Source organism: Streptomyces sp. NPDC054794 (assembly GCF_053611585.1).
This window is the reverse complement of record NZ_JBSHAQ010000001.1, coordinates 1-56,693: the sequence shown is the minus strand read 5'-3', so window position 1 is coordinate 56,693 and position 56,693 is coordinate 1. Positions and strand designations below refer to the sequence as shown.

At 69.7% G+C, this 56,693-nt stretch carries 50 protein-coding genes and 2 pseudogenes (1 of these 52 running past the window's edge); 33 read left to right on the top strand and 19 right to left on the bottom strand.

Annotated elements, in window-relative coordinates; all coding sequences use genetic code 11:
- The 3 genes in view from ACWGKT_RS00260 to ACWGKT_RS00250 are tightly spaced (each overlapping or abutting the next) and all read right to left on the bottom strand, a layout consistent with a single transcriptional unit that may run on beyond the window.
- Positions 1-279 carry the 5' portion of a hypothetical protein gene (locus tag ACWGKT_RS00260; protein ID WP_453271821.1) on the bottom strand. It extends 87 nt beyond the left edge of the window, so the window shows 279 of its 366 coding nt (coding positions 1-279); its start codon is at positions 277-279; its stop codon lies off the left edge, out of view.
- On the bottom strand, positions 276-950 hold the full coding sequence (locus ACWGKT_RS00255) for a hypothetical protein (protein ID WP_453271820.1): 675 nt from the start codon (positions 948-950) through the stop codon (positions 276-278). The genes ACWGKT_RS00260 and ACWGKT_RS00255 overlap by 4 nt, the downstream gene beginning before the upstream one ends.
- Positions 941-1,489 carry an RNA polymerase sigma factor gene (locus tag ACWGKT_RS00250; RefSeq protein ID WP_453271819.1) on the bottom strand — a complete coding sequence of 183 codons (549 nt, stop codon included), beginning with the start codon at positions 1,487-1,489 and terminating at the stop codon, positions 941-943. The genes ACWGKT_RS00255 and ACWGKT_RS00250 overlap by 10 nt, the downstream gene beginning before the upstream one ends.
- A gap of 197 nt (positions 1,490-1,686) precedes the next feature.
- Here ACWGKT_RS00250 and ACWGKT_RS00245 point away from each other — a divergent pair, with 197 nt between their 5' ends.
- The 8 genes and pseudogenes from ACWGKT_RS00245 to ACWGKT_RS00210 all read left to right on the top strand — a co-directional run bounded on the left by ACWGKT_RS00245 (position 1,687) and on the right by ACWGKT_RS00210 (position 7,508).
- Complete coding sequence (locus tag ACWGKT_RS00245; RefSeq protein WP_453272076.1) at positions 1,687-2,172, top strand: Asp23/Gls24 family envelope stress response protein; 486 nt, start codon at positions 1,687-1,689, stop codon at positions 2,170-2,172.
- Positions 2,173-2,248: 76 nt separating this feature from the next.
- Positions 2,249-2,416, top strand: a complete 168-nt coding sequence (locus tag ACWGKT_RS00240; protein WP_453271818.1) for a hypothetical protein — start codon at positions 2,249-2,251, stop codon at positions 2,414-2,416.
- Complete coding sequence (locus ACWGKT_RS00235) at positions 2,413-2,820, top strand: Asp23/Gls24 family envelope stress response protein (RefSeq protein ID WP_453271817.1); 408 nt, start codon at positions 2,413-2,415, stop codon at positions 2,818-2,820. The genes ACWGKT_RS00240 and ACWGKT_RS00235 overlap by 4 nt, the downstream gene beginning before the upstream one ends.
- Positions 2,821-2,872: 52 nt before the next feature.
- Positions 2,873-3,559 (top strand): DUF6286 domain-containing protein, encoded by a 687-nt coding sequence (locus tag ACWGKT_RS00230; RefSeq protein WP_453271816.1) that lies wholly within the window; start codon positions 2,873-2,875, stop codon positions 3,557-3,559.
- A gap of 30 nt (positions 3,560-3,589) precedes the next feature.
- Positions 3,590-4,198 (top strand): alkaline shock response membrane anchor protein AmaP, encoded by a 609-nt coding sequence (locus tag ACWGKT_RS00225; RefSeq protein WP_453271815.1) that lies wholly within the window; start codon positions 3,590-3,592, stop codon positions 4,196-4,198.
- 86 nt (positions 4,199-4,284) lie between these two features.
- Positions 4,285-4,440: a DUF6131 family protein gene (locus ACWGKT_RS00220; RefSeq protein WP_400131302.1), complete on the top strand. Its 156-nt coding sequence runs from the start codon at positions 4,285-4,287 to the stop codon at positions 4,438-4,440.
- A gap of 323 nt (positions 4,441-4,763) precedes the next feature.
- Positions 4,764-5,982: pseudogene (locus ACWGKT_RS00215) on the top strand (PP2C family protein-serine/threonine phosphatase).
- Positions 5,983-6,266: 284 nt separating this feature from the next.
- Positions 6,267-7,508, top strand: coding sequence for a PP2C family protein-serine/threonine phosphatase (locus ACWGKT_RS00210; protein ID WP_453271814.1), 1,242 nt, complete (start codon positions 6,267-6,269; stop codon positions 7,506-7,508).
- 291 nt (positions 7,509-7,799) lie between these two features.
- On the opposite strand, the gene ACWGKT_RS00205 is transcribed toward ACWGKT_RS00210, so the two are convergent.
- Entirely contained in the window at positions 7,800-8,405 is a 606-nt protein-coding gene (locus ACWGKT_RS00205; protein ID WP_453271813.1) for a DUF5994 family protein, read from the bottom strand.
- A 540-nt stretch (positions 8,406-8,945) separates the two neighbouring features.
- Here ACWGKT_RS00205 and ACWGKT_RS00200 point away from each other — a divergent pair.
- The 4 genes from ACWGKT_RS00200 (at position 8,946) to ACWGKT_RS00185 (ending at position 12,349) form a co-directional block, all read left to right on the top strand.
- Complete coding sequence (locus ACWGKT_RS00200; protein WP_453271812.1) at positions 8,946-9,635, top strand: DUF5994 family protein; 690 nt, start codon at positions 8,946-8,948, stop codon at positions 9,633-9,635.
- Between the two features lie 10 nt (positions 9,636-9,645).
- Positions 9,646-9,924 carry a hypothetical protein gene (locus ACWGKT_RS00195; RefSeq protein ID WP_453271811.1) on the top strand — a complete coding sequence of 93 codons (279 nt, stop codon included), beginning with the start codon at positions 9,646-9,648 and terminating at the stop codon, positions 9,922-9,924.
- Between the two features lie 150 nt (positions 9,925-10,074).
- Positions 10,075-10,926 carry a slipin family protein gene (locus ACWGKT_RS00190; RefSeq protein ID WP_453271810.1) on the top strand — a complete coding sequence of 284 codons (852 nt, stop codon included), beginning with the start codon at positions 10,075-10,077 and terminating at the stop codon, positions 10,924-10,926.
- A gap of 154 nt (positions 10,927-11,080) precedes the next feature.
- Positions 11,081-12,349: an ATP-binding protein gene (locus ACWGKT_RS00185; RefSeq protein ID WP_453271809.1), complete on the top strand. Its 1,269-nt coding sequence runs from the start codon at positions 11,081-11,083 to the stop codon at positions 12,347-12,349.
- A 38-nt stretch (positions 12,350-12,387) separates the two neighbouring features.
- Here the strand turns inward: ACWGKT_RS00185 and ACWGKT_RS00180 are convergent, their stop codons facing one another.
- The 5 genes from ACWGKT_RS00180 to ACWGKT_RS00160 all read right to left on the bottom strand — a co-directional run bounded on the left by ACWGKT_RS00180 (position 12,388) and on the right by ACWGKT_RS00160 (position 15,882).
- Positions 12,388-12,873, bottom strand: coding sequence for a DUF5994 family protein (locus tag ACWGKT_RS00180; RefSeq protein ID WP_453271808.1), 486 nt, complete (start codon positions 12,871-12,873; stop codon positions 12,388-12,390).
- A 284-nt stretch (positions 12,874-13,157) separates the two neighbouring features.
- Positions 13,158-13,430 carry a hypothetical protein gene (locus ACWGKT_RS00175; protein WP_453272075.1) on the bottom strand — a complete coding sequence of 91 codons (273 nt, stop codon included), beginning with the start codon at positions 13,428-13,430 and terminating at the stop codon, positions 13,158-13,160.
- 251 nt (positions 13,431-13,681) lie between these two features.
- Positions 13,682-14,227, bottom strand: coding sequence for a DUF5994 family protein (locus ACWGKT_RS00170; RefSeq protein WP_453271807.1), 546 nt, complete (start codon positions 14,225-14,227; stop codon positions 13,682-13,684).
- Positions 14,228-14,422: 195 nt separating this feature from the next.
- Positions 14,423-15,400, bottom strand: coding sequence for a magnesium transporter CorA family protein (locus ACWGKT_RS00165; protein ID WP_453271806.1), 978 nt, complete (start codon positions 15,398-15,400; stop codon positions 14,423-14,425).
- Positions 15,401-15,444: 44 nt separating this feature from the next.
- Complete coding sequence (locus ACWGKT_RS00160) at positions 15,445-15,882, bottom strand: hypothetical protein (RefSeq protein WP_453272099.1); 438 nt, start codon at positions 15,880-15,882, stop codon at positions 15,445-15,447.
- Between the two features lie 957 nt (positions 15,883-16,839).
- Here ACWGKT_RS00160 and ACWGKT_RS00155 point away from each other — a divergent pair.
- A pseudogene (locus ACWGKT_RS00155) lies at positions 16,840-17,145 on the top strand (PaaI family thioesterase); the annotation flags it as partial.
- A gap of 107 nt (positions 17,146-17,252) precedes the next feature.
- Here ACWGKT_RS00155 and ACWGKT_RS00150 read toward each other — a convergent pair.
- Entirely contained in the window at positions 17,253-17,876 is a 624-nt protein-coding gene (locus tag ACWGKT_RS00150; RefSeq protein WP_453271805.1) for a DJ-1/PfpI family protein, read from the bottom strand.
- An 88-nt stretch (positions 17,877-17,964) separates the two neighbouring features.
- On the opposite strand from ACWGKT_RS00150, the gene ACWGKT_RS00145 reads away from it, so the two are divergent.
- The 4 genes from ACWGKT_RS00145 to ACWGKT_RS00130 all read left to right on the top strand — a co-directional run bounded on the left by ACWGKT_RS00145 (position 17,965) and on the right by ACWGKT_RS00130 (position 24,632).
- Positions 17,965-19,302 (top strand): aminotransferase-like domain-containing protein, encoded by a 1,338-nt coding sequence (locus tag ACWGKT_RS00145; protein ID WP_453271804.1) that lies wholly within the window; start codon positions 17,965-17,967, stop codon positions 19,300-19,302.
- 476 nt (positions 19,303-19,778) lie between these two features.
- Positions 19,779-21,971 (top strand): catalase/peroxidase HPI, encoded by a 2,193-nt coding sequence (gene katG, locus ACWGKT_RS00140; RefSeq protein WP_453272074.1) that lies wholly within the window; start codon positions 19,779-19,781, stop codon positions 21,969-21,971.
- Positions 21,972-22,229: 258 nt separating this feature from the next.
- The gene (locus tag ACWGKT_RS00135) at positions 22,230-22,883 is read left to right on the top strand and encodes a cytochrome P450 (RefSeq protein WP_453271803.1); all 654 of its coding nucleotides are present in this window, start codon (positions 22,230-22,232) and stop codon (positions 22,881-22,883) included.
- Between the two features lie 528 nt (positions 22,884-23,411).
- Positions 23,412-24,632 (top strand): metallophosphoesterase, encoded by a 1,221-nt coding sequence (locus ACWGKT_RS00130; RefSeq protein ID WP_453271802.1) that lies wholly within the window; start codon positions 23,412-23,414, stop codon positions 24,630-24,632.
- 25 nt (positions 24,633-24,657) lie between these two features.
- On the opposite strand, the gene ACWGKT_RS00125 is transcribed toward ACWGKT_RS00130, so the two are convergent.
- The 8 genes from ACWGKT_RS00125 to ACWGKT_RS00090 all read right to left on the bottom strand — a co-directional run bounded on the left by ACWGKT_RS00125 (position 24,658) and on the right by ACWGKT_RS00090 (position 36,088).
- Entirely contained in the window at positions 24,658-25,299 is a 642-nt protein-coding gene (locus ACWGKT_RS00125; protein ID WP_453271801.1) for a SpoIIE family protein phosphatase, read from the bottom strand.
- Positions 25,300-25,935: 636 nt separating this feature from the next.
- On the bottom strand, positions 25,936-26,922 hold the full coding sequence (locus ACWGKT_RS00120) for an alpha/beta fold hydrolase (RefSeq protein ID WP_453271800.1): 987 nt from the start codon (positions 26,920-26,922) through the stop codon (positions 25,936-25,938).
- Between the two features lie 25 nt (positions 26,923-26,947).
- Positions 26,948-28,366 (bottom strand): amino acid adenylation domain-containing protein, encoded by a 1,419-nt coding sequence (locus tag ACWGKT_RS00115; RefSeq protein ID WP_453271799.1) that lies wholly within the window; start codon positions 28,364-28,366, stop codon positions 26,948-26,950.
- A 10-nt stretch (positions 28,367-28,376) separates the two neighbouring features.
- Positions 28,377-30,086: a non-ribosomal peptide synthetase gene (locus tag ACWGKT_RS00110; protein WP_453271798.1), complete on the bottom strand. Its 1,710-nt coding sequence runs from the start codon at positions 30,084-30,086 to the stop codon at positions 28,377-28,379.
- The gene (locus ACWGKT_RS00105) at positions 30,083-33,133 is read right to left on the bottom strand and encodes an AMP-binding protein (RefSeq protein ID WP_453271797.1); all 3,051 of its coding nucleotides are present in this window, start codon (positions 33,131-33,133) and stop codon (positions 30,083-30,085) included. Before ACWGKT_RS00105 ends, ACWGKT_RS00110 begins: the two co-directional genes overlap by 4 nt.
- Positions 33,130-34,347 carry a cytochrome P450 gene (locus ACWGKT_RS00100; protein ID WP_453271796.1) on the bottom strand — a complete coding sequence of 406 codons (1,218 nt, stop codon included), beginning with the start codon at positions 34,345-34,347 and terminating at the stop codon, positions 33,130-33,132. The genes ACWGKT_RS00105 and ACWGKT_RS00100 overlap by 4 nt, the downstream gene beginning before the upstream one ends.
- A gap of 11 nt (positions 34,348-34,358) precedes the next feature.
- Positions 34,359-35,621 (bottom strand): MFS transporter, encoded by a 1,263-nt coding sequence (locus ACWGKT_RS00095; RefSeq protein ID WP_453271795.1) that lies wholly within the window; start codon positions 35,619-35,621, stop codon positions 34,359-34,361.
- Complete coding sequence (locus ACWGKT_RS00090; RefSeq protein WP_453271794.1) at positions 35,618-36,088, bottom strand: hypothetical protein; 471 nt, start codon at positions 36,086-36,088, stop codon at positions 35,618-35,620. Before ACWGKT_RS00090 ends, ACWGKT_RS00095 begins: the two co-directional genes overlap by 4 nt.
- A 690-nt stretch (positions 36,089-36,778) precedes the next feature.
- Here ACWGKT_RS00090 and ACWGKT_RS00085 point away from each other — a divergent pair.
- The 9 genes from ACWGKT_RS00085 (at position 36,779) to ACWGKT_RS00045 (ending at position 48,563) form a co-directional block, all read left to right on the top strand.
- Positions 36,779-37,513, top strand: coding sequence for a hypothetical protein (locus ACWGKT_RS00085; protein WP_453271793.1), 735 nt, complete (start codon positions 36,779-36,781; stop codon positions 37,511-37,513).
- A gap of 113 nt (positions 37,514-37,626) precedes the next feature.
- The gene (locus tag ACWGKT_RS00080; protein WP_453271792.1) at positions 37,627-38,679 is read left to right on the top strand and encodes a thioesterase domain-containing protein; all 1,053 of its coding nucleotides are present in this window, start codon (positions 37,627-37,629) and stop codon (positions 38,677-38,679) included.
- Positions 38,680-38,762: 83 nt separating this feature from the next.
- Positions 38,763-39,770 carry a UDP-glucose 4-epimerase GalE gene (gene galE / locus ACWGKT_RS00075; RefSeq protein ID WP_453271791.1) on the top strand — a complete coding sequence of 336 codons (1,008 nt, stop codon included), beginning with the start codon at positions 38,763-38,765 and terminating at the stop codon, positions 39,768-39,770.
- A 394-nt stretch (positions 39,771-40,164) separates the two neighbouring features.
- The gene (locus ACWGKT_RS00070) at positions 40,165-41,310 is read left to right on the top strand and encodes a MalY/PatB family protein (RefSeq protein WP_453271790.1); all 1,146 of its coding nucleotides are present in this window, start codon (positions 40,165-40,167) and stop codon (positions 41,308-41,310) included.
- On the top strand, positions 41,307-42,110 hold the full coding sequence (locus ACWGKT_RS00065) for a hypothetical protein (protein ID WP_453271789.1): 804 nt from the start codon (positions 41,307-41,309) through the stop codon (positions 42,108-42,110). Before ACWGKT_RS00070 ends, ACWGKT_RS00065 begins: the two co-directional genes overlap by 4 nt.
- 3 nt (positions 42,111-42,113) lie before the next feature.
- Positions 42,114-42,785, top strand: a complete 672-nt coding sequence (locus ACWGKT_RS00060; RefSeq protein WP_453271788.1) for an acetoacetate decarboxylase family protein — start codon at positions 42,114-42,116, stop codon at positions 42,783-42,785.
- Positions 42,782-43,945: a pyridoxal phosphate-dependent aminotransferase gene (locus ACWGKT_RS00055; RefSeq protein ID WP_453271787.1), complete on the top strand. Its 1,164-nt coding sequence runs from the start codon at positions 42,782-42,784 to the stop codon at positions 43,943-43,945. Before ACWGKT_RS00060 ends, ACWGKT_RS00055 begins: the two co-directional genes overlap by 4 nt.
- A 329-nt stretch (positions 43,946-44,274) precedes the next feature.
- The gene (locus ACWGKT_RS00050) at positions 44,275-47,106 is read left to right on the top strand and encodes a SpoIIE family protein phosphatase (RefSeq protein WP_453271786.1); all 2,832 of its coding nucleotides are present in this window, start codon (positions 44,275-44,277) and stop codon (positions 47,104-47,106) included.
- Between the two features lie 308 nt (positions 47,107-47,414).
- Complete coding sequence (locus ACWGKT_RS00045) at positions 47,415-48,563, top strand: ABC transporter substrate-binding protein (RefSeq protein WP_453271785.1); 1,149 nt, start codon at positions 47,415-47,417, stop codon at positions 48,561-48,563.
- 31 nt (positions 48,564-48,594) lie between these two features.
- Here the strand turns inward: ACWGKT_RS00045 and ssuE are convergent, their stop codons facing one another.
- Positions 48,595-49,152, bottom strand: coding sequence for an NADPH-dependent FMN reductase (gene ssuE / locus ACWGKT_RS00040; protein ID WP_453271784.1), 558 nt, complete (start codon positions 49,150-49,152; stop codon positions 48,595-48,597).
- Between the two features lie 525 nt (positions 49,153-49,677).
- Between ssuE and ACWGKT_RS00035 the strand changes: the two genes are divergently transcribed.
- The 7 genes from ACWGKT_RS00035 (at position 49,678) to ACWGKT_RS00005 (ending at position 56,570) form a co-directional block, all read left to right on the top strand.
- A complete protein-coding gene (locus ACWGKT_RS00035; protein WP_453271783.1) occupies positions 49,678-50,934 on the top strand; it encodes an acyl-CoA dehydrogenase family protein in 1,257 nt (418 codons plus the stop codon).
- A 142-nt stretch (positions 50,935-51,076) separates the two neighbouring features.
- The gene (locus ACWGKT_RS00030) at positions 51,077-51,169 is read left to right on the top strand and encodes a putative leader peptide (protein WP_356155982.1); all 93 of its coding nucleotides are present in this window, start codon (positions 51,077-51,079) and stop codon (positions 51,167-51,169) included.
- Positions 51,170-51,350: 181 nt separating this feature from the next.
- Positions 51,351-52,388: an ABC transporter substrate-binding protein gene (locus ACWGKT_RS00025; protein WP_356155985.1), complete on the top strand. Its 1,038-nt coding sequence runs from the start codon at positions 51,351-51,353 to the stop codon at positions 52,386-52,388.
- Positions 52,389-52,391: 3 nt separating this feature from the next.
- A complete protein-coding gene (locus ACWGKT_RS00020; protein WP_453271782.1) occupies positions 52,392-53,234 on the top strand; it encodes an ABC transporter ATP-binding protein in 843 nt (280 codons plus the stop codon).
- Positions 53,231-54,187: an ABC transporter permease gene (locus tag ACWGKT_RS00015; protein WP_453271781.1), complete on the top strand. Its 957-nt coding sequence runs from the start codon at positions 53,231-53,233 to the stop codon at positions 54,185-54,187. The genes ACWGKT_RS00020 and ACWGKT_RS00015 overlap by 4 nt, the downstream gene beginning before the upstream one ends.
- 55 nt (positions 54,188-54,242) lie before the next feature.
- Positions 54,243-55,616 (top strand): LLM class flavin-dependent oxidoreductase, encoded by a 1,374-nt coding sequence (locus ACWGKT_RS00010; protein WP_453271780.1) that lies wholly within the window; start codon positions 54,243-54,245, stop codon positions 55,614-55,616.
- A gap of 54 nt (positions 55,617-55,670) precedes the next feature.
- Positions 55,671-56,570, top strand: coding sequence for a TauD/TfdA dioxygenase family protein (locus tag ACWGKT_RS00005; protein WP_453271779.1), 900 nt, complete (start codon positions 55,671-55,673; stop codon positions 56,568-56,570).
- Positions 56,571-56,693 lie beyond the last annotated feature (123 nt).

Sequence of the window (56,693 nt, the reverse complement as noted above, 5' to 3'; positions counted from 1 at the left end):
GATGAGGGCGGCTGTCACCCGGTCGTGGACGTTTCGGGCGATGTCCAGCGCCCGCCGGCCCTCTGCCAGGACGCACCGCACCTCGATGTGCCATCCCGAACCGTCCGGCGCCCGGTCGGCGCGAATGCCGGCCTCGGGCGGCGTGGTGTCCGCCCGAGTGGGCGCGGCGGCTGCCGCGAGGCGCCGGGCGAGGCGGGGTTGCAGGCCGGCCACGCCAGGGACCGCGAGGGCTGCCTCCGCCGCGACGCCGAGGAGCGCGGTGGTGCCGGTGGCGGTCATCGCGTGCCACCGCCCGTCGGGAGGTGGGGGCCGAGGGTTGGCCCCGGCCCCAGTACGTCGACCACGGTGATGTCGACGGCTGTCACCGTGAGCCCCAGGTCCTGTCCGGCCGAGCGGAGGACCGATCGGCGTACCTGATGGACCCGGTCGGGTAGCGGGCGGTCGAGGGCGGCGGCCAGGGTCATGGTCACCCGCACGTCGGTGCCGGAGCCCGCGGGTACGAGCCGGCAGGTCGCGGCCCGGGCGCCGGGGACCGTGTCCGCGGCCAGCCTCAGTACCTTCGCCGCGGCGCTCTCGGTGATCCGTAGGTCCAGGTCCGGGTCGGCCAGGGGCAGCAGCCGCCCGAACCGGACCTCTGCCCTGATGATGTTCATGACGCGGTCGGCGAGTGTGTGGAGGCCGGGCGTGTCCTCGGCACGCCGCGCTCGGGTGGCCGCGTCGACCGCGGCCAGTCCCTCGGCGGCCTCACGGCAGTGAGGGCAGGAGAAGGTGTGCGGGTCCGCGGCCGGCGTCGTGTCGCGGGCCTGTTCCCAGACCTGGCTGAGCAGTTGGCCGCAGGGCAGGACCTCGTCACCTGCGAACGGGGGGACGTCGGTGGCACCCGGCCTGGGACCGGTCCCGTCGCCCCCGAGAGTCTCGGAAGGCCGAGCGTGCGGGTCATCTAGCGCCATGGGCCCATCGCCTCCTGCAGGGATCGGCGTGCCCTGAACAGTCTGCCGCGCACCGTCTGTTCGCTGGTCCGCGTCACGTGGGAGATCTCCTTGTAGGACATGCCCTGCACCTCCCGCAAAATCCAGCAGAGTCGCTGCCCGGCGTCGAGATCGCCGAGTGCGCGGGACAGGGCGGCGGTGGCCGCGTCCTGCTCGGCGGACCGGGCGGGTTGGCTCCGGACGTCCCCCGCCGCGGGCTCGGCGACGGCGTCCAGCGGGAGGGGCGGCTGCCGGCGATGACGCATGGTCAGGCAGCGGTTGACGGTGATCCGGTACATCCAGGTACGGAACTCCGCGCTGTGGTGATATTCCGGCAACCGGCGCCAGGCGCTGACGAAGGCGTCCTGAACAGCGTCCTCGGCATCGTGGGGGTTGCCGAGCATGCAACGGGCCAGGGCAAGGAGGGGTCGGCCGTGCCGCTGGACGAGAACGGCGAAGGAGTCCTCGTCCCCCTCGGCTGCCCGTACGGCCAGCAGGCCGTCCGGCAGGTCGCGTCCCATCAGGTCACGGCCCGGCGATGGGGAAACAGCGCTTTCGATCACGGCACCCCCGCACACGGCTCGGACCGTCCGCGTACCCGACGGGTCGCATGTGATGCACATCACATGCAATGCGCGTGAGGAACGCGGCGCCCGACATGTCCAACCTTTCGAAGGGCACCGCACCGGTGTCCGAGGGACCGATCGAGGCGACCGCCATGACGGACAACATCACCAGCGTCGGCGGGGGCAGCCGGCCCGAGGCGGGCGTGAGCGCGCTCAAGGGCCGCACCGGGGCCGGGGCGCCGGCCGAGACACGGGGGAAGACCACCATCGCGGACGGTGTGGTGGCCAAGATCGCGGGCATGGCGGCCCGCGAGGTACCGGGCATCTACAGCCTGGGAGCGGGGATGGCGCGCGCCTTCGGCGCCATGCGGGAACGCGTTCCCGGAGGCGGAGGCGGGGCCGTCACGCGGGGGGTGAAGGTCGAGGTCGGCGAACGTCAGGCCGCCGTGGACCTGGACGTCGTCGTCGAGTACGGCGTCTCCATCGTCGACGTCGCGGGCGACGTGCGTACCAGTGTGATCAGCGCCGTGGAGCGCATGACGGGCCTGGAGGTCGTCGAGGTGAACATCGCCGTCGGCGACGTCCACCTGCCCGACGAGGAGGAAGAAGCCGCCCCGGACGAGGGCCGCGTGAGGTGATCCGTCGCCGCGCCCCTGGCGGGCGCGGATGATCGCGCGCACGGCGACGCCCCTGCGCGAGACGGGTGAGTGCGAGATGAACGCAGCAATGACGGGCCTCGCGGCCGGTATGGCCCTCGGCTTCGCCGGTTACTTCGGCGGCTTCTGGGCCTTTCTGCTGGTGCTGGTCCTGGGTGCGGCGGGGCTGATCGTCGGCCTCGTCATACAGGGCGACCTCGACCTCCGGACACGGAGGCAGCGGTGAGGACCCGGCCCGCTCCCCCGGGGGAGGGGTCGAGCCCGCCGACGCCGACCGCCGGGCTGCCGCCCCCGGCCGAGCGGGGCGCCACCGTCATCCCGGACAGGGTGGTCGCCCGTATCGCCGCCCAGGCCGCACGCACGGCCCAGTCCCGGCGCGCCGCCGTACCGCCCGACCGCGGCGGACCGGCGGCACCCCACGCCTCCGCCACCGTCCGTACCGGGTCGGTGCGCCTGCATCTGACGATGGACCTGCCCTACCCCACCGACATCCCCCGTGTCTGCGAAGGGATCCAGCAGGACGTCGCCGAACGGGTCGCCCAGCTGACCGGCCTGCGGGTGGGAGAGGTCCTCCTCACCGTCCGGCGGCTGGTGACCGCCGCCGACGCGAGCCGGGGGCGGGTCCGGTGAGCGGCCACGCGGCCCGGGTCGCACAGCACTCCGTGGAGGAAGGGCGATCGCGATGACACCCGATCCCGGTCCTCCCGACCGCAGCGGCGCGCCGTCCGCGCACCGTGGCGCCGTGCGGCTGACGAAGGAGCCCGACCCGCCCGAGCGCGACGTGTCCACCTCGGACCTCCCACCCGGTGAGCGCGGCGGAGGGCACGGAACCCACCGCAGGTGGTCCGCGCGTCGCATCACGGCGGCACTGGTCGCCGTCGTGATCCTCGTGGCCGCGGTCGCGGCGCTGGTCGACGTCATCGCCGTACGGGCGGGACGTCCGGCAGCGGCCTGGAGACGGCATCTGGCCGACGAACTGGCCACCCGCCCGGTGGACCATGTGTGGATGCTGACGGGAGCCGCCGTGGCCGCCGCCGTCGGCGTCTGGCTGATCGTCCTGGCCCTCACCCCCGGTCAACGCCGCTGGCTCCCCCTGCGCTCCCCCGCCGACTGCCCCCGTGTGCGGGCCTTCCTGGACCGCGACGGCGCCTCCGGTCTGCTGCGCGACGCCGCGATGCGGGTCCCCGGAGTCGGCTCGGCGCGCGTCCTCGTAGGCCGCCACCGCATCCGAGCCCGCGCGGACGTCCGCTTCCGCGACCCCCAGCGGGTGAAGGACGACCTCACCGCCGTCCTCGGCGAGGAACGCGACCAGCTGGCCCTCGCTCGTCCTCCCCGCATCGTCGTACGGGTACGGCGACGCACCGACTGACCGACAACCGCACCACCGGGAGCCCGCACCATGACGCCGCGATCCGCACTCAACCGCAGTCTGCTGGCCCTCACCGGACTGGTTCTGCTCGGCGGCGGACTGCTGGTCCTCTTCGCCGGGCTCGACCTCTACCGGCGGCACGATCTGGTCCCGCCCGCCGGCTGGCCTCTGACCACCCCGGCCGACGTCCTGCTCGGCTCCGCCGACCGGGCCCGCTGGAGCAGCCAGGGCTGGTGGTGGTGGCCCGCGGTCATCGCCGCCCTCGTCCTCACCGCCCTGCTCGCCCTGTGGTGGCTGCTCGCCCAGCTGAGCCGACGCCGCCCCGGCTCCCTGCCCGTCGGCGGCACACCACCGCAGGAGGGCGTCGAACTGCGCGACCGCGCGCTCAGCGACGCGATCGCGAACGAGGCCGGCGCCCTGCCGGGGATCGAACACGCGACCGCACACATCACCGGCCGACCAGCCCACCACCGCACCCACGTCAGGCTCACCCTCACCCCCGAGGGCGCGCCCGGCGCCGCTCTCGGTGCCCTCTGCGAAGGCCCGCTCAGCACCGCTCGCCGGTCCACCGGCCTCCCTGACCCGCCCACCGAGGTCCGCGTACAGGTCACCCGTCACAGACCACACCGCGTGGAGTGAGGGGAAGACCGGCCGTTCCCGCCCCAACGCTCTTGCGGATCATTGCGGTTCGCAGGGGAACAGCACTGCTCCCCGAAGGAGAGATCATGATCGTCCTGGGCATCATTCTGCTCGTCGTCGGCTTTCTCACCGGCATTTCCATCCTGTGGACCATCGGGATCATCCTGGCGGTCGTCGGAGCCATCCTGTGGGTCCTCGGCGCGATGGGACACGCCGTCGCCGGTCGACGCCACTACTGGTGATCGAGGTCGGGCACTGAAGGGCAGTGACCCGGGCAGCGGGCAGTCGGCGCGGCCCCCACAAGCGTTCGCGGCGGCGGATGATGGAGGCGGAGAGGTCGATCCGGCTGCGGTCTCCGCCGTGCCGGGCACGGGCGCGGCGCGCCCGGTGGCCGTTGTCCGGGCCCTCGCCGAACGATCGCACGGCCGACTCGGTCGGGACGGTGGATCAGCCCCCGGCCTGGGTGGAAGCTTCCACGCCGCGTCGGCCTGTCAGGCTGCGTCGGGAGTTCGCATGCACAGCACCTCCGTGAAGATCCGCCAGGACGTCCCCCCGGGCCACGGCGATGACGGGCGGTGAGCGGCAGGGCCCCGGGGAAGGCTCCGACCGGTCGGAGCGCTTCGGGGAGGAGTTTCTGGGAGCCCTGCTGGACCGAGGGCACGAGTTGCCGCCGCACCAGCTCGGTCCGCTCGTCGCGCGGCAGATCGGCAGGCTCGATGGCCGCGAGACCTCGGTCTTCCTGCAGGACTACGGTCAGGTGTGGCTCGTCCCTCTGCCGGGTGACGGGCTGGCGGCCGGGGAACCGCAGCAGATCGACGGCTCCGATGCGGGTCGTGCCTTCCAGGAGGCGCGTCCCGTAGAGGTGCCGCAGGCCGACGGTGTGCGGGTCTACCTGCCCCTGCTGGACGGTGGCGACCAGGTGGGCGTCATGGCCGTCACCCTGGACCGCCTCCACGACGACGACCGACGGCTGCTGGGCAGACTCGCCTCGCTCGTGGCCGACATGCTGGTGACCAAGCACGGTTACACCGATCTGTTCTTCCTGCTGCGGCGCAGAGAACCGATGAGTGTGGCGGCGGAGATCCAATGGTCGCTGCTGCCACCGCTGGCGATGTCCACACCCCGGGTCGGGTTGGCCGGGATGCTGGAACCCGCCTATGACGTGGCCGGCGACAGCTTCGACTACGCCCTCAACGGCGATGTCCTGCATGTGGCCATGGTCGACGCGATGGGCCACGGACTGGACGCCGCCGCGATGGCCACGGTGGTCATCGGGGCCTACCGGCATGCCCGGCGGATCAGCGTCGGCCTGTCGGAGATCTACGCGTTCATGGACCGGGCCGTCGCCGAGCAGTTCGGCCCCGACCACTTCGCGACCGCTCAGATGATGCGGCTCGACACGGCCGCGGGCCGGCTTCAGTGGGTCAACGCCGGACATCCCGCTCCTTTGCTGATCCGTGGACACCGTGTCGTACGGCGACTGCACGGCCCGACGACGCTGCCCGTCGGCTTCGGCGGTCACGAGCCCCGGATCAGTGAAGTGGCTCTCGCCCCCGGCGACCGGATCATGTGCTTCACCGACGGACTGATCGAGGAGCGCGATGTCGGCGGTGAGGAATTCGGTGAGGAACAGCTCATTGCCTGGGTGAACCGCCTCGAACCCACGGCGCAGGGAGATCCGGACGGTGGCCCGCTCCCTCTCCCACACGCTGCAACGGGCGCGGGGCGGGATCACGACGGACGACGCGACGCTCCTGCTGATCGAGTGGCGCGGCTCAGGCTGACCGGCCTCACGGCGGCAGCCGGGTGGAAAGCCATCTGCCCTGATCACTTGCGACATGCCACGTTTGTCGTAATGGGCACCTTGGGTGGTCGGCCGCGTCACTCTGGAAGGGTTGATCACGGTCGTGTCAGGAGCCCTGTGCTCGGATCACGTGAGAGGGTCGAGCGGAACGGCCGTGCCCGCCGGACAGCCCGAGCGTGTCGGGGCGGGCGCCGCATCCGCGGCACGAGGTCAGCAGGAACATGATGACCGAGACTTCGAGGACACCGGTGCAAGAGCGCGGCCATGGCACAAGGTGAGCGGCGACCCGACAACGGCATGACGGACCGTTCGGAAGGGTTCGGTGAGCGGCTACTGGGGGTGCTGCTGGACCGGGCACACGAGATGCCGCCGCAGCTGATCGCCCCGCTGATCGCGGAAGAGGTGGCCAGGGTCGGTGGCCGCGACGTCTCGATCCTGCTGCAGGACTACGGCCAGCTGGTGCTGGTGCCGCTGCCGGGTCGGCGGCTGATGGTCGGCGAGCCCGAGCCGATCGGTGACTCTCCCGCCGGCACCGCCTTCCTGCAGGCGACCACTGTCGAGGTGCCGCAGCCCGACGGCGTCCGGATGTACCTACCGCTGCTGGACGGCAGCGACCAGGTCGGAGTGATGGGCCTCACCCTGGACACCGTCGATGACGACGACCGGCGGCTACTGCGCAGGCTCGCCGGTCTGGTGGCCGACATGCTGGTCACCAAGCACAGCTACACCGACCAGTTCTTCCTCGCCCGGCGCCGCGAACCGATGAGCGTGGCCGCCGAGATCCAGTGGTCCCTGCTGCCGCCGCTGGCGATGTCCGTCCCACAGACAGCAGTGGCCGGAATCCTGGAGCCCGCCTACAGCGTCGCAGGCGACAGCTTCGACTACGCCCTCAACGAGGACATCCTGCACCTGGCCATCGTCGATGCGATGGGCCACGGCCTGGACGCCGCCACGATGGCGACCGTCGCCGTCGGGGCCTACCGGCACGCCAGACGTGCCGACATCGGCCTGTCCGAGATCTACGCGTTCATGGACCGGGCCATCGCGGAGCAGTTCGGGCCCGACCACTTCGTCACCGCGCAGATGATGCGCCTGAACATCGCAACGGGCCACCTGCAGTGGGTCAACGCGGGCCACCCCGCACCGCTGCTGATCCGCAACCACCAGGTCGTACGGCAACTGACAGGCCCGACCACCCTGCCGGTCGGCTTCGGCGGTGAAGAGCCCCGGATCAGCGAGCAGATGCTCCAACACGGCGACCGGGTGCTGTGCTTCACCGACGGCCTGATCGAGGAGCACGAAGCAGGCGAAGAGCAGTTCGGGGAGGAGCAACTCATCCACTGGGTCAACCGCATCGAACACACAGAGAAGGGAGTACGCGCGGTGGTGCGCGCACTCTCCCACGCTCTGAAACAGCAACGGGGCGGCCGCACCAGCGACGACGCGACCCTCTTCCTGATCGAATGGCGCGGGGGCGCCGCCGACCACCTCGCCATCCTGGAGTGAGGCGACCGCCAGTGAGGCGAACAGCCGGTTCAGCAGCCTGCGTTCCAGGCGCAGGGCCGACTGGTTACCTCATGGCAGGCCGCCCTGGTGCGGGAGCCCCTTCCGCTGAGCCGTTGAGCAGCTGAGCCGGTTGCGGGGGGTTCACTTCTCGGTTCGGTGCCACAGCCGGGTATGGCCGGAGGGCAAGGTCACCGTGCGACCGTCGTGGCGCGTCGTGAACAGCTGAATCACGAGCACGCCCACGGCGATCATCCCAGGAGCAGGATCACTGTCGCGAAGGTCTCCATGCCTTCACATCCCTTCTGCCGGGGTCGGCAAAAGGTCAATGACCGCTCCGACAGGGGTATGTGAGGTCGGGTGGCGGGCGTCATGCCCGCCTTCGGATTCCCAGACCGCCTCCCGCATCGAGTCCGAGTCGGCCTCGTCCTCTGCCATGGTCCGGAAGCCTTCGGCCTCCTGCATCAGGCCGCTCGCCGTGAGGTTCCGTGACGGGTCGGTGGCCATGACCATGAGCCGGGCCGCGGTGGCCGGGTCTGTCTCCGGTGGAATCACCAGCAGGTCCCAGCGGCCGAAGGTGTAGGACAGCAGCATCAGCTTGTGCGGGTCTTGCCCGGCGTTGGACCAGCCGACGCACACCATGTGGCCGTGCGCGGGCACTCTTCCTGGAATGACCGGCCAGAACGTACGGCTCACCGCTACCCGGGCGATCCGCCCCCACAGCGCCTCGAGACATTCGGCGAGCGCCGGGAGCTGCTCCGTCAGGTTGCGCGAGCGGGGCCACCAGGCACCATCGATCAGGGCCGGAGGGGCGCCGGCCGGTGCCAGCGTGAGTCGGAGTGGTGACGAAGAAGGGGCCCGGTCCTCGACTGCGGGCGTGAAAGGCATGGTCGCGGTCATGGCGCGGACCCAACCCCGGGCCGGTCACGGCCGGCCCGGTTGTCATGAATCGCCGAGGACGACGTCGGCCTGGAAGCCGGTGTACGAGGTGCTCTCGGTAATCCCCACGGTACTCCTCGCCGACCCCCGACGGACCGATGCGGAGCGACGGGCTGAACGCAACACGAGGCCCTGGTCGTCAGCCGCCGCGGTCGGCGCAGGAGGCGCCCACGGGAGCGCCGGGACAGTCGCACGGCGTCGAGGGCCATGTCGGCCACGAGGAGCACGGTGCCGATGATCAGCAGATGGCCGGGGCCCTCCGCTGTCGCGCCGATGAGTCCCGGCACGACAGCCACGAGGACGATCAGAACGGGTACTCACCGATCACGTGACACAGCCAAGGAGTGCTGGACCAGGGCATCGAGCCGTCGGGCGTGAGACCGGTCCGGCAACCGGCATACGACACGCCCCGGCACCCGCAGCGCGCCCCCGCCGGTATCGACAGCCGCTTCACGGAATGCGGCGTCGTCTCCACAACCGCCCCGGCGTGTGCGGAGTACCGTGGACAACACCGAGGGCATTTCGCACACCGGCTTCCACGCCGGGTCGTTCTCGGCGAGAGATGAAACCCGGGTCGCCGCGAAGGCGGCCCGGAGACGGGTCCGCATCATGTCGGCGACCTTGCACCAACCCCTGCCACACCACGAGCCCGTCGCAGCCCCGGCCGCGCGTCTCGCGCTGAAGACAGACGGCACGTCGCGCGGCCTCCTGGACGGTGCCTGGTGGCCCCGCTCCCGGGACCTGCCGAGCGAGCTGCCCGCACTGACCGACGTGCTGGACCCCCTGTGGGGCCGCATCACCCGCATCGCCGTCAACCCGAAGTGCTGGCCGGTCATCCCGCACGAGATCCCCGTGGGCGGTCATGTCGTCAAGGTCGGCTGGTTCACCCCGGAGATCGAGCCGCACAAGCTGCTGCTGCTCTCCTACGGCACCGGCCGCTGGGATCTGCTGGTCATCCCACCCGAGACCGGGGCGGAGTCGGCGGCCCGCCTGATGGCGGCCGCGTCCGACTACGACGGTCCACCGATGACCGCAAGCGCTCTCATCGCCGCGGACGAGACCCGGAGTGCCGCCTCCGCTGCCGACCGGCCACTCGAACCGGACGAGGCAGGGAAGTACGAGAGCGGCCCCTCCTCTGCGGCCGTTCCGGCACGGACCCATCGCGTCAGTCGCCTGATCATCGGCATGTGAGACAACCGCCATGAACATCTTCCTGACGACCGGCGTCTTCCTGGTCCTCATCGCAGCGGCGGCATTCGTGATCCACCGGCTCGACATCGAGCACGCCGAAAGGATCGCCGTGCACCGGTACAGTCGCGTCCTGCCCGGCGGTCCGAGTCGCGGCACCGACACGGCACGACCCCCTGCGGGACCACCGCGGTCCACCTCGCCGACCGTCGGCGAACGACGTGACCACCGTGACGGGGGCCGCGGCCGCTTCCCACCGCGCCGCCGCGACCGCATCACTCACCACGGGTGACGAGGCGATGTCCCCGGCCCCACGCACCGACCGTCGGCGCGGCCCGTACCGACGGGTTTCGGCCCTGCCTCACGAACCGACGCGGGCACAGGCAGGGGTCTCGACCGGCGGGTCCCCGCCCCACGTGGCCCTCGTCCCGAGGAGCAGCACATGCAAGCCCTGATCGTTCTCATCGTCGTGATCGGCATCCTGGCCGTCCTGGCCCTCGCCCTGTCCGTGAAGGTCGTCAAGCAGTACGAGAAGGGAGTGCTGTTCCGCTTCGGCCGACTCGTCGGAACACGCTCCCCGGGACTGCGGTTCATCATCCCGTTCGTCGACACCCTGCACCGGGTGTCCCTGCGGGTCGTCACCATGCCGATCCAGTCCCAGGGCATCATCACCCGGGACAACGTGAGCGTTGACGTGTCGGCGGTCGCCTACTTCCGCGTCGTCGACGCCGTCAAGTCGGTCGTCGCCGTGGAGAACGTCAACGCGGCGATCAACCAGATCGCCCAGACCACCCTGCGGAAGGTCGTCGGCCGGCACACGCTCGACGAGACGCTGTCGGAGACGGACCGCATCAACCTGGACATCCGCCAGATCCTCGACGTCACCACCGTCGACTGGGGTGTGCAGGTCACGCTGGTCGAGCTCAAGGACATCCAACTGCCCGACACCATGAAGCGCGCCATGGCCCGCCAGGCCGAGGCCGAGCGGGAGAAGCGAGCGAAGATCATCAACGCGGAGGGCGAGTCGCTGGCCGCGGCCGCGCTCGGCGACGCCTCGGACACCATGATGGCCCACCCCCTGGCGCTTCAACTGCGCAATCTGCAGAGCCTGGTGGAGATCGGTGTCGACCAGAACACCACCGTCGTCTTCCCGGCCCCCCTCATGAGCACGATCGGCGAGCTCGGCTCCTTCCTCGCCCGGGAAACCGCGGCCGCTGCACCCGCCGCGGCAGCGCCACTGGCCGGCACCGGCCGCACCGACAAGTCCCTCAGCCCGGCCGGCACCGCAGCGTGACCCGACTACGGCCCGCACCATCACCGCATACCGCGGTGGTGGTGCGGGCCGAGCGATCCGGGCCACCAGGGCGGACTCGTGGCCGGCGCCTGTCGCGCGCGTCCTTTGGGCATCGGCTGATGATGGGAGTACGGCCGAACACGCGGAGCTGATCATGACGGGTTGGCGGGTCAGGGACTACACCCAGGACGATCTCGAAGCGCTGATCCGAGTCGACATGGAGAGCGGCACGACCGAGGAGCCGCCGCTCTTCCCGCTCTCGGACGCCGTGACGGCTCTCCAGGCGCGCCACCCTGCTGTGGTGGCCACGGCCGACGACGTGCTGATCGGCGCCGCGGTGAGCAGGGTGGAGGGCGAACGGGCATGGATCCTGCGCATCTGCATGGCGCCCGGCTGGCGGCAGCGCGGGCTGGGCAGTGCCCTGATCACCGCCCTTGAGCAACGGCTCTTCGCCGCCGGCGTCCGGGCCGTGCACGCCGTCCTGCCCGAGGGCGAGACCGGTGCCACCGCCCTGCGCAACTGCGACTTCGGCGCCCGCCCCGGCCTGGTCTTCTTCGAAAAGCGCGGGCCGGTGACTCCGCAGTCGGCCGGCACGCTGTCCTCGCTCGGAGCGGAGCTGCCACCGGGGGGACTGTGGCAGAAAGTCGCGGGCATGCAACGGGAGAAGCAGCTCATCGAGCGGCGCCTGGTCCTGCCGCTGGCCCATCCCGAACTGGCCGCCCAGCACGGAGTGGAACTGCCGCGGGCGGTGATGCTGTTCGGGCCGCCCGGGACCGGCAAGAGCACGTTCGCACACGCGATCGCCAGCCGCCTGGGATGGCCCTTCCTCGAACTGTTCCCCGCCCGTCTGGCCGCCGAGTACGGCCTGGCGACCGGGCTGAACCGGCGCTTCGACGAGATCGCCCGGCTCGACCACGTCCTCGTCTTCATCGACGAGGTCGAGGAGATCGCCGGCGAACGCGGCGGCGCGGACGCGACCGCTGTCGGCGTCGTCAACGAACTGCTCAAGGCGATCGTCCGGTTCCGAAGCCAGGACGGACGGCTGCTCGTCTGCGCCACGAACAACGTGACCACGCTCGACTCCGCGTTCCTGCGACACGGCCGCTTCGACTACGTGCTGCCGATCGGCCCTCCCGACCACACCGCCAGGACCGCGCTGTGGGAGAGCTACCTGGCCCGAGCGGGCGCGCGGGCCGACAGCGTGGTACTCGCGTCCGCCAGCGAGGGATTCACCCCCGCCGACATCGCCCACGCGGCGCGAACCGTCTCCCAGGCCCAGTTCGAGCGCACCTTCGACACCGGAACCCGGGCCGCCCCCACCACGGACGACTACCTGGACACGATCAGCGACACCAAGCCCACGGTCAGCGCCCCCATGGCCCAGGAATTCGCCCAGCAGACGCAGAAGTTCGCCCGCATCTAGCGTCCAGGCCGATAGGGAGTCGGTCTGCGGCGGATATGTCAGGCCGGCGTAGGTGGCGTGTCGCTGCCCGTATTGATGAGGATCTGCCTGGCCTCGGTGACGTTGTCGGCCCGTACGGCCCTGGCCATCGCGGCGCGTGCCGCGTCGGGCGACGTGTCCGGAGGGACCAGCATCAAGGAGAAATGGTCCCGGTCGCCCCGGGTGATGAGGACGGTGTCGTCACCGACCGGGAAGGAGTCGAGGTGGACGACTCGGCCGTCGACCATCACCCGGGTCGGCAGCTCGTCCCAGGCGCTGCCGTCCAGACCGACCCGGGTGACAGGTCCGAGGTGCTCGGTCAACGCGGAGATCAGCGAGGGGAGCTCGGCAGCTATGTCCCGTGACCGCGGCCACCATGCGCCGTCCAGGATTCCCTCGCGTGCGCGTGTCGTCTCCAGCCGCAGCAGGGCCGTGCCGGGTTTCACCGACCGGTGGACGGCGTCCGGCAGGAGCCTGGGGAGGTCGGGGGTGTCGGAGTCGGCCATGGTGTCCGCCCGTCCGCAGAGAGCAGTGCGACCGCAGGGCGTGCGACCGCGATACGACCCTGCTGCCTCACCTTACTCCGCACGACGCTCGCGCGAGCGCTTCGCCGCAGAGCGCGGTTACGGAAACAGGCAACGGCTCCGGCGTATACCCGCCGGAGCCGCCCTTCCGGGTCATTGCACGTGAGCGTGCGCCGACCCGCTTTCCACATTACGCCAAAGGGATTAATCCGACATGACCAATCCTTGCGAAGGTTCACTTCGGTCCGAGAAGGCGACGCGGCGGCTCAGCCACGCCCTTCCTCCTCTGTCTCCATCTGTCGGATCCCTTGGTGCGTCAGCGTGATCATCGCGGGCGTGTTGCCCCTCCCCCAGTCCACGACGACCCAGCCTTCACCCGCCAGGTACATACAGGCAGCGGCCATGTCCTGCTCGGGGATACCGAGGTCGGTGCGGAGCTTCGCCCCATCGACGCCCAGGAGGCGATTGCCTTCGGAGGCTCGGTACAGAGCCTGCATGATCCTCTCGCGGTACGTCTTCCGGTCTCGCAATATCGCCATGACGCGCCTTCCTCTACCGCCCGCGGTCGGGCCGAAGTCGATGTCATCCGCGGCCGCCGTCGCGGTGGAGCGCATCGGAACGGTCGCGTCCACCGCCGGCCGACGCTGCCTCCGGGTCCGACGCCCGATCCCCGGCAGCACATCGCTGTAGTGGAAGGCGGCGATCCGTTCGTCGTGCTGACCGTGGAGCTGGTGGATCAGAACGACTCCGACGGCGACCAGAAGGAGCAGCACGGCCACGGCGATGACAGTCATGGTTCTCTCACCTCCGCCGACCGCCGGGCGAAGGCCCTGTCGAGCCGATGGGCCGGGGCGGGGGACGACGGCCGACCTCCTCCGCCGTCGGTCTCCCACGCTTCTTCCCTGTTTCGGGCATCGATCCGGTCTGCTGCGTCCGCCCGGGCCGGGACATCGATGCCGTCGCCGGCCATCAGCTGCGCGGCCGCATCCGCACCGGTTTCCGGCGGAAGCACCAGCACGTCCCAGCGGCCATAGGTGGAGAAGAGAGTGAGTCTGTGCGGATCCTGCTCCTCGGTGGACCAGCCCACATGCACCGTGCGCCCGGCGTCGGACACCCAGTGCGGCAGGACGGGCCAGTAGGCCGGGTTCACGGTGACACCCGTGATACGACCCCAGAGATCGCCCAGTGCGGCCGTCAAGGACGGCAGCTCACGGGTGAGGGCACGGGAGCGGGGCCACCACGTGCCGTCCAGCCCGCCCGGCGCGGGCGTCAGGGACAGCCGGGCCGGCGGCGGCGCGCGCCTGCTCGATGTCGTACGGTCAATGGTCACGGGCATCGCGCGGACCTGTCCCCGGGCTCGTGGGTGCGGCCCGGCGCTGTCGATCACCGGAAACGGCACCCGCAGCGGAGCCGGTACGCGAAGAACTCCCGGTGCCTTCACACTACTCCGCTCACCGGCCCGAAAAGCCGGGGGTGACCAGGTATTTCCCCGCCTTCGGAACCTGGTCGCCGGTGCCCGGCACCGGGCCGGTCAGAGCCAGTCCTTGCGCTTGAACGTCGCATACAGCAGTGCGGACAGGACCACGATGACGGCGGCGGAGGTGATGAATCCGGACTGGCGGCCGAAACCGGGATAGGGGAGGTTCTGGCCGTAGTAGCCGGTGATCGCGGTGGGGACGGCGATGATCGCGGCCCAGCTCGTCACCTTCTTCATGATCAGGTTCATGCGATTGGCCTGGACCGAGAGGTTCGTCTCCATGACCGAGGCCACCAGGTCCCGCAGTGATTCCGTCCATTCGGTGGCACGCAGCACATGGTCGTAGACGTCCTGGTAATACGGGACGAGAGGGTCGGCGATCACGTGCAGGCCGGGACGCATGAGCCCGTTGACCACCTCACGCATCGGGAGCACGACACGGCGCAACCGGACGAGCGATTTGCGCAGTGCGAAAACCCGGCGCTGTACAGCTTCGACCTCACGGCGCCCGGCCGAGAAGAGCAGACCCTCCAGCTCCTCGATGCTGTCGTCCAGTTGCCGGACCGCGGCGAAGTGACCGTCCACGAGATGGTCGAGCAGGCCGTGCAGCAGGAATCCGACGCCATGGCCGGCCAGGTCCGGGCTCTCGTCCCAGCGGGCGACGACGTTCTCGATGTCGAAACCGGAGTCCTTGCGGACGGTGATCATGGCCTGGCTGGTGAGGAATACGGCGATCTCGCTGTACGTCAGTTCCGCACCGTCCGGGCTGACGGTCACGGCATAGGCGCTGAGGAATTCATGGGTGCGATAGCGGTCGAGTTTCGGCCGCTGCCCACGCTGAGCGGCGTCCTCCAGAGCCAGTTCGTGGATGCCGAACTCCTGGCCGAGCATGGTGAACTCGGCAGACCCGGGCCGGTACAGGTCCAGCCACAGGACCGACGCCGGATCGGCGAGATGCGCGGAAACGTCACTGGCGGGAAAGCCCTCCAGGACGAGAGTGCCGTCGTGATACAGCCGGGTGCGCGTCACCATGGCCCGAGGTTAGTGTCTTACGCCCAGATCATGCCGCTTGACCCTCATTGATCCTTGACCGGCAAGGACCGCCCGACTTCGCGCGCCGCCAGGTCCTCACCGCACGTAACGTACGCGGCAGCCGGTTCACCGACCTCGTCCCGGGCGGCCTGTGCACGTTGACGGAGCTGTCCACGTGCCAGCCCGTGGAGTACTCCGTCATCCTGCGCTGCCGCGGCCACCACCGCTTGGTATTCCGCGACCGTCTGCTGACCGAGTTCCCGGCGGGCCTCGGCAACGGACGGCGCCGTCTTCCTTTTCTCCGCGTAGATCTGCGCAAGGCGCTCGATCACGTCGTCCTGCGCGTCGTAGCCGGCCTCTTCACGCTGCTTGCCGAGAGCGTCCCTGAACCGAATCGTGTACGGATGCGGGCAACAAGTCGGCCAGGAACAACCGCACTCCATGAAGCACGACCCCATCCCACGGGCGAGCTGCCGAGCCACGCACCAAGCCTTCCGAGCGAGGCGCCGGGCGTGACAGCGGGTCCCTGCAGCGGGTGCAGGTCAACAAGCCGGACACGGCCCGGCCTCATGCTGACCTTTTGCTGACCCTGACGCGACGATCAGCGCTCTGACCTGCGGAAAAACCCAAACGCTAGATCTTGGACTTGAACATGGTACGAAGCACGAGGAAACTCCCGTTTTGTCTGCTCCCTGCCTGCTCTTTGCAGGTCAAGGGCTGTCTTCGGAGGCTACAACGTTTCGCATCTGTGGCCAGCTGTCGCCAGGTGTTCCAGGACTCACACTGACGAGAGATCCAGAGCAAGTTGCCGACTGGGGTCAGCGGCGGTGAGGTAGAGGACCAGGGCCGCGACCCGCTCCTCCACCACGCGACCGAGCGCTTGCGCTCCATTTCCGCTCTTCGCCATACCCAAGGCGCATGAAAGAGTCTCGGATGACGACGGTTGCAGGCGCCCGTTCGGCCAGGACTTCCAGCAGATCGCGGCGGATCACGACGGCACAACCGGCCCTCCGCGGCCAGGCGAGGTGGCAGGAGCGCCTCTCGCACTCGGTGCACCAGCAGGTAACAAGCCACTCCATTTGGGGATTTCGTCGCGGCCGAGAGCACACACCTGATCATGCGTCGCCAGGCGGCATGCTCGCCAGGAGCGCACCGTCCTGCCGCTGCTGACGCCTCCGCAGGCATCCGTATGGTGCTCGACGCCGACCGACAGCAGACACCCTGGAAACCGCCGACGGGCTCCGGGGTGCGGACCAGCGTGCCATCCCGCGCGTCCACCGGCACGCGCGAAGCCGTCGAACTGCGCGACGGCGGCCCCGCGCGCTTCTCTGGTGTTGAGCTGAGCGTGCCCAGGGGCACCGCCACAGCCGGCGTGCATGTGGCCGAGCGGCGCCATCGGTACAGATTCGATGACCGCCCGCAACCCCTCTTGCATGTTCGTCATCTCCCTCGACACCCGCCGCGACTTCGCCAACCCTCTCGGCACCGTCCACGGTGGCATCGCCGCCACCCTCCTCGACTCCGCCATGGGCTGCGCCGTCCACACCACCCTCCCCGCCGGCACCGGCTACACCACCCTCGAACCCAAGGTCAACTACATCCGCGCCGCCCGCACCGACGGCCAGACCCTCACCGCCGAGGGCACCGTCATCCACGCCGGCCGCCGTACGGCCACCGCCGAAGGCAAGGTGCTCGACGACCAGGGCAAACTGATCGCCCCCGCCACCACCACCTGCATGATCCTTGAGGTCGCTCGCCGAGTCCGCCGGAAACGATCGCAGGCGGGCCGCGAACGACCAGGCAGGCTGCCGGGGGCGGCTTCCTGGCCTGTCACTGCTTGCGCCTGGTCGTTTCAGACGAGCGCCGGTGCGGGAGCGGGCAGGTAGGGGGTGATGTTGCGCCACGCGCGCTCGATGTATTCCTCCTTCTCACCGACCGGGGCGACATAGTGCAGTGCGCTTTCGGCGGCGTCGTTGCCCTCGAGGCGGGCGATGATCCAGGCGGCGAGGTAGTGCGAGGCGAGGCAGCCACCGGCGGTGGCGATGTTGTTCTTGGCGTAGAAGGGCTGGTTGAGCACCTCGACGCCGGCGGCGATGACCCAGGGCCTGGTGGTCAGGTCGGTGCAGGCGGGGATGTCGTTCAGCAGGCCGAGCTTGGCCAGCACGAGCGCGCCGGAGCACTGCGCGGCGATGAGTTGGCGCGAGGGGTCCAGGCCGCGCAGGATGTTCATGATCGCCTGGTCTTCGACGACCTCGCGGGTGGCGATGCCACTGCCGATGATGACTGCGTCAGCGGCGCACGCCTCCTCGAGAGTGGACATCTGCTCGATGGTCACCCCGTTCATCGACGTCACTTTGGGGCTGGGGGTGGCGATGGTGACGCGCCAGCCGTCGGTCTTGACGCGGTTGAGTACACCGAGCGCGATCAGGGAGTCCAGCTCGTTGTAGCCCTCGAAGGTGAGGATGGCGATGTGCACGGCGGCTGTCCTTCCGGATGAGTGGGTCTTGACGGTAAGGACCCGCGAACGGGACAGTCAAAGAATTGTCATGGATACAATCCGGTGCATGGCAGCCTCGCGGTACAAAACCCTGGTCGACGCGCTCGCGTCCGACATCCGGACAGGCCGGCTCGCCACAGGCGTGCGGCTGCCCACACACCGCGGGCTCGCCGCCCGCGAGGGCATCGCCGTGGTGACCGCGACCCGGGTGTACGCCGAGCTGGAAGCGATGGGCTTGGTAAGCCGGGAACAGGGCCGCGGCACATTCGTGCGCGACATCGCGGTTCCCGCCGGTCACGGCATCGATCAGCAAGTCGTCGCCACGGATGCGGTCGACCTCAACTTCAACTATCCGTCGCTGCCCCACCAAGCCGATCTCCTACGGCAGGCTCTGCGCGAGGTGGCCACCTCTGGTGAACTCGACTCGCTGCTGCGCTACCAACCACATCGAGGGCGCCCACAGGACAGAGCCTCGATCGCGCGGCACCTGAGGCGTCGGGGAATCACTCCTGACGCGGATCAGATCCTCATCGTCAACGGTGCGCAGCACGGCCTGGCCATCACCGTCATGGCCGCGCTCAACGCCGGCGACGTCGTCGCGGTCGACGCACTCACCTACCCGGGTTTCAAGGTGCTCGCGCATGCCTTTCATCTCGCCCTGGAGCCCATACCCACAACCACCGACGGGCCGGATCTCGATGCCCTCGAGAAGCTGTGCGCGACCCGCCCTGTGCGCGCGATCTACACCATGCCGACCTTGCACAATCCTCTGGGGTGGGTCATGTCGGCGACCGACCGCACACGTCTGATCGAGATCGCTCGGCAGCACGGTCCGCTGATCATCGAAGACGCCGCATACGCCTACCTGGTCGAGGACCCTCCACCGCCGCTGGCTGCAAGTGCACCGGACATCACCGTCTACGTCTCGGGACTGTCCAAGAACGTCGCCACCGGCCTCCGGGTCGGCTTCGTCATCGCCCCGCCGTCCAGGGTGCCGTCGCTCGAACGCGCGATTCGGGCAACCACCTGGAACACCCCGGCCCTCACCACCGCGATCGCCTGCCGCTGGCTCGAGGACGGCACGGTGGACCGCTTGGAAGCGCAGAAACGCGACGACGCCACGGCCCGCCAAGCACTCGCCAGACAAGAACTGGCAGGCCTGCCTCTCATCAGCCACCCCTCGTCCTACTTCACATGGCTGACGCTGCCCGACGACGCACGCGCCGATCGCCTGACCGCCACCCTCGCGCGTCAGCACATCTCCGTAAGCACGGCGGAGCCCTTCACCACCTCGAAGCACACACCACAGGCGCTCCGCCTCGCTCTCGGCTCGACCGATCTGGACAGTCTCCAGTCGACGCTGCGCACGGTGCGACAAGTCGCCATCGAGGACGCCTACGCCTGAACTCCACTCGGCCGGCCGATTCCCGCCCGCACTGCCGGCGGCCCTCGGTTCGGCCGCGGTGGTGGCAGCCGCGGCGGCGTTCCACGCCGAATCACCCAGGCCGGCGCCCAGGTCCGGCGGCGTCGTGGCCCGGTGCTGTGGCAGCGAGGTGGGTTCGGAGGGGCCCGCACCGGCAAAATCAAGTCGCCCCTCCGGCGATTCCGGAGGGCTGCCGCATTGGATTCGGCTCGCGCCGGAAGGCGATACGGGAGCAGGAAAGGCCGTCCCTTCTCTCACGTCTGTCATGGGGGTGCTCTGCGTGTTCCATAGCAGTGTGGTCTTCGGTGAGCGACCATACGGACGCGGCGCAGCATATTTCCAGCCGGTGGGCGCCATGGCGCGATGAGGGTGGGGGTCGATGTTCTCGACACCAGCAAAGCCAGCGACGTCAAGAGAAGCAGCCGGCAGAAGGACACCGAGACAGGAAGAGGACGAGCATGTCCGGCAGTGAGAGCGAGAATCCTGCAATCCCTTCACCAACGCCCACGCCGACTCGGCGGCCCAGGACGAACCTGGACTGGTGGCCGAATCAGCTGGACCTTCAGGTTCTCCACCAGCATTCGCCCCAATCCAATCCGATGGACGAGGACTTCGACTACGCGAAAGAATTCGCGACACTCGACGTCGACGCGCTGAAGCGTGACGTCTTCGAGGTGATGACGACATCTCAGGACTGGTGGCCCGCCGACTACGGTCACTACGGGCCGCTCTTCATCCGGATGAGCTGGCACGCCGCAGGAACGTACCGCATCGCGGACGGCCGCGGTGGTGGCGGCAGCGGCGCGCAGCGCTTCGCGCCCCTCAACAGCTGGCCGGACAACGCGAGCCTGGACAAGGCACGCCGTCTACTCTGGCCGATCAAACAGAAGTACGGCCGGAAGATCTCCTGGTCCGATCTTCTGGTCTTCGCCGGAAACTGTGCCATGGAATCCATGGGGTTCAAGACCTTCGGATTCGGATTCGGGCGAGAGGACATCTGGGAACCTGAGGAGATCTTCTGGGGGCCCGAGGACACATGGCTCGGAGATGAGCGCTACAGCGGCGACAGGGAACTCACCGGTCCTTTCGCCGCCGTGCAGATGGGGCTGATCTACGTCAATCCTGAGGGGCCCAACGGCAACCCGGATCCGGTGGCTGCCGGCCGGGACATTCGGGAGACGTTCGGGCGCATGGCGATGAATGACGAGGAGACGGCCGCACTCATCGTCGGCGGCCACACCTTCGGCAAGTGTCATGGCGCGGTCGACGCCGGCTATATCGGCCCGGAACCCGAGGCCGCCCCCATCGAGCAGCAGGGCCTCGGCTGGCGGAACACGTACGGCAGCGGCACGGGCCCCGATGCGCTCACCAGTGGTCTGGAGGGCGCATGGACCCCCGAGCCGACCAAGTGGGACAACGGATACCTGGACACTCTTTACGGGTACGACTGGGAGCTGACGAGCAGCCCAGCCGGCGCCCACCAGTGGACTCCCAGTGATCCCGCGGCCAGAAACACCGTTCCCGACGCCCATGATGCGTCGAAGCGGCACGCCCCCATGATGCTGACGACAGACCTCGCGCTGAAGGTGGACCCGGTCTACGGGCCGATCACGAAGAGGTTCCACGAGAACCCGGACGAGCTCGCGGCGGCGTTCGGCAAGGCGTGGTACAAACTGCTGCACCGCGACATGGGACCCCTCTCGCGTTACCTCGGCCCGTGGATTCCCGAGCCACAGCTGTGGCAGGACCCCGTTCCCCACGTCGATCACGAACTGGTCGGGGACGAGGACATCGCTGCCCTCAAGGACAGGATCCTCGCCTCGGGCCTCTCCCTCTCCCAACTGGTCACCACCGCCTGGGCGTCGGCGGCAAGCTTCCGCGGCACCGACAAGCGCGGCGGGGCGAACGGAGCACGGATCCGTCTCGCGCCGCAGAAGGACTGGGAGCTCAACGACCTGCCCGAGGTGACCGAGGTGCTGCGCACGCTCGAGCGGATCCAGCAGGACTTCAACCTCTCCCAGACCGGCGGAACGCGGGTCTCCCTCGCCGACCTGATCGTCCTCGGTGGGTGCGCGGCCGTCGAGCAGGCCGCGAAGAACGCCGGGTACGACATCTCGGTTCCCTTCGCGCAAGGGCGTACGGACGCCTCGCAGGAGCAGACCGATGCGGCGTCGTTCGCCGTTCTGGAACCCAAGGCGGATGCGTTCCGCAACTACCTTCCGGCGGGCGAGAAGCTGTCCCCGGAGACCCTCATGCTGGACCGCGCCAACCTGCTGACGCTGACCGCTCCCGAGATGACGGTGCTGATCGGCGGCATGCGGGCCCTGAACACGAACTTCAAGGGATCCCCCCACGGCGTTTTCACCGGCCGGCCGGGAATCTTGACCAACGATTTCTTCGTCAACCTGCTCGACATGGGCACGGAGTGGAAGGCGTCGGCCACGGACGAGAACGTGTTCGAGGGCCGGGATCGCGCCACGGGCGAGGTCAAGTGGACCGCCACCGCCGTCGACCTCATCTTCGGTGCGCACTCCCAGCTCCGAGCTGTCTCGGAGGTCTACGCGTCCAAGGATGCGGGAGAGAAGTTCGTACGTGACTTCGTGGCCGCATGGAACAAGGTGATGAACCTCGACCGGTTCGACCTCGCCTGAACCCGGCGTCCCGGTCGGCCGTTTGGGCCGACCGTGGCCGCGAGAACAGCGTACGCAACGGTCCCCAGGGCCTCCGTGACGATCACCACAGCGATGCTTCCACCCCCATCCTCAGGACGCGCTCCACCCGCACGTCGATCCCGGGCAACAGCACAGCCTCACCTCGACACGGCATCGTCCGAGCCGTCGGAGCAGGCACGCGGACTGCCGTTCCTGCGGCTCGACGACCCTGAGCACCACCGGCTGCGCACGCTCGCCATGCGGCCGTTCGGACCTCCGCACAGCCCCGGCCGGATCGACGCGATGCGCGGCGAGATCGCCCGGATCACCGAGGAGCTGAGCGAGTCGATCCGGGACCGCGAGCAGGTCGACATCGTCGACGACTTCGCCCACCCCCTGCCCGTCACCGTCATCTGCCGGCTGCTCGGCGTCCCGCGCGAGGACGAGCCGATGTTCCGGGAGTGGACGGACGTCCTCGTCGCGGCCGCCGACATCGGGTCCTGCGACGACACCGCGCAGCGGCAGAAGGCGGCCGTACAAGCCCAGCGGGAGATGGGCGGGTACCTGCTGGGCTTCGCCCAGCAGCGTCAGGGCCGTCCGACCGACGATCTGCTCTCCGCCTTCATCAACGAACCCGACCCCGCCCAGCGGCTGACCCCCGACGAACTCGCGGAAACGGCCATACTCCTGCTCATCACCGGACACGAGACCACCGTCAACCTGATCACCAACGGCGTCCTCACTCTGCTGCGCCGGCCCGACCAGCTGGAGAGGCTGCGCAACGATCCCGGCCTGTTGCCGCGCGCGGTTGAGGAACTCCTGCGCTACGAGCCCCCCCGTCCATGTGGGAGCGCATCCCTCTCGCCGACGTGGACTTCGCGGGCACCACCCTGCCGAAGGGTGCGTCCATGATCATTGCGCTGGCGTCGGGCAGCCGTGGCCCGAGCGGTTCCACGAGCCGGACCGGTTCGACCCCACCCGCCCGGACAGCGAGCATCTCGGCTTCTGCAGCGGTGTCCACATCTGCTTCGGGGCACCGCTCGCCCGATCGAGGCCCAGACCGCACTCGGCGTGCTGATCCCCCGCCTCGGCGCGGCGTCCCTGGTGCAGGACCCTCCGCCCTCCGGACCAACGCCATGCTCCGCGGCCCCCGCCACCTCCCCGTCGCTGGGCAGGCCCACCGGGCGGCGGCCCGGCGGCTGTTGCGGCTCGGGACGTACAGGTGCGGGCGGGATCCGGCGGTCCACCGGCACCGAACAGCGCGCCCTCGGACAGCGCACTGACGGCGCCTCCTGCCAAGACAGGTGTCTGCGGCGGAGTCTTGCCATCCCGCAGAGAAGCCCTCGCCCCAAGAGGCCGCGCCCATGAACACCGGTCCGGCCGGCCCGAGGGCGACCGGATACAGTGCGCGAGACGGCAGCCCGGCCAGGGAGGGGAAGCATGACCGCCACCAGCAACACCCGGCCCGCCGAGGGTGAGGCTCAAGCGCCGCGGCAGAGCCGACTGCACCGCCTGATGCGCTACATCCCCCTGATCGCCCCTGTCCTGCTGTGGACCGTGCCCTGCTGGGTGCTCCTGTACACCGGCCAGCACTGGCCGCTGCTCGTCACGCTGGTCGGCACCGCCCTGTTCGTCCTCGGCCTCGTCGGTATGCCGTTCGCGATGGTGCGCGGCCACGGCCGGCGTCAGCAGGACTGGGCGGCGATCGTCGGTGACACCCTGCTGGGCACGAGCTGGGTTCTGTTCACCTGGTCCGTTCTGCTCGGCGTCCTCTTGCGGCTCGCCCTGACCGTGGTCGGCGTCGGCGAGAGTCAGGACCGGGCCCGCATCGTCACGTGGGCCGTCCTCGGCGTAACCGCCGTGCTGCTCGCCTGGGGGTACGCCGAGGCCCGGCGCGTGCCACGCGTGCGCCGACTCGACGTGCAACTCCCACGGCTGGGTGCCGGGTTGGACGGCCTCCGCGTCGTCCTCATCACCGACACCCACTACGGCCCGCTCGATCGCGCCCGCTGGTCGGAACGGGTGTGTGAGACGGTGAACACGCTGGAAGCCGACCTGGTCTGCCACACCGGAGACATCGCGGACGGCACGGCCGGACGCCGCCGCGCCCAGGCGGTCCCACTCGGTACCGTGCGGGCCACCCGGGCCCGGGTCTACGTCACCGGCAACCACGAGTACTACAGCGAGGCCCAGGGCTGGGTCGACCTGATGGGCGAGCTCGGCTGGGAGCCGCTGCGCAACCGCCATCTGCTGCTCGAACGCGGCGGCGACACCCTCGTCGTCGCCGGCGTGGACGACGTCACCGCCGAGTCCTCCGGCCTGGCAGGCCACCGCGCCCATCTCGCCGGAGCCTTGAACGGCGCCGACCCCGACCTGCCCGTCCTGCTCCTGGCACACCAGCCCAAGTTCGTGGACCGGGCGGCAGCCGACGGCGTCGACCTCCAACTGTCCGGCCACACCCACGGCGGCCAGATCTGGCCCTTCCATTACCTGGTCCGCATCGACCAGCCCGCCGTCGCCGGCCTCAGCCGCCACGGCACCCGCACCCTCCTCTACACCAGCCGTGGCACCGGCTTCTGGGGCCCGCCGTTCCGCATCTTCGCCCCGAGCGAGATCACCCTGCTCGTACTCCGCTCCCCACACCTGCCCACCTCGCCGTAACACTGGGCGGGCCAACGAATCCGCGTCAGCCCGGCGTTTCAGCGCGAAGCCGAGCTCGACGCGCAGGCGCCTCAGGACGGGGTTGAGCGCGCAGGCCATCTCGCCGAGAGCGTTTGTGGTGGTGCCCGTGAGCCAGATGGGCCTGCTCGTGCGCCAGCAGAACCGCCCGCTCCTCGGCGGGCAGCGCGCGCAGCATGCCCGAGGTGACCACGATCCGCCCAGGCCGACCGAGCAGCGCGTAGGCATCCGGCTGCTCGTCGGCCAGCTCGACACCCACGCCGGACAGCCCGTCCGTGTAGAGAACCAGCAGCGTGCCCGGGTCCATGTTGAGGATGCCGGCCTGATACGACGGACTCGGCGCGACTCCCAGCGGGACACCTACGTCGGCCGCTGCCGCAAGGTAACGGCCGTCAGCGGTTCGGATCAGGGGGCGCGGATGACCGGCGCTGACGACCTGGGCAGTGCCGGTGTCCGGGTCGAGCCAGACGCAGCAACAAGTCGCGAAGAGGTCTGTCTCCAAGTCGATCATCAGGCGATTCGCGCGATACAGCACCGTGCTCGGGTCATGGCCTTCCAGCGCATAGCTGCGTACCGCACTGCTGAGCTGCCCCATCACCACGGCTGCCGCCGTGTTGTGCCCCTCAACGTCACCGATCACCGCGGCCACGCCGCCGCTGCCGGAGCGTGATCATGTCGTACCAGTCGCCTCCGAGCTCGATCGCGCCAGTGGGTGGCTCGTACCGGCTTGTGGTCAGCACACCGGCGGGCTGGGGAAGCATCCGGGGCAGCAGGGCATGTTGCAGCTTCTGCGCCAACGCGTGGCTGGCGTCGTAGAGCTGGGTGCGTTCAAGCGTCTGGCCACCACATCCCAAGGGCGAGCTGTCGATCCACGCATGAAGCCTTCCGAGCAGGGCGGTGGGTGACGCCGGAGGCCCCTGCCGCGGGTGCAGGTCAGCAAGCCGGACACCGTCCGGCCCGATGCTGACCTGTTGCTGACCCGGAGGCCGCGATCAGGGCTCTGACCTGCGGAAACACCCAAACGCTATGGACTTGAACATGGTACGAAGCACGAGGAAACTCCCGATTCGTCTGCTCCCTGCCTGCTTCTGCAGGTCACGGGCGGTACCCGGAGGCTACATCGTTTCGCATGCACGGTCAGCTGTCGTCAGGTGTTCAAGGACTCACACCCCGCGGCACCCTTGCACCTCTTCGGCGATCGAAGCTGTGCTCCGACCGGGCCGGACGAGCACCAGGTCCGGCGCTGTGATTCCTGGCACCGATGCACTTCCGCACCGAACACGGGCTACCTCTGAGCCGAGCCGGGCACCAGATGCGCGCCGATCGCCCGGACCAAGTCGTCCTTCGCCGAATGCAGGAAGAAGTGGTCACCGGAGATGGCTTCAGCGCGGAACTTGCTCGTCGTACAGTCCGCCCAGGCCACCACGTCCTGCTCGGTGGCGTCCGCGTCGGCCTCCCCGTAGAAGGCCACGATCGGACAGGTCAACGGGCCTCTTGCGGTCGGCTCGTACCGGTCCAGGATCATGTAGTCCGCGCGGATGATGGGCAAGTACAGCTCCATGAGCTCGTCGTTCTCCAGCAACTCCTGCGGCGTGCCGCGCAGTTGTGCGAGACGGTCCCGGAATTCCTGGTCCGACAGATCGAAACTGGTCTGCGCCGGCCGTGCGTGCCAGGGCGCTCGGCACCCGGAGACCAGCAGGTGGCTCGGCATGCCACGGCCGGTCGCGGCAAGGTGCTGGGCAAGTTCGTAGGCCAGGATCCCGCCGAAACTGTGGCCGAACACGGCGTAGGGAACGCCGTCGTCGGCCACGTACGAGGAGAGATCCGACAACAGCTCCGGCAGCGTCGCGATGGGGCGCCGGCCGCACCGCGAACCGCGGCCCGGCAGCTCCAGCGGGACCAGTTCGACCGACGGCGGCAGCGCGTCCTTCCATACGTCATACATCCGGGCCGAGGCGCCCGCGTACGGCAGGCAGTACAGCCGTGCCGGGCCGGCGCCGCTCACTCGTACCGAGGCCTCGGCGGATTCGCCCTCCCGACCGGCAGCGAGCCCGTACGCGATGCCCGCGACCGTGGGCTCGCGGAAGATCTCACTCAGCGCCACCTTCCGGCCCAGACCTCGACTCAGATGCTGCTGGAAGGTGACGAGCAGGATGGAGTTCCCACCCGCGTCGAAGAAGTTCTCCGCGTCGTCGGCGGGAGGAACCTCGAGTGTCCGCTCCCATGCGTCCATGACGACCGTGCGTACATCGGAGGCGTTGGCAATGTTCATGTGATCCACGTTCTCTCTGCTTCCGCTACACAGCCGACCGGGTCAGCCGTACGCGGTCGACCTTGCCGGCCGTGGTGCGGGGCAGCGCGTCCAGGACGGTGAGCCGCAGGGGACAGTGACTGGCGGGAAGCCGCTCACGGAGCCAGGAGCGCAGGCTCCCCACCTCCACGTCACGCACCGTGACGAGGTAGGCGGCGAGGTAAGCCCGCTCGGGCCGGTCCGCGTCGCGCACCACCGTCACGGCTTCCGTGACCGACGGGTGCTCCTCCAGTACGGATTCGATCTCGCCCAGCTCGATGCGATGGCCGCGCAACTTGATCTGGCTGTCGGTCCGTCCGAGGTATTCCAGCAGACCGTCCCGACCGCTACGGGCCCGGTCACCCGTCCGGTACACGCGCCGCGGGCCGTCCGGTGTCTCGAACGGGTGGAACCGGCGGTCGGTCAGCTCCCGGTCGCCGAGATACCCGTGTGCCAACCCCTCCCCATACAACAGGACTTCCCCGGTGTCGCCGCCGTCGGCCCACGTGTCCAGGCACATCCCGCCGCCTGGCAGGGGCTGACCGAGACTGATGCGGTCCGCCTCCTCGACGCGCAGGGAGGACGCCCAGATCGTGGCCTCGGTGGGGCCGTACAGGTTCCACAGCTCGGAGCACCGGGAAAGCAGCTGAGCGGCAAGGGGGGAGGTGAGGGGTTCACCGCCGCACCAGATGCGGATGTCCGGCGCGCCGCGCCAGCCGCCGGCCAGGGCCAGGCGCCAGAAGCTCGGCGTGGCCTGGACGACATCCGGTGCCTGCTCCCGCACGAAGGCCGCGAAGGCCTCCGGGTCCATCCGCACCTCGGGACCGGCGGCGACGAGCGTGGCGCCCACCGTGAGCGGGAGGAGCATCTCGGCCAACGAGATGTCGAAGGACAAGGCGGTCATGGCCGCCATGGACTCGCCCCGTGCCAGTCCCGGAACCCGTGCCATCGCCAGCAGCCTCGCCACGAGCGCCTCGTGCGGCACCGCGACGCCCTTGGGCCGGCCGGTGGAACCGGACGTATACATGATGTAGGCGACATCGGCCAGGTCGGCAGGAGCGTCGTCGCCGGCATGGTCGGTGGAGGTCAGCGTGAAGTCGCACTCGCCGTCGGTGCCGACGACGAGAGCGGGGCGAGCGCTCTCCCAGACCCGTGCTCGGTGGGCCGGGGGACTCTCCCGGTTGAGCGGGAGGACGGTACAGCCCGCACGGGCCGCCGCGAGCAGGCAGACGGCACCGCTGATGGGGCCGTCCACCTCCATCGCGAGTACGGATCCAGCCCGGACGCGCTGCCGGATACGAGAGGCCAGTTCGTCCGCCCGCGCCATGAACTCCCGGTAGCTGTAGGCCCGCCGGACTCCATGCGCGGCGGTGGCGGTGGGGGCGAGCTCGGCCTGTTCCCAGGCCAGGTCCCAGACGGTTCGCACGCGCCGCTCCTCACATTCCCTGGGCATCGGCGGCCACCCGACGTGCGTAGTCGGCGAGCACAGGAGCATCGAAGAGCGCGTCGAGCGCGATCTGCACACCGAGCCGCTCCCGGACGCGGCCGGTCACGCGTGCGGCCATGAGCGAGTGGCCGCCGATCTCGAAGAAGTGGTCCCCGGGCCGGGGCCGGTGACCGAGAAGGTCCGCCCATATCCCGGTGACCGTCTCCAGTACGGCGTCCGCCCCGGCCGCCGGGGCGTCCTCGGTGTCGGCCTCCAGGGACTCTAGTGCCCGGGCGTCGATCTTTCCGCTGTTGTTGAGCGGCATGCGGTCCAGCCGCAGCAGGACAGCGGGCAGCATGTGACGGGGCAGTGTGTTCGCCAGCGCCGAGCGGACTTCGCCCTCCTCGGCGGTGCCGCAGTAGTACGCCGCGAGGGTCCCGCCGTCCTGGTCGGCCCGGACGATCGCCTTTGCCTGGTCCACGCCCGGCCGGCCCAGCAGCACGTGCTCGATCTCGGCGAGTTCGATCCGGTGTCCGCGCAGACTGACCTGACCGTCCTGACGTCCCACGAACCGCAGTTGGCCGTCGCGATCCCAGCGGCAGATGTCACCCGACGCGTACCACCGGGATCCGTCGGCCTCGTACGGGAACTTCTTCGCGGTGAGAACCTCGTCGTGCCGGTAACCGAGGGCGAGGATCTCGCCTCCGATGAAGAGCTCTCCTTCGACGTCCGGCTCGGTGACGGTGCGACCCGCCTGTACGAGCCGTACCTGTGCGCCCATGATGGGACGTCCGATGGGCGGCAGGTCCGCTCCGGCGCCGCGCAGGTCGTCGCCTGCCGTTGTGACCACGGTGGCTTCCGTCGGCCCGTAGTGGTTGTACACGGCCGCGGGGAAGCCGGCGGGCGGGGACACGCGCAGGCGGTCCCCGCCGGTGGTGAGCACGCGCAGGGCACGCGGCGGCCGCGCGAGGGTGACGATCTGCTCGGCGAGCGGCGTGCTCAGGAAGCACTGCTCGACCTGTTCGGCGTCGAGGAAGTCACGGACGGCATCGACGTCCGCGCTGTGCAGTCCCGAGGGCAGCACGAGCGTGGCTCCGGAGGCCAGCGCCGACCACACCTCCCAGGCGGAGGCGTCGAAGCCCAGCCCGGCCAGGGCGGCCACGCGCACTCCCGGCGCCGTCCGGTACGTGTCCCGGTGCCACGCCACCAGGTTGGCGAGGCTGGCGTGCCCGACCTCCACGCCTTTCGGGGTGCCGGTAGAACCTGAGGTGTAGATGACGTATGCCAGATCACCATGGGCGTCCGGCGGCTCCGGCAGGCCGGCGGCGTCCGGGTCCACGGTCACGGTGCCCTCGGGCAGCCGGGCCCCGAGGCCGTCGTCCACTATCACCGCTCGGGGCCGGGCGTCGTCGAGGATCGTGCGGACACGTGTGTCGGGCAGGGCCGGGTCGAGCGGTAGATATGCCCCGCCCGCTCGCCACACTCCCAACTGCGACACGATGTTCCGTGCGCCCCGCCGCAGCAGGGTGGCGACCAGGTTTCCGGGGCGGAAGTCCGGCAGGCCGTGCAGCGCCATGGCGACGGATCCCGCCCGCCGCCACAATTCCGCGTACGTCAGGTGCTCGCCGCCGCACTCCACGGCCACAGCCTGCGGGAACTGCGCCCCGACCGCTCGGACCAGTTGCGGCACCGTCGGACGACCGGGCTGTTGGTGCTTCACGGTCGGGTTTCTCCCGTCAGTAGTTCCTCATAGACGCGGGCGATGCGTCGCACGGTGTCCTCGTCGACGGCGTGCGGTTGGTGGACGAGGCTCACCCGCAGCGACCCGTCCTGGACGGGCCACACCTCGCAGTTGAGTTCGGTGATCGGCACGGAGGTGCGCGGAGGGCTCGGATCCGCACCGCACGAGCCCAGCCGGAGAGCCGGCATCTCATTGTTCTGGTAGGCGAACAGGACCTGAAAGAGCGGGTTGCGGCCGGTGCGAGCGGGCCGTAGAGCCGCCACCACCTCCTCGAACGTCGCCTCCTGACAGGCGAGTGCCGTGTGCACCGGCTCCCGCGCGGCGACCAGGCGCTCGGGGGAGCCGGCCGGGGAGGCCGTCGCGGGCAGTCGAAGGCACACCATGTCGATCAGGCAGCCGACGGCATGTGCGGCGCGAGGGCCCGCGCGGCGGGCGACCGGTACGCCGATGCCGAAGTCGTCCTGCCGCAGGACCTCGCACAGCGCCTCCTGGAACCGGGTGACCAGCGGCAGGAACAGCGTGCTGTTCAGCTCGCCCGCTGTGGCCGCCAGGCGAGCGACGACGGCCGGCGCCAGAGTGAAGCCCACGGGGTCCACCGGGTGGTCCGCCGGCACGGCCGGCCGCGGGAACCGGATGTCGTTCACGCCCGTCAACGTCATTCGCCAGTAGTCGAGTTGGCGTTCATGCTCCACGGTGTCGCGCAGTAGCACGCGCTCCGTTGCTGTTTCGGCCGGTGTGGGCGCCTCATGGGCGAACACCGGCTTCTCACCCCGCAGCCGCGCTGTGTAGGCGGCGGACAGCTCGTCCACGAGCAGCGCCTGCGACCAGCCGTCGAAGGCTACGTGGTGTACGGCGATACCGAGCAGGTTGCTGCTGTCGTCGACCGGCACGAGAACACACCGCCAGACGTGTCCGTCCGTCAGTCGCAGGGGCCGGCACAGGCGTTCGGTCAACACGGAGTGCGCATCGTCGCCGGGCGCGGGCCGCACGACCTCCACGCTGATCGAGGACGGTCCGGCGCCGGGCACGGCCACCGGGCCGTCCTCGATGCGATAGGCGGACCCGAGCGCGCCATGCCGCTGATGGACGTCGTCGAGCGCAGCCTCCAGGATTCGGGTGTCCAGCGGGCCCCGCACGGTCCACTCCAGGGTGCACAGCGCTGCCGGGTCGTCGGAGCGCATGTCGTGCAGCATGCAGAAGTGCGCCTGGAGACCCGTCAGCGGCAAGGCGCCGGGAGGTTCCGCAACCGATCTCCCCGTCGCGGCTCCGTGGGCCGGGCCGCATTCCAGCAGCCTCAGCATGGTGCGCAGCGTGGGCTCGCGCATGAACCGTGACGCGGTGACCGCGGTGCCGTACCGAGCCTGGAGACGGGCACACACACGCATGGCGTCCAAGGAGGTGCCGCCGAGCCCGGTCAAGGGCGTGTCGGCGAAGGCCTCGACGTTCTCGGTCTCCGGCAGTGCCAGTACGTCACGGAACACCCGCTCGACCTCGGCCGCCACGTCGTCGGTGTCCGCGGCAGTGGAGGCCGCCGTGGCCGAGGTGTGCGGGACCAGGGCCTGCAACGCCCGCACGTCGGTCTTGCCGTTGGCCGTCAGGGGCAGGGCGGCCAGCCGGACGACATGTCTCGGCAGGCAGTGCGGGGGCAGGACGGAGGGAAGGCGTTCCCGGATCCGGCCGGGCGTGGCCTCCGGGTCGGCCGTTACGCAGAAGAGCGCGAGATCCGTGGTCGCACCGTTCTCGTCCCGTACCGGTACGACCACAGCCGTGTCGATGCCGCTCAGGGACTCGCACCACGTCTCGATCTCCCGCGGCTCGACACGGACGCCGCGGATCTTGACCTGGCGGTCCCTGCGCCCTTGGAAGTGCAGCACCCCGTGGTCGTCCACATAGCCGTGGTCCCCGGTGCGGTACACGCGCGTGGGCACACCGCCGAGACCCACCTCGCCGAACTTCTGCGCGGTCAGAGCCGCGTCGTGGAGGTAGCCCTGGGCAAGGCCGGCACCGCTGATGCAGATCTCTCCCACCTGATGCGGCGCACAGGGCACCTCACCGTCGAGCACGTGGACGCCGGTGCCGGGCACGGGCGTGCCCAACGGGATGCCGTCCGGCCGGAGTGTGTCGGCGGCGACGATGCGATGCGTCGTGGCGAACACACAGGTCTCGACCGGTCCGTACCCGTTCGTCAGCGCGATCTCCGGGTGGGCACCGAGGAAGGCGCGCACGTGACGGGGCGACAGGCGCTCCCCGCCGATCATCAGCTGGCGTAGACCGCGGAACGCCGTGAGGTCCTCGTCGACGAAGAGGTTGAAGACCGATGACGTCAGCCATGCGCTGTCGACCTCGTGTGAAGTGATCAGCCCGGCCAGGGCCGAGGGAACGAGGTGGTTGTCCTCGCTCAGGACCGCGGTCCCTCCGCTGACCAGCGGCCCCCACAGTTCGAGCGTGAACGCGTCCCACGACATGGCGGCGGAGACCGCCATCACCCGGCCCGGCCCCAGGTCGGCGAAGGCACCGTGCCGGAAGAGCCGGGTGGTGGCCTGGTGGGGGGAGACCACACCTTTGGGTGTACCGGTCGTGCCGGACGTGAAGAACACGGTGGACGCCGCCGCGGCGTCCACCGCGGGGTTCTCGGCGGGCGTCCGGCCCCGATCGATGGCGTCGGCGAGCGGGCGGACCTCGGCGACGGCCAGGTGCCCGTCCAGTAGGCCAAGGACGCGGCTGATGCGCTCGCGCGGCCATCGCGGATCGAGGATCGCGTAGGCGGCACCCCGCTTCAGTACCGCCAGGAGCACGGCGACGAGCACGGGCGACCGTGGCAGAAGGACGGGTACGAGACTGCCACGGCCCACTCCGGCCGCCGCCAGGTCGGCGGCGTAGTCGTCGGACGCCCGGTCCAGCTCCGCGTAGGACAGACGGGCGGACCCGCTGACGACCGCCGGGGCATGCGGGGTCCCGCGTGCCCAGCGGGCGAAGGTGTCGTGCAGAGTGGCCGGCGCGACGTACGGCTCCGTACGGTCGGTCATCGGGCTTCCCCCGGTCGCTCCGGGCCGATGACGACGCTCTCCAGCACTGTGGTGCCGTGGTGGGAACGGGTGACGACGGGTTCGAGCAGCCGCGCCGACGGCCACTTGGCGGTCAGCTGCTCCAGCACCGTCTCGGCTTCCAGTCGGGCCAGGCCTGCGCCCAGGCAGTAGTGGGCGCCGTATCCGAAGGTCAGGTGACGACTCGCGGGGCGGCCGGTGTCCAGATGGTCGGGGCGCTCGAAGACGCGCGGGTCGCGGTTGGCGACACCCAGCATCAACAGGACGAGGTCGCCCTCGGGAATGCGGCGGCCGGCCACTTCCAGGTCCTGCGTGGCGACCCGTGCCACCTGCTGGACCGAGGTGTCGAAGCGCAGCAGTTCCTCGACCGCTGCGCCGTCCGCGGTCCCCATCGCACGCCAGCCGCCGGTGTGGAGTGCGGCCCGAACGGCCTTGCCCACAAAGGTCGATGTGGTCTCGAAACCCGCATAGACCAGCAATGCGGCGGTGGCGGCGATGTCGGCCTCGTCGATGGTGCCCGCCAGATGGGCCCGGTGCAGCAGAGCGAGGCCCGAATCGGGAGCCGGGCCGGGTGCGCTCAGGGCGGCCTCCACCGCCTCGCACATCTCTGCCAGCGCCGTGTGTCCGCGCTCTGCCACGTGCGGCAGATAATCCGCTATGAGCAGGGCCGCGATGTCCCGCGCCCAACCGTCGAGCTTCGTGGCCGCCTCCGGCGCAAGGCCGAGGAGTCCGCAGATGACGTTGCTCGACAGGGGGACCGCCAGCTCGGTCATGACCTCGACGCGGTCGTCGACGTCGGCCAGCAGCCCGGTGACCTGTTCTGCCACGAACGGCCGGAGCGCACGCAGCCGTTCCGGGGTGAACAGGGGCGCCATGAGCCGTCGCAGCAGGCGGTGGCGTTCACCGTCGTTGAACATGAACCACCGGCGCACGATGCCATCGGTGCGCCGTTTCTCAGGGGCGCCGGCGGTGTCGTGCAGGACGGTGCGGCCGTTGTCGGGCCACGCCGACGACAGTCCTGGGTGGCGGAGCAGGGACGTCACCTCGGCGAAGCCTGTGACGATCCAGACGCCGAGGATGTCGTCCTTGCGGATCCGCTCCTGGTCCTTGAGGTGGAGGTAGTCCGCGCAGGGATCGAGTGGGACACCGGTGCTGACGCCGTAGGGACAGGCGGCGGCCACTGACGTGGTGAGCATGTGAGGAACCGTCAATTCCGGAGGTCTGGGAGGGGCGTCTCGGTGGCGTCCACGGGAGCGGCGTCGTCACGCACGCGCAGAGCGCGCCGCACGATGAGGGGTCCTGCCGCGCTGCTCAGCAGGAACAGCACCCCGACCGTCGTCCAGCCGGGCAGCCCACCGCCGAGAACGAGCGAGGTCGCCATGAGCGGCGCCAGCAGGGTGCCCAGGGTCGCGCCGGTACCGTACATCGCCTGGTACTGCGCGTGCCGGTCCTCAGGAGCGAGCCCGAAGGAGAGCTCCCAGCTCGCCGCAGCGAGCAGCATCTCGGCCCACACGTACACCACGCCGCCCAGGACCAAGGGCGCGATGGCCCACCAGCCCCGGTTCCCGGCGAGTCCGAAGAGCAGGCACGCGACGCACAGCAGTGCGCCGGAGCGTCGCATCGCCTTGCCGGCAGAGATCACGTCCTCGATGCCGCGTCCCACCCGCGTCTGGCAGACCACCACGGTGAGCGCGTTGAGCAGGAAGAGCGCGCCGCCCATCCACTTGGGCGCGCCGGTGTGCCGCACGATCCACAACGGCAGTACCTCGAAGAGACCGAAGTGCATGGTGAGGATGGCGCTCACGATGGTCAGAGCGAGGAACGGCTGGTCTCGTACGACTTCCAGGCGCCGGCGTTCGCCACCTCCCGTGGGGCGGGTCTCCGGCAGTTTCCGGCTGACGACCGCGGAGGACAGCAGCAGCAGGGCAACGAGCAGGACCGCGGACTGATAGGCCCATTTCTGGCCGACCTGGAGCACCGCGGAGCCCATGAGGGCCGCGATGATGGCGGCGGCGTTGCTCAACGAGCGTACCTTGGCCCGGTTCTCGTTGCGTTTCTCGCCGACCAGGACCATACCCATGATGGCACCGCGCGCGGCGTACGCCGTCCGCTCACAGGCTGTCAGGAGGAACGACAGACAGGCGAACGCCACCAGGTCGCCCACCAGTGCGTACATGGCCGTACCCACCGTCTGGCCCAGCAGCGCGCAGATCAGCACCCGCCTGCTGCCGAAGCGCTCGGCGAGCTGCGCCGCTGGGACGCCCACCACCAGGCCGAGGCAGCCGGACGCGGTCAGGACGGCTCCGACCTGGACCGCCGGTAGACCCACGACGGTCGTGAAGTACACGAGCCCGAAGGTCATGTAGAGGACCAGCGCGGCCGCTTCGGCGACCGCGGCGAAGGCCAGCAGTCCGGCATCGCCTCGCGGCAGTCCGAACCGGTCCAGGAGTCGCTTCCGCTGCGTGGTCATGACGCGTTCACCGGCCGGTAGAGACACCAGACCATGGTCGGGTTCATGGTGCTGACCACGGGCAGGTTGCCCGCTTCCTGCACCACGTCGAGGGACCCCACGCAGGCGTCCACCTCGCCCGCTGCGGCCATCCGGACCCCGAGAGGCTTCGCCGTGACGAAGTGCCGCTGCACCTCGTCCGGCACCAAGGCGCGCGCCAGCGCCCGGGTTGCGGGGTGCAGGGCCACCGAACGGATGTCTTGCGGATCAGGGGCGCGTTCCTCGTTCACCGCAAGGCACATGGTCTTCGTCGGGCTCTCCCACACGGCCGCGAGTTCGATGTCCCCGGAGTACCGGAAGTGCAGATCGACCCAACTGTCGTGGAGCACACCGTCGGTCATGGACAGGTACCCCGCCGCCACGAGCGCGTAGCAGTCGTGTGCGCAGGCGTAGTCCACGGCCGCCGGGAAGGATTCGAGCAGAATCACGTCCCGGAAGTGCTTCCGCGCCTCGTTCTCGGAATCGGTGCCCGCAGGGCCTAGCGTCGCCACGGAACCCGATTCGTGCACTTGGGTATGAAGGTCCTTCAACACATCGGACCTGCACTCATCACAATACCTACCCCCGTAACTGGTTCAAAGAATCCAAGCGGCGTTGGCTACCGCCCAGACAGAGGCCGCTCAGCACAGAGCGCGCCCCAGTTGGCATTTCGGCGCACGGAGTCGCAGTCATCCTTCGATATGCCGCGTCGACCGGAATGTCCGTTGCCGATTCAGTGGCGGGCAAAGAAGGCCACCATCAACGGGTAAGGGGTTGGTAAGAAACTAGGACCCTCGCCCGGCAGGAGGCAGAAACGGGCCACAGAAGGACCGTCACCCCCGCGTCGGCAACAGCGTGACGGGCCGGCGCCCCGGCGAGTGTTCAGCACACCCGCACACGAATTCATTGAACTCAACCCCCTTGTCGTGATGGGAGTTGGCGCTGACCACGAACTGGCTGGACTGTAGCAGAGAGGGCAGCGACCTGCGACGATGTGAGCCAGCGCACAAGCCCAACAGTCTCTTCACCCGGCTCCGAAGCGCCTGTTACTCTGCGGGCTGACCAAGATCGAACGTCGGCCACACATGGCCGTGTTCGCGCCAATCGATCGGCCTCGGGCCTCCCCACAAGGAAGAAGAGTGACACCCGAAACCGCGTCGGTGGTGGTAATTGAATTCGGGGATGAACAACCGCCTCGCACCTTCGATGAACTGCTGCCTCACACCACGCCGGGTCTGCGTATCCGTATCGACCCGCTCCTGCATCCCCAGTTGTCCGAGAGCTTCCTGTCCGTCCAGGAGCAAGCAGAGCACTGGGCCCGGAAACTGACGCAGGAAAAGACTCCCCGGATCGCGGCGGTGCTGGCCTATTGCTCCGGTTCCGCTTTCGCCTCCGCCCTGGCGTCGGCAGCGGGAGACGACAGGACGTCGCTCATCCTCCTGGATCCGGTCACTCCCACCCGAGAAGGCACGCAATCCCTCTTCGAGGAATTGGCCACCGGAATGGACGAAGGGTCCGGGGCACGCCCTGTCCCGGACATACGGGGCCGGGCGGCCACCGACGCGCTGCACACGGCTGGAGCCTTCCTGAGAGAGCTCGCCGTGTCCTCGGCGCCCGAGCTTCCCGACGACATCGTCGAGGCGCTGACCCGCAAGCAAAGAGCCTGGCTGAGCTACACCCTGTCGGCCGCATCGGCCCCGGAATCGGGCAAGGAGGCACAGCACGTCCTCCTGAGCCAGGAGGCGGACGACTGGCCGACGGCGCCCGGGAACAACCCGCACCGCTTTCCCACGGACACGCCAGGCCTCTTCTGCAGCGCGGACGCCGGCCGCGTGCTTCAAGACCTCGTCGCAGGGGCGCTCGGCCATTCCTGAGCGTGTGCCGCCTCCGGCCCCATGTCCGTCACGTCACCGACGGCCGCGACGCACCGGCTCGCTCGGCACCGCTGCCTCACCCATCAGACAGATCTCCCCGAAGGAGCACCGTCATGCCCACATATGTCGAGCGGGATGCCGTGGAGGTGGTGGTCGCTGCGCAATGGGCACGGGTCCTCGGCTCGCCGCCGAACAGCCTCGACACCAACTTCTTCGATGCCGGGGGCAACTCGCTGCGCGCTGCCCGGCTGACGTCCGCGCTGCGTACCGCCTTCGACGTGGAGCTGCCTCTTCAGGTGGTCTTCGACGCCCAGACCTTCCGCGCCATCAGCGAATGCCTCAGACAGGGCACCCCGCCCGCCGCGCGCCGGCTGGTCACGCTGAACGGACAGGGGGACGGCATCCCGTTGGTGCTCCTGCCCTCCGGCGGAGGCGGCGTCATCGGGCTGCAACCACTCGGTGACAAGCCCATCAACAGGCCCGTCCACGGACTCCAGGCCCTCGGGCTGAACCCCGCGGACGGGGCACCCCTGACCCGGCTCGACGACATGGTCACCGACTTCGCCCGCGTGATGAAGGAATCCGAGCTGCCGCGCACGGTGCACCTCGCCGGCTACTGCTCGGGAGGTGTCTTCGCCTACGAGCTCGCACGGGTGCTCCGCGAGTCCGGCTGGAACGTGGTGTCCGTGACACTGCTCAACACATCCCTCCTCACACCGCCGTTGGTGCTCGAGGAGGTCATCGACGACCGACTGAAGTCCATCGCCCGGTCGGCCGGACTGAACCTCGGACCGGGAACCCTCGACGCCCACCAGGTCTTCGAGGCGCTCAGGAACCACGGCGTGGACATCGTCGAGGCCGACTTCACGGCCTTCGAGGCGAGACTGCGGGTGTTCGGATCCCTCTGGCTGGCGATCGTGGGGTACGTTCCGTCGCCGCTGGACATCCCTGTACGACTGTTCTCGACGGCCGACCGGCTCGATCCCGACGACCTGGTGCAGATGTCCCAGCAGGTCGACGACTGGACGGAGATGGGCCTGAAGGACTTCCGCTGCCACGACGTGCCGGTGGGCCACTACGAGATGCTGCGCCACCAGCCCACCCTCATGGCGATCGAGGCGTCGCTCGCCGAACTTGATCTGTCCGTCCGGCGAACAGAAGTTTGACGATCCGATTCCGGTGGCCGGCTCAGCTATCTTCAGGCCCCGCGGCTGGTAGCCGTGATCAGTCCCCTCACCAAGGAACTCGTATGAAGGTTCTCATCGCCGGCGGCGCCGGCTTCATCGGCAGCACCGTTGCCTCCGCCTGTCAGGACAGCGGCATCGAGCCGGTCATCCTGGACAACCTCGTCACCGGCCGCAAGGAGTTCACGCAGGGGCGCGCGTTCTACGAAGGGGACATCGCCGACGGCGGGCTTGTCGACCGCATCTTCGCCGAGCACCCCGAGATCGAGGCAGTCATCGACTGCGCCGCGCTCATCGTCGTGCCGGAGTCCGTCGCCCAGCCGCTCCGCTACTACACGGAGAACGTGGCCAAGGGCATCGAATTCATCGGGCACGTCGTCCGCAACGGGTGTCGGCGCTTCGTCTTCAGTTCCTCCGCCTCCATCTATGACGCGGGCGAGGACTTCGCCGTGGACGAGGAGGCACCGCTGGCACCGCTGAGCCCCTACGCCCGGACCAAGGCCCTGTTCGAGACGGCGCTCAAGGACATCAGCTCCACCGGAGACATCCGCGTGGTGTCGCTGCGCTACTTCAACCCCATCGGCGCGGACCCCGAACTGCGCACCGGGCTGCAGGTGCGTCGACCCAGCCACGCGTTGGGCAAGATGATCGAGGCGCTCGACAGCGGTGAGCCGTTCACCATCACGGGCGTCGACTGGCCCACCCGGGACGGGTCCGGCATCCGCGACTACGTGCACGTCTGGGACCTGGCGCAGGCCCACGTCCAGACGCTGCGCCGCTTCGACCTCTTCCTGCCCGCCGACGGCGATGCCACGTACCAGGTGATCAACCTCGGAACCGGTACGGGCACCACGGTGCGCGAACTGCTCGACGCCTTCGCGGCGGTCAACGGCGCGCCGTTGCCCGCCGTCGAGGCCGGTCCCCGCCCCGGTGACAACGCCGGTGCGTTCTGCCGCAGCGCACGAGCCGAGGAACTCCTCGACTGGCGTCCGGAGCACTCCCTCGAAGAGGGGATCCGGGACACGCTGGCCTGGTTCGCGAAGCGGGAGTCCGTCATCGACCTGTCCGGCTGACGACACAGAGATACCACGGCGGGCGGGGAGCCTGGCGGCGTCCCCGCCCGCCGACGGGGGATTGACCCAGCCGCCCACCGCGGCCGGTTCGGTGAACCGGCCGCCGCGGCCCGCCGCCGGCCGTTGAGCTCGGTGTTCCGCAATCACGTGGTGATCCGCCCGTCCGGTGGCGCCCAGGAATCCGGCGAGCGGGCCCGATCGGCCCGCGCATGCGACGCGACGTCCAGCGCACCGCTGCCACCCGCGTGAACACGGCAGCAGCCTCGGTCACTCCCCCGACCTCATCGGTTTCCCGCCCCTTGAGCGCTCCACTCGCCCCCGCGTCCCGGACGCCCGGGCATGTGGGCGTGCCCTCGAAGCGGGTCATGAACGAGAACATGGATGGAGTGTGACCATGCCCGAGACATACGGCTCTTCGGCCCCCGTGTCGCTGCTGGACGCGAAGTATCCAGGCACGATCGGGGCATGGGTGGCGGAGATGGCCTTCGGTGTCGCCGAACCGCTACGCCACATGCTTGGGGAGCAGTCTGCCTCCGGAACACTCGGATACAACGACCCCCACAGCCTCGGATTGGCCCGTGAGTCCCTGACTGCCTGGATGGACTGTGCGTACGGCTGGTCGATCACGCCGGACACCATCGCTTTCGTCAGTGACATAGTGAGCGGGTTCGGCGCGGTCATCCGGCACTTCATGCAGCCCGGTCAGGCAGTGGTCGTTCCGACACCGGCCTACACCCCGTTTCTCACCGTCCCCCGGTTCTTCGGTCACCCGGTGATCGAGGTGCCGGGCATCCTGGACGAGCACGGCCACCGCATGGATCTGGCCGGTATCGACGAGGCCCTGGCGCGGGGTGGGTCCCTCGTCGTCCTCTGCAGCCCGCACAACCCGACGGGCCGGCTCTACAGCAGGGCGGAACTGGCCGAACTGGCCTGTATCGTCGACGCCCACGGGGCGAGGGTGTTCAGTGACGAGGTGCACGCGCCGCTGAATCTCAGTGACCGGCCGCACCTCGCCTACGCCTCGCTGAGCGAGCGCACGGCGGCACACACCATCACCGCCACCTCGGCATCGAAGGCCTGGAACATCTCGGGCCTCAAGTGCGCCCAGCTCATCTTCACGTCGGAGACCGACGCGAAGACCTGGAGCACCGTCTCCGACTACTACATTCGCTCAGTCTCACGACTGGGTGTGGCAGCCCTGCCCATAGCCTGCGAGCACCCGGACGCGCAGGCGTGGCTTGCCGACACCCTGGCCCAACTCCGTGCCAACAACAGCTACCTCGCCGACGCGGTGGACACCCGTATGCCGGGCGTGACATACGCGCCTGCGGAGTCCACGTATCTCGCCTGGTTGGACTGCCGTGGGCTTCCGGTGAACGAACCGGCCGCATTCTTCAGGGAGCGCGCGAGAGTCGCTCTGTACGAGGGTGCCGAGTTCGGGACCCCGGGTTTCGTGAGACTGAATTTCGCCCTCCCCGCGGAGCGGTTGGCGAGGGCCGTCGACGCGATGAGCAGCGAACTCCTGAAGGGAATCCGATGAACAAGGACGAGATCACCGAGCTGTGGCCACGGCTGGAGAAGACCTTCTCCGGTCTGCCCGGGCTGTCACTGACGACATCCGGCTCCGTGACGAGAGGAGATTTCCGTGTCTCCGCGGACGGCCGGGTGACATCCGACCTCGATCTGATACCCATCATCGAGTCCGCGGGCGAACTGCGTGACGCACGCCGGCGGCTCGTCCCTCTCATGGAGGAGATGGCGGACCGCTTCGACATTCCGTGTACGGCCTCCATCACCCTGGCGGACAACTTCCTGCGCGCCCGGCAGGCGACCTTCGTACTCAGCACGGGCAACCGCCCATTCGTCTGGGACGATCTCGGGATCCAAGCCCGATGCGACACGATGCGGCCCCTGGCTGCCGGGGACACACTGTCATGGCGGATGCAACCGGTCGCGTACTACCTTGCCAAGTCGGGCCATGCCCAGCAGGAACTCAACGTGGGAAAGGCCGTGCGGTGGCTCAGGCATCTGGCCGGGGACATCGGCTCCGGGAACGAGGAGTTCCGTCCGTACACCGCGTTCCGTCTCACGCCCGAACTGCGGACGGGCCGCGACGTACGGACCTTGAGCGAGGGCGCCGCACGTGCGCTGCTCTGCCTGGTCGAGGACCTGGGCATCGAGCCGCTGCCGTCGACGCGTGAGTTCCTGCGGCAGTGGCAGGAGGCGCGCACCGGTGCGGAGCCGTTCCACGCGGTGCGCGATCTGACGTTCCTCGAGAACCAAGGCCTGACCTTCGCCGAGTCGTTCGTCATGGCCCGCCCGGCCATCGAGAGGGGATGAGCCGTGTCCGTCGTCCTGCCCAACACCTTTTCCACCGTTTCCCGCACTGTGCTGTTCGACGAACCCACGGCCGTGGACTTCAGGAGCCTCGCGGCACCTGGACTGCCCGAGGAACTCCTGGACCAACTCCGGGCGAAACGATTCATAATCTCGACCTGCCAGGTCCATTCGGAAGTCTCCGGGCATCATTCGATCGAGTTCCTCGAAACTCTGGTGAAGATCCCGGTCCAGTACCGGGGCCGTAACTACCTGCACCCGGTCGTCACCTATGTGGACCACGAGTACTCACTCATCCGTGGCTACATCCTCGGCTTCCACAAGAAGTTCTCCCGGCGGCCCGACAGGACCGACCCGATGGTCCTCGCGGTACCCGAGCTCAATCTCGACCTGCGCGGAGCGCCCGAGGCCTCCGAGCGAAAGGAACCACTGCCGCTGCCGCCAGAGCAGCAGTACCCCTTCCTGCTCTGGACGGACTACTCCGTCGGTGCCGTGCGTTCACACGGCTTCACCACCCTGCAGAGCGAGGGTTACCGGCGCATCGGCATCCGCCATCCGCGGCTCCTGAGGACGGAACAATGGGTCGCCGGGCGACAGGTGACCGCGCGTCAGCTCTACGAGATCGAGGACACCTACACCCTCGTCGACATGCACCCCGCCGAAGGGAGCGTCGGATGACCTCGGCTGCCGTGCCGGACGACTCCTCGTTCGGTCAGGTCGCTCACCGAGCGCGCGGACTGACCGACAGCTCACTCGCCGGACTTCTCACGCGTGCGGCAGGCCGGGACGTGGTGGACCTCGCGGTCGGCACACCACGGTTCCCCGTCACGGAGCCGACCCTGGTGGAGGCTGCGGTCGCCGCACTGCGCGCGGGCCACAACCAGTACCTGCCACCGCAGGGGGAGGCCACCCTTCGGCAGAGCATCGCCGGCTCCTTCGACACCCCCGCAGACCCGGACACCGAGATCACCATCACGGCCGGCGGCACCGAGGCACTGTGCGTTGCGCTGCAGTCCGTACTCGATCCAGGCGACGAGGTGGTGCTGCTCGAGCCGTTCTACGAGAACTTCCTCGGCGCGGTCAGGCTGGCCGGCGGCGTTCCCCGCCACGTGTCGCTGCGCGAACCGGACTGGCGGCTGCCGCACGACGAACTGCGGAAAGCCTTCGGGCCGCGCACGAAGGCGATCATCCTCAACAGCCCCAGCAACCCCACGGGGCGGATGCTCGGCGAGGAAGACCTGGAGCTCGTCGCCGAGCTGTGCGAACGATGGAACGCGGTGGCCGTGTCCGACGAGGTCTACTGCCACCTGGTGTTCGACGGCAGGCACCACCGCTCCGTCGCGGACGTCCCCGGGCTGCGGGAACGCGCGATCGTCGTCGGCTCACTGTCCAAGAGCCACGCGATCAGCGGCTGGCGGCTCGGCTATCTGCGCGCGACCGCGCAGCGGACCCGAGTGCTGCGGCGCGTGCACGAGGTGACGACGTCGGGGACCGTCGCACCGCTGCAGATCTCGCTGGGCCAAGTGGGAATCCGGCCCGCACTCGCCCGAGAACGCGCCGCGGCTCTGCAGGCCCACCGTGACGAGGTGACGGCCGCGTTCGCGGGCCTGGGCATCTCCTTCGGCCCGGTCGAGGGCGGCTGCTTCGCCTTCGGACGCCTCGACGACAGGCACCCGGACTGCGACAGCTTCGCCACGGCACTGCTGGAGGAACGCGGGGTGCTCATAGCGCCCGGACGCCCCTTCTTCTCGGATCCGAAGCACGGAGACCGTTTCGTCCGCATCGCGTTCAACCGCCCTCGCGACGTCATAGCGACGGCACGGGAACGGCTCTCCTGACCAGTCGCTCAACGGATCCAGGTCGTGTCCCTCGTGGTGGCGTAGCCGATCACGCTCCGATAGCTCCTCTTCGGAGCCGTCCGGTCCTGCGCCGAGCGGGCGCCTCGGCGGGCCTGCAGCGAGGGGAGGCAGCCGCAGGCCGGGTGCGCTGACCAGGACGCCGCAATCATGGCTCTGACCCGTGGAACCCCCATATGCCCTTTCTGGCGTCGCGCCAGTCACGTGCGCACGCGCCGCACGGGCTCTCGGCGCGCTCTCCGTTCCGGGCGGTGTCCCGGTCGCCTCGCGGTTGACCATCCAAAAGCGATGGAAAACGATAGAAAGAGGATATGAGCGGTGTTTCAGGGCAATCAGGGCACGATGCGCCTGATGCGTCCACGAAGGCACATCGCCCCGGTCGGCCCCGCCCGGCGGACGAGGCGTGGCGGTCGGGCTCGCTGCTGAGCGTGCACAGCGTCGCGGGCCAGGTCTTCCTGTTCCAGCTGGCGGTCGTGATGCTGCTCGTCGCCGCCGCCCTGGTGGCGCTCCTCGTGCAGGCTCAACGCGATGTGATGGCGGACGCCCGCCACCGGACGCTCACCGCCGCACAGACGTTCGCGCACTCCCCGGGCATCGTGGCGGCAGTGGACAGCGCGAACCCGACCGCGGAACTGCAGCCGCACGTCCAGGCGGCCCGGAAGGCCGCGGGCGTCGACGCCGTCATCGTGTACGGGCTGAACGGGATCACCCTCGCCCACAGCGACCCGCGCCAGATCGGGAAACGCGTCATCGGGCCCTACGCGGCGGCGGCGACCGGCAAGCCGTTCACGAGTACGTTCAAGGGCACACTGGGGCTCTCCGTGATCTCGGCGGTACCCGTCAGGGGTCCCGACGGCTCGGTCATCGCCATCGTCTCCGTGCCGGTCACCGTCGAGACGGTGCAGCAGAGAGTGAACCGGCAGCTGCCGTTCCTCCTCGGCGGCGCCGCCACGGCCCTGGTGGTCGCCGCGGGCGGGTCGGGTCTGGTGAGCCGGCGGCTGCGGCGGCAGACGCACGGCCTGGCGCCGACCGAGATGACCCGGATGTACGAGCACCACGACGCGGTGCTGCACGCGGTGCGGGAAGGAGTGCTGATCGTCGGCGGTGACGGCCGACTGCTGCTGGCCAACGACGAGGCACGACGGCTTCTGGACCTGCCGGCGGACACGGAGCGGCGGCACATCACCGAACTGGGGCTGGACGAGGACCTCGCCGGGCTGCTGGCCTCCGACCGCCCCGCCACCGACGAGGTGTACCTGGCGGCCGACCGGCTGCTCGCGGTCAGCAAGCGGCTCACCGCACCCGACGGACCGGCAGGCAGCGTGGTCACGCTCCGGGACACCACCGAACTGCGAGCCCTCTCCGGCCGGGCGGAGGTGGCGCGCGAACGGTTGCAGTCGCTCTACGACGCCGGACTGCGGATCGGCACCACGCTCGACGTGAAACGCACGGCCGAGGAACTGGCCGAGGTGGCGGCGGCCCGATTCGCCGACATCGTCACCGTCGATCTGCTGGACCCGGTGCTGCGCGGCGAGGAAACCTCCGTCGGGCCCAGCGGGATCACCGAGCTGCGCCGCAGCGCCGTCGCCGGTCTCGACGCGGGCCATCCCCTCCACCCCGTCCACGAGCTGATCCGGCTCGTTCCCGCCGAGCCCGTCTCCACGGCGATGGCCGAGGGCCGCCCGGTCCTGGTCGGGGACCTGAGCGCCTCCGACGCCTGGCGGGCCCAGCAGCCCGAGCGTGCCCGGCGGGTCCTCGACCACGGCATCCACTCCATGCTCGTGGTGCCCCTGCGCGCCCGCGGCGTGGTGCTGGGTGTGGTGGTCTTCTGGCGCGCGCAGGGCTCCCCGTCGTTCGAGGACGAGGACGTGTCCTTCGCCGAGGAGCTGGCCGCCCGGGCGGCGGTGTCCATCGACAACGCCCGCCGCTACACCCGCGAACACACCATGGCCGTCACCCTGCAGCACAGCCTGCTGCCCCGCGCGCTTCCCGAGCAGTCCGCACTGGACGTGGCCTACCGCTATCTGCCGGCCCAGGCCGGGGTGGGCGGGGACTGGTTCGATGTCATCCCGCTGTCCGGTACCCGGGTGGCGCTGGTCGTCGGCGACGTCGTCGGTCACGGCCTGCACGCCGCGGCGACGATGGGCCGGCTGCGCACCGCCGTGCGCAACTTCGCCGGCCTGGACCTGCCCGTGGAGGAGCTGCTGGGCCGGCTGGACGAGCTGGTGGCGCAGCTCGACGCCGAGGAGGTCGCCGCGGCGGAGGACGGACAGGGGATGATCACGGGGGCGACCTGCCAGTACGCCGTGTACGACCCCACCTCCGGGCGACTGGCCATCGCCACCGCCGGCCACCCGGGACCAGCGGTGGTCCGGCCCGACGGGACCGTCGACTTCCCTCAGTTGCCCGTCTCCCCGCCACTGGGACTCGGAGCCGGCCTGCCGGTCGAGACCGCCGAGCTCACCGTGCCCGAGGATTCCCGGCTGGTGCTCTACACCGACGGGCTGATCGAGGACCGCACCCGGGACCTGGACGCCGGCCTGCGGGCCCTGCGCGACGCTCTGGCCGGGCCCGGGCGCACGCCGGAGGCCACCTGCGCGGCGGTGATGGAGGCCATGCTGTCCGACCGGTCCCGGGACGACATCGCGCTGCTGGTGGCCCGCACACGCCGGCTCGGACCGGATCAGGTCGCCGAGTGGGAGGTGCCCCGCGACCCGGCGGCGGTGGCCCCCGTGCGCACCGACTGTGCCCGCCGACTGGCGGACTGGGGGCTGGAGCAGCTCGGTTTCACCGCCGAACTCATCCTCAGCGAGCTGATCACCAACGCCATCCGCTACGGAGCCGAGCCCATCGTCGTGCGGCTGCTCCGTACGGAGCCGATGGGCAGCCCCGACGCGGGCAGCCTGATCTTCGAGGTCGCCGACGGCAGCAGCACCTCGCCGCGGCTGCGCCGGGCGAAGGCCACCGACGAGGGCGGCCGCGGACTCTTCCTGGTCGCCCGCTTCGCCGAACGCTGGGGGACCCGCTACACGACCACCGGCAAGGTCATCTGGGCCGAACACTCCCTGCGTCACGACGCCACGCCGGAGGCGGAGGGACTCGGCGAGCTCCTGCTCGACCAATGGGATGACACCGCGCTGTGAGGTGAGCCGGTACGTCCCGTCCCGCCACCGTCGCGAACGCCGCGTGCCGAGGCGGGTCCGGCGGGCCCCGGCGGGGCCCGGGGCTCACGGCGAAGCCGAGTGCCGGGGAAAAGACGCTGATCGCGGGCCGCCCGGGCGACATTCCGCCATCGAGGCGGCCGGGTACCCTGGCCTCGATGACCACTTCGTCGGCGCCGAGGAGCCGAGGAAACCGGGAGGCGCAGCGGGAGACTCGCCACTGCGGACCCAGTGGCGCCGCCGGCAGCGCATCGAGGCGACCACCTCGTCCCCCACGTCCGGGAGCAGCCGTGACCACAGCGTGTGCCCGAGCAGCGGCGGTCCTCGGCTGCTCCGCTCTCGTGGCACTGGGCCTGAGCGCCTGCGAGGAGACCCCGACCGCCGGCCTCGCGAAGCCGTCGGCGGCCACGTCCGCCGAGAGCATGGGCGGCATGCGCGCGCTGATCGCCGCAGCGAAAAAGGAGGGCGAGCTCAGAGCTATCGCGCTGCCGCGTGACTGGGCCAACTACGGCGGCCTGATCAACGGCTTCGAGAAGAAGTACGGGATCAAGGTCACGGTCGAGGATCCGCTGGGCCACAGCGAGGACGAGATCGACGCCCTGCGAAAGAGCGGGAACCGGCCGACAGCGCCCGACGTGATCGACGTGGGCGACACGTTCGCACGGCAAGCAGCGGCGGAGAATCTTCTCGCGCCGTACCAGGTGGCCTCTTACGAGTCGCTTCCCGGTAATCAGAAGGACGCGCAGGCACGCTGGTCCAACAACTACGGGGGCTACATCTCCATCGGCTGTGATGCCAACCGGGTCAAACCCTGTCCGGAGACCTTCGCCGATCTGCTGAAGCCCGATTACAAGGGCAAGGTCGCGCTCGAAGGCGCCCCGCCCCGCTCGGCCACGGCCTTTGCCAGTGTCTACGCGGCCGCGCTGGCGAACGGCGGGTCCTTCGACGACGTCCAGCCCGGTCTCGACTTCTTCGCCGAACTCGAGAAGCGCGGCAACTTCACCCCGGTCAATTCCAACTCGGCCACGGTCGCGAGTGGCCGGACCCCCATCAGCATCAACTGGGACTACATCAACCTCCACTACGTCGACGCGCTCCGTGACAAGGGTGTGAACTGGAAGGTCGCGATCCCCTTCGACGGGAGCTTCGCCCAGTATTACGCGCTCGCGATCAACAAGAACGCCCCGCACCCGGCGGCTGCCCGCCTGTGGCAGGAGTACCTCTTCAGCCCGGAGGGCCAGAACCTCCGGCTGCGCGCGTACGCCCGCCCGGTCCTCATGGACGCCATGAGGCAGGACGGCACCCTCGACGAGGCCGCCGCCGAACGACTGCCGACGGTTGAGGGAACGCCTCAGTTCCCGACCGACGCGCAACTGGAGAAGGCGGAGGAGACCGTCAACCAGGGCTGGGCCAAGGCCGTCTCCGGCCGGCCGGTTTGATCGGTGGCGGCCGCCGGGCCGGGTCCGGCGCTCATCCGGTGGCCGTCAGCAGGGTCTTACGGCTGTCGAGGGCTTCGGAGAACCGGTCGACTACCTGGTTGAGGGCTTCGGCGGGGCCCGGTGCGACGGTCGGCGTGCCGTCGTCGCCCACCGCGATGTCCTTGTCCAGCGTGAACCAGCCCTGGACGATGTGCGTGGCGCCCATGGAACTGAGCACCGGGCGCAACGCGTAGTCGATCGCCAGGACGTGCGCCGTGCTTCCGCCGGTCGCCAGCGGAAGGACCGTCTTGCCCACGAGGGCGTACTGCGGCAGCAGGTCCAGCAGAGACTTCAGGAGGCCGGAGTAGGCGGCCTTGTAGACGGGCGTACCGATCACGATCCCGTCGGCGCGGTCGAACAGTTCGGTCGCCTCGACGACCGCCGGGTGCCGGAAGTCGGCGCCGAGCAGGGCCTCGGCGGGGAGGGTGCGTACGTCCAGCGGGATCACCTCGTGTCCCTGACTCGTCAGGCGTCTGTCCAGGTGGCGCAGCAGACGGGCGGTACGGGAGGTGGCGGAGGGACTTCCGGAGACGGACAGGACGGTGGCCATGACGGACCCTTCGTGAGCGTGAGCGCAAGCGTGGGACTGGGGCGGGAACGGTGCGGTCGGTGCGCGATCGGCGCGGTGCGCAAGGCACGGCTCCCGCGCGGGCCGTCTGCGTGGACGGCCGCGTCACGGCGCCGCTCGAACGAAACGGAGCTACGGCGGCGCCGCCGAGCGAGGAACTCGGCCCGCTACGGGGTGACCGAGGGAGGGAGGGGCCGGTAGGACGGCCGCTGCCGTGTCAGGCGCAACACGCGGCCGACCACACCCGACCGAAGTCGATGTGGTCGCGCGTGACCAGGCGCTGCTCGGCGTTCATGGGCCCCATTGAGCAGTACGTCGCGCGTCTCGTCAACCACGGACCGGATGCCGGACCACCCCCGAGCCGACCCGCGCTGTTGCGTTCCCTATATTTCCTATAGATTTACTAGGGAAGCGAACTCGACCCGCCCCACCTGGAGTTCGAGCTGCCGGAGTCAAAGCTTCCGGCCCACTCGGTCGTCCTGTCGTTGACCTGAGGAGACCTCTCCCATGGGCGTTGTCCCTGCCCCGTCCGGCCCCACCCGGGAATCCGACCGGCCGGAGTCCGAGCGGACCGGGCCCGGCCGCGCGTACTGGCTGCGCGTGGCCCGCGAGACGGCGGACAACCTGGCCACGGACGCGGCGGCCCGGGAACAGGCGGGCAAGGCCCCGTTCGACGAAGTGTCCCGGTTGCGCGAGGCGGGACTGCTGACGCTCCTTCAACCGGCCGGGTTCGGGGGAGGCGGCGCGGACTGGCCCACGGCCTACGCCGTCGTCCGGGAGATCGCCGCGGCCGACGGTGCGATCGGTCAACTGCTGGGCTGTCACTACTTCTTGGCGTGGACCGCGCGGCACTACGGCGAGCCCGCCCCGGCGGCCCAGGTCGAGCGGCAGTCCACGGCAAAGCGGTGGTGCTGGGGTGGTGGTCTTGCCCGTCAGGAACACCCGCTGACGCTGACCAGGACACGCGGCGGCCGTGTGCTCAACGGTCGGCAGAACTACGCGACCGGTGTCCTGGTCGCCGACCGTCTCGCCGTACGAGCCGTGCGGGCCGAGACCGGTGAACCACTCGCCGTCGTCGTCGATCCCGCCCATGGCGGCGTGGGGATCGACGGCGACGCCGACACCTTCGGCCAGCGGCTCGCGGCCGGCGGGAGCGTGGAGTTCGACGCCGTACCGGTCGCCGCCGACGACGTACTCGGTTCGCTGGCCGTGGACGAGGACCTCCTGTCGCCCAGGGCCGCTCTGGTGTCGCCCGTCGGGCGACTCCTGTCCGTCCAGCTCCGTCTCGGCACGGCCGAGGCAGTGCTCGCCGAGGCCCGGGAGTACAGCCGGGCGTACAACGGGACGAGCCACGCGCCGGGGCACTCCGGCCGGCCGGCCGGCTCTCCCCAGGACCCGCAGGCGCTGGCCGTCTACGGAGAACTCACCGTCCTGACCCGCTCCGCGTCCGCGCTCGCCGATCAGGCACTGGAGGCCGTGCACGGCGGGCTGGCCCGCGGCGAGGACCTCACCCACGACGAGTACGCCGAGACCTCGGTGCTCGTGGCCATGGCCGAGGCCGCGGCGTCCCGGGCCGCGCAGGAGTCCACGGCCCGCGCCCTCGACATCATCGGCACCCGCTCCGCCTCCTCGCGGCTCGGCTTCGACCGCTTCTGGCGCAATGCCCGCACCCACACCCTGTACGAGCCCGTCACTCACCGACTCCGCGACGTCGGGGACTATTTCCTCAACGGTGCGCACCCACCGTTCGTGCTGCCCGTCTGACTTTGCGCCCCCTGACTTTGCTCCCCCGGCGTCCGCGGATTTGTGAACGCGGTACTTCACCCGCGTGTCGGACGGTTGAGAACATGAGACGTCCGCGCAAGTGACGTTGACCTGGCCGGAATTCGCTGCGACGCTCTTTTACGTGAGCACGTCCGCGTACCTCGCCGCGCGCCTGCACGTCGATCTGCGACGTCAGGCCAGCGCCCTCTGTGCCGTCGGTCGCCGCACCCACTGACACGCGCCGCTTTCGAGCGCTGTAGTCCGCAGTCGGTGTGATGTCTCTTCACCGCCGTCCGGCTTTTGCCGTGAGAACGGCTTCGTTCACCTCCCGCGACGCCTTTCGGGAGGAACGCGCGTACCCGTGAAAAGCCGTGCGCATTCCAGCCGCTTTCATCGATTTCGAACAGGAACTCTCCATGGCCACGACGGCATCGAACCGACGCCAATTCCTCTCTCTGCTCGGCCTTTCGGCGGTGGCCGTGGGGTGCGGCACGACCGCGAACGGAGCCACCGCCGGCAAGGGCGGGACCAAGACGCTGCGCTACCAGGGCTGGGCGGGCCAGGTCACCCTGCCGGAACTGGCCGAGGACCTCGGCTACCTGGGCGACGTGAAGCTGAAGTGGATCGGCAACACGATCAGCGGACCGCAGGACATCCAGTCCGCGGCCACGGGCCAGGTCGACTTCGGCGGGGCGTTCAACGGCGCGGTCGTCAAACTCGCCGCGAACGGCGCCCCCCTCAAGGCGGTCATCAGCTACTACGGCTCCGACAAGTACGCCTACAACGGCTTCTACGTGCTCGATGACAGCCCCCTGCGCTCGGCCCGGGACCTGATCGGCAAGAAGGTCGGCATGAACACCCTCGGCGCCCATGCCGAGGCCATGCTCGACATCTATCTGCAGCGAGGCGGTCTGTCCCGTGCGGACATCGGCAAGGTCGAGCCACTGGTGGTGCCTCCGGTCAACACCGAGCAGACGCTGCGCCAGAAGCAGATAGACGTGGCCGTGCTCGGCGGCATCCTGCGCGACAAGGCCCTGGCGGCCGGCGGAATCCGCCCCCTGTTCACCGACTACCAGCTGCTCGGCGCTTTCAGCGCCGGCACCTATGTGATGACCGACCGCTTCCTGAAGCAGAACCCCGACACGGCCCGGACCTTCGTCACCGCCACGGGCAGAGCCATCGAGTGGGCTCGCTCCACCCCGCACGACGAAGTCGTCGCCCGGATGACGGACATCGTCAAGAGGCGCGGCCGCAACGAGGACACCGCGCCACTGAAGTACTGGCGCTCCTTCGGGGTCGTCGAGCGCGCGGGCCGCATCACCGGCAAGGAACTGCGGCTGTGGATCGACTGGCTGGTCGAGCGCGGCGACATCAAGAAGGGCCAGGTCACCTTGGCCGACCTCTACACGAATGCGTTCAACGGCGCTTCTTCCCCTTCGACGAGCGGGAGCTGACCCGTGCCGGAATCCACCCCATCCAAGATCTCACTGAAGCAGGTGCGCAAGGAGTTCACCGTCAAGGACCGGGCGGCGCACCGGGCCGGGCGGGCAACCGGGTTCACCGCCCTCGACGGTATCAACCTGGACATAGCGGCCGGCGAGTTCGTCGTCCTGGTCGGTCCCAGCGGCTGCGGCAAGTCGACTCTGCTCGACCTCCTCGGTGGCCTCGCCCGACCCACCAGCGGCCAGATCCTGCTTGACGGCAGACCCGTCACCGGACCCGGCCTGGACCGAGGCGTCGTGTTCCAGCAGTACGCGCTGCTGCCGTGGCGCACGGCCCGGGGCAACGTCGAGTTCGGTCTGGAGGCCACCGGCACTCCGCGACGTGAACGTGCGGCGCGCGCCCGGGAGTTCCTGGACCTGGTGGGCCTGTCCGGGTTCGAGGACCGCCATCCGCATGAGCTGTCGGGTGGCATGCGGCAGCGGGTGGCGATCGCCCGCAGCCTCGCCTACGACCCCGATGTGCTCCTGATGGACGAGCCGTTCGCCGCGCTGGACGCCCAGACCCGGGAATCGCTGCAGGACGAGCTGCTGCGCATCTGGCAACGCACCGGCAAGACCGTCGTGTTCATCACGCACGGCATCGACGAGGCCGTCTATCTGGGACAGCGGGTCGCCGTCATGACGTCGCGGCCGGGCCGTATCAAACGGATCGTGCCGGTCTCCCTCGACGCGCGTACCGCGACGGACGACCCGCGCTCCAGTGCCGAGTTCGCGCGGTACCGGCACCAGATCTGGTCGCTGCTGCACGACGAGGTGGCCAGGGCCCAGCAGTTGGAGAAGGAAGAGGCTTCCGTATGAGCTCCACGACCCGCGCGGCCACCGACCGGACCGGGACACCGGCCTCTGCCCCTCTCGCCGGTTCGGTCCCGAGTCCGCCTACTGCCGCTGCCGCTCCCGCGTCCGCCACGCCACCCGGTACACCGGCGTCGGGCACGCGCCGCGTCCTTCCCCCGGCGGCGCGGGTCCGCCGAGCGGTCCGCCGGCTGCCGTACCTGTTGCTGAAGGGCGCGACCAAGTCCGTGGCGATCGTGGCGCTGCTGCTGGTGTGGGAGGCCGCCCCGCGACTCGGACTGGTCGACCGGACCTTCCTGCCGCCGTTCAGCGAGGTCGCCCGTGCCTGGTGGGGGTTGGCGGCCGACGGTCAGCTGGCCGACAACGCACGCGCCAGCCTGGTCCGCTCGTTCACCGGATTCGGTCTCGCCGTGGCCGTCGCCGTGCCGCTCGGCCTGCTGATCGGCTGGTACCGGCCGGTCGCCGACCTCCTCGGCCCCCTGCTGGAGGTCTTCCGCAACACCGCGGCCCTGGCCCTGCTGCCGGTGTTCGTGCTGCTGCTCGGCATCGGCGAGACCTCGAAGATCTCCATCGTGGTGTACGCCTGCACCTGGCCGATCCTGCTCAACACCGTCAGCGCGGTCCGCAACGTCGACCCGACCCTGCTGAAGCTGGCGAAGTCGATGGACCTGTCCGCACCCCGGCTGTTCCAGAAGGTCATCCTGCCGTCCTCGGTACCGGTGATCTTCACCGGCATCCGGCTGGCCGGAGCGGCGTCCGTCCTGGTTCTGGTCGCCGCCGAGATGATCGGCGCCAAGGCGGGGCTCGGCTACCTGATCAACGCTTCGCAGTACAACTTCGCGATCCCGCAGATGTACGCGGGCATCCTCACGATCTCCGTCATCGGCGTGGCCTTCAACCAGTTCCTGGTGACCGTGGAGCGGCGCCTCAGCTCCTGGCGCGTACCCGCGGACCACTGACGCGGCCGCCCGCTCCCCCATTGTCCCGGCCCCACCCCCCGATCCGAGGTACCTCATGACCGCGGCCAGCCCCCGTCAACTGCATCTGAACGCCTTCCTGATGAACGCCGGCCATCACGACGCCGCCTGGCGGCACCCCCGTACCCAGCCCGAACGGCTCACCGATCTGCGCTACTTCCAGCAGCTGGCGCGAACCGCCGAGCGGGGTCGGTTCGACTCCGTCTTCCTCGCCGACGGCCTGGCGCTGTGGGGCAAGGTCCGGCACAACGCGCTCGGCGGCTTCGAACCGCTGACCCTGCTGTCCGCCCTGGCCGCGGTCACGGAGCACATAGGCCTGATCGCCACCGTCTCCACCACCTTCAACGAGCCCTTCCACACCGCCCGCAAGTTCGCCTCCCTGGACCACATCAGCGGTGGCCGGGCGGGCTGGAACATCGTCACCTCCGGCACCGTCGACGAGGCCCGCAACTTCGGCCAGGACGAGCACTTGGAGCACCGCCTGCGCTACGAGCGGGCGCGGGAGTTCGTCGAGGTCGCCACCAAGCTGTGGGACAGCTGGGAGGACGACGCGATCCTGCTGGACCGGGAGCGCGGCGTCTACGCCGACACCGACAAGGTGCGGGAGATCAACCACCGTGGCGAGTACTTCGGGGTGCGCGGACCCCTGAACGTACCGCGCACGCCGCAGGGTTATCCGCTGCTCGTGCAGGCCGGCTCGTCGGAGGACGGCAAGGAGTTCGCCGCCCGGTACGCCGAGGCCGTCTTCACCGCCCAGCAGACCCTGGCCGACGGCCAGTCCTTCTCCAAGGACCTCAAGTCCCGGCTGGCCCGACACGGCCGCACCGAGGACCAGTTGCTGGTCCTTCCCGGCATCGCCCCCGTCATCGGCTCGACCGAGTCCGAGGCCCGCGCGCTCGAACGGGAGCTGACCGAGCTGCAGGTCCCCGAGTACGGGCTCGCCCAGTTGTCCGGGATGCTCGGCACCGACCTGACCGGGCTGCCGCTGGACGGGCCGCTGCCCGAACTGCCCGAGGAACGGGACATCAACGGCAACAAGAGCCGATTCACGCTCGTCGCCGAACTCGCCCGACGTGACGGCCTCACCCTGCGCGAAATCATCGCCCGTCTCGGCGCCGGCCGCGGCCACCGCGTCTTCGCCGGCACCCCGGAGCAGATCGCCGACCAGTTGGAGGAGTGGTTCTCCCAGGGCGCCGCCGACGGCTTCAACATCATGCCGCCCCATCTGCCGGGCGGCCTGGAGGACTTCGTCGACCACGTCGTGCCGATCCTGCAGCGCCGCGGCCTGTTCCGTTCCGAGTACACCGGCCGCACCCTGCGCGAGCACTACGGCCTGCCCCGCCCCGCCAACCGGCTGACCGCGACAGCCGTGGCGGACCACCCGAGCCGTACCGGCCCGCTCGGCGGCTGATCCCCCTCCCAGCCGATCACCGCACCTGATCACTTCCTGAAAGGACACCCGCACATGACCACCAGCACCGGCTTCGACATCCACAGGATCGGCGGCCGTATCGGCGCCGAGATCCTCGGCGTGGACCTCTCCGCCGACCTCGACCCGGCCGTCGTCACCGAGATCCACTCCGCGCTTCTGGAGCACAAGGCGCTCGTCTTCCGCGACCAGCGGCTCGACGACGCGGGCCAGCTCCGCTTCGCCTCCCTCTTCGGCGAGCTCACCACCGCGCACCCCACCGTGCCGTCCGTCGAGGACCAGCCCCAGATCCTCCCCGTCGACGGCGAGGAGGGCATCCGCGCCAACCGCTGGCACACGGACGTCACCTTCGTGCGGACGCCGCCGAAGGCGTCCACCCTGCGCGCCCTCGTGGTCCCGCCCTACGGCGGCAACACCCTCATCGCCAACTCGGGGGCCGCCTACCGGGATCTGCCCGAACCGCTGCGCGAGCTGGCGGACCGGCTGTGGGCCGTGCACACGAACGACCACGACTACGCCGCCCCGAAGAACGAGAAGGCCGCCGAGCATCACAGGCGCTTCGTCTCCCGGAAGTACCGCACCGCGCACCCCGTCGTCCGCGTCCACCCCGAGACCGGGGAACGCGGCCTGTTCATCGGCGGCTTCGCGCAGAGCATCGTCGGCCTCGGCCCCTCCGACTCGCGCGACCTGCTGCGCATCTTCCAGTCGTACGTCACCCGCCCCGAGAACGTCGTGCGCGTGGCCTGGACGCCGGGAGACCTCGTTCTGTTCGACAACCGCATCACCCAGCACTACGCCCCCGACGACTACGGCGACCTCCCGCGCCTGCTGCACCGGGTGACCGTCGCGGGCGATGTCCCCGCCGGTGTCGACGGCACCCTCAGCCACGTCATCGAGGGCGACGACGCCTCCCACTACACGCCCACCGCGGCCTGAAGCCGCGCGGCCGCCGGGCGGGGGCAGGCGCCCCCCCCCCCCCCGCGACCCCCGCCGGAGACCCCCCGGCCCCAAACCAAAGGCAGAACTAAACCACGCGAGGCGCACAAGTGTAAAATAAAC

What these genes read in the sequence shown, in the direction of transcription:
- ACWGKT_RS00255 (WP_453271820.1), bottom strand. Translation starts at nt 950, where the DNA reads ATGGCGCTAGATGACCCGCACGCTCGGCCTTCCGAGACTCTCGGGGGC.
- ACWGKT_RS00250 (WP_453271819.1), bottom strand. Translation starts at nt 1,489, where the DNA reads ATGGGACGCGACCTGCCGGACGGCCTGCTGGCCGTACGGGCAGCCGAG.
- ACWGKT_RS00245 (WP_453272076.1), top strand. Translation starts at nt 1,687, where the DNA reads ATGACGGACAACATCACCAGCGTCGGCGGGGGCAGCCGGCCCGAGGCG.
- ACWGKT_RS00240 (WP_453271818.1), top strand. Translation starts at nt 2,249, where the DNA reads ATGAACGCAGCAATGACGGGCCTCGCGGCCGGTATGGCCCTCGGCTTC.
- ACWGKT_RS00230 (WP_453271816.1), top strand. Translation starts at nt 2,873, where the DNA reads ATGACACCCGATCCCGGTCCTCCCGACCGCAGCGGCGCGCCGTCCGCG.
- ACWGKT_RS00225 (WP_453271815.1), top strand. Translation starts at nt 3,590, where the DNA reads ATGACGCCGCGATCCGCACTCAACCGCAGTCTGCTGGCCCTCACCGGA.
- ACWGKT_RS00220 (WP_400131302.1), top strand. Translation starts at nt 4,285, where the DNA reads ATGATCGTCCTGGGCATCATTCTGCTCGTCGTCGGCTTTCTCACCGGC.
- ACWGKT_RS00210 (WP_453271814.1), top strand. Translation starts at nt 6,267, where the DNA reads ATGGCACAAGGTGAGCGGCGACCCGACAACGGCATGACGGACCGTTCG.
- ACWGKT_RS00205 (WP_453271813.1), bottom strand. Translation starts at nt 8,405, where the DNA reads ATGACCGCGACCATGCCTTTCACGCCCGCAGTCGAGGACCGGGCCCCT.
- ACWGKT_RS00195 (WP_453271811.1), top strand. Translation starts at nt 9,646, where the DNA reads ATGAACATCTTCCTGACGACCGGCGTCTTCCTGGTCCTCATCGCAGCG.
- ACWGKT_RS00190 (WP_453271810.1), top strand. Translation starts at nt 10,075, where the DNA reads ATGCAAGCCCTGATCGTTCTCATCGTCGTGATCGGCATCCTGGCCGTC.
- ACWGKT_RS00185 (WP_453271809.1), top strand. Translation starts at nt 11,081, where the DNA reads ATGACGGGTTGGCGGGTCAGGGACTACACCCAGGACGATCTCGAAGCG.
- ACWGKT_RS00180 (WP_453271808.1), bottom strand. Translation starts at nt 12,873, where the DNA reads ATGGCCGACTCCGACACCCCCGACCTCCCCAGGCTCCTGCCGGACGCC.
- ACWGKT_RS00175 (WP_453272075.1), bottom strand. Translation starts at nt 13,430, where the DNA reads ATGGCGATATTGCGAGACCGGAAGACGTACCGCGAGAGGATCATGCAG.
- ACWGKT_RS00170 (WP_453271807.1), bottom strand. Translation starts at nt 14,227, where the DNA reads ATGCCCGTGACCATTGACCGTACGACATCGAGCAGGCGCGCGCCGCCG.
- ACWGKT_RS00165 (WP_453271806.1), bottom strand. Translation starts at nt 15,400, where the DNA reads ATGGTGACGCGCACCCGGCTGTATCACGACGGCACTCTCGTCCTGGAG.
- ACWGKT_RS00145 (WP_453271804.1), top strand. Translation starts at nt 17,965, where the DNA reads ATGGCAGCCTCGCGGTACAAAACCCTGGTCGACGCGCTCGCGTCCGAC.
- katG (WP_453272074.1), top strand. Translation starts at nt 19,779, where the DNA reads ATGTCCGGCAGTGAGAGCGAGAATCCTGCAATCCCTTCACCAACGCCC.
- ACWGKT_RS00135 (WP_453271803.1), top strand. Translation starts at nt 22,230, where the DNA reads ATGCGGCCGTTCGGACCTCCGCACAGCCCCGGCCGGATCGACGCGATG.
- ACWGKT_RS00130 (WP_453271802.1), top strand. Translation starts at nt 23,412, where the DNA reads ATGACCGCCACCAGCAACACCCGGCCCGCCGAGGGTGAGGCTCAAGCG.
- ACWGKT_RS00120 (WP_453271800.1), bottom strand. Translation starts at nt 26,922, where the DNA reads ATGAACATTGCCAACGCCTCCGATGTACGCACGGTCGTCATGGACGCA.
- ACWGKT_RS00105 (WP_453271797.1), bottom strand. Translation starts at nt 33,133, where the DNA reads ATGACCGACCGTACGGAGCCGTACGTCGCGCCGGCCACTCTGCACGAC.
- ACWGKT_RS00100 (WP_453271796.1), bottom strand. Translation starts at nt 34,347, where the DNA reads ATGCTCACCACGTCAGTGGCCGCCGCCTGTCCCTACGGCGTCAGCACC.
- ACWGKT_RS00095 (WP_453271795.1), bottom strand. Translation starts at nt 35,621, where the DNA reads ATGACCACGCAGCGGAAGCGACTCCTGGACCGGTTCGGACTGCCGCGA.
- ACWGKT_RS00080 (WP_453271792.1), top strand. Translation starts at nt 37,627, where the DNA reads ATGCCCACATATGTCGAGCGGGATGCCGTGGAGGTGGTGGTCGCTGCG.
- galE (WP_453271791.1), top strand. Translation starts at nt 38,763, where the DNA reads ATGAAGGTTCTCATCGCCGGCGGCGCCGGCTTCATCGGCAGCACCGTT.
- ACWGKT_RS00070 (WP_453271790.1), top strand. Translation starts at nt 40,165, where the DNA reads ATGCCCGAGACATACGGCTCTTCGGCCCCCGTGTCGCTGCTGGACGCG.
- ACWGKT_RS00065 (WP_453271789.1), top strand. Translation starts at nt 41,307, where the DNA reads ATGAACAAGGACGAGATCACCGAGCTGTGGCCACGGCTGGAGAAGACC.
- ACWGKT_RS00055 (WP_453271787.1), top strand. Translation starts at nt 42,782, where the DNA reads ATGACCTCGGCTGCCGTGCCGGACGACTCCTCGTTCGGTCAGGTCGCT.
- ACWGKT_RS00050 (WP_453271786.1), top strand. Translation starts at nt 44,275, where the DNA reads ATGAGCGGTGTTTCAGGGCAATCAGGGCACGATGCGCCTGATGCGTCC.
- ssuE (WP_453271784.1), bottom strand. Translation starts at nt 49,152, where the DNA reads ATGGCCACCGTCCTGTCCGTCTCCGGAAGTCCCTCCGCCACCTCCCGT.
- ACWGKT_RS00035 (WP_453271783.1), top strand. Translation starts at nt 49,678, where the DNA reads ATGGGCGTTGTCCCTGCCCCGTCCGGCCCCACCCGGGAATCCGACCGG.
- ACWGKT_RS00025 (WP_356155985.1), top strand. Translation starts at nt 51,351, where the DNA reads ATGGCCACGACGGCATCGAACCGACGCCAATTCCTCTCTCTGCTCGGC.
- ACWGKT_RS00015 (WP_453271781.1), top strand. Translation starts at nt 53,231, where the DNA reads ATGAGCTCCACGACCCGCGCGGCCACCGACCGGACCGGGACACCGGCC.
- ACWGKT_RS00010 (WP_453271780.1), top strand. Translation starts at nt 54,243, where the DNA reads ATGACCGCGGCCAGCCCCCGTCAACTGCATCTGAACGCCTTCCTGATG.
- ACWGKT_RS00005 (WP_453271779.1), top strand. Translation starts at nt 55,671, where the DNA reads ATGACCACCAGCACCGGCTTCGACATCCACAGGATCGGCGGCCGTATC.